This window comes from Parabacteroides massiliensis (assembly GCF_900155425.1).
GTDB classification, from domain to species: Bacteria; Bacteroidota; Bacteroidia; order Bacteroidales; family Tannerellaceae; genus Parabacteroides; species Parabacteroides massiliensis.
Genome location: NZ_LT700191.1, coordinates 173918 through 231588 on the forward strand (window position 1 = coordinate 173918; position 57671 = coordinate 231588).

Consider the following 57671-nt stretch of genomic DNA (forward strand, 5'->3'; position numbering starts at 1 on the left):
CCGTGCGCCGGTCGCCATCAGTTTGTATTGCTACAAACCATGCTGCCCCTCGACTTGCATGTGTTAAGCCTGTCGCTAGCGTTCATCCTGAGCCAGGATCAAACTCTTCGTTGTTGATTTGTTTTTTTATACCTTCGCTCAGAATCTCGTCTCTTTATTGTAGTCCTTGACGGTATGTTTCGTATTATTAATACGTCTCTTGTACTACTTGTTGATATGTAAATCTTTCAAAGAACTTGTCGCTATCGTTTCGATTGCGGCTGCAAAGGTAAGGACTTTTTTTTAACCGCCAAATTTTTTCGAAAGAAAATTTGAAAAGTTTTTTTTCAAAGCCACCGGACGGTCGGACATCTCGCTTAGCCTCGCTAACCTCATCCCCTCTCCCGGGTTACCTCTTCTCCATTACGTCGATCTTCGCCACTCTCGCTCGAATGCGGGTGCAAATGTAGAGCTTTCTATGAATTCAAACAAATTTTTTGAGAACTTTTTTCTCTGTTTTTTTATAGGAGAATATCTGTTATTATAAGGTACGTATGTGCGAGAAATAGTACAACATTTTTTACAATAACCTACTGTTTTTCTATTTCGATCCCCAAAACAGATGATTTTGAGTTGACTTTTCTCTGCTAAAATCTTGCTTTTTGTGACATACGCACAAAAGACCTGCGTACCTCATCTCAAAACCATATATTTTGTCAAGCCGACATCTCTCATCCTACACATTCCGATAAACCTTAACTTTCGGAGAATCGAATATTTGAATCCAGACAGGGGGCCGTACGGAAACAGGTTAGGAAAATAGGGGCTATTTTTGAGGGATCAGACACTTCATTTCTACGACGACCGTCCTCATCACCACGACGACCGTCTTCATCGCCGTGAAGTGCCGAACTCGTCATACACGAAGTCGGACTTCATAGCGATGAAGACGGTCGTCATGGAAATTATCTGCGCTCCTCACGGGATAAATCGTTTTTCAATCTTTTTTAAGCTTGAAAAAAATATGTCAAATACAACTTGATTCGAGATTTTTTTTCAGTTTTCGGGATCATTTTATACAATAAGGGAGATATCGATAACCTTATTCTACCGTCAAGACCTGTTCACCGGATTTGAGTTGATATTCTTTTCCTTTCCAAACGAATAGGCCATCTGTACCTGCCGGCAATATAAGACGTGCCGTCAACTTGCCCTTTTTATCGAGTTTATAGGAAGCAGTCACGCTGCCCGCCGGGTGCGGCATCGTACCCGAGACCTCTTTCAGGTCACCCAATGACGGAGCGATACGGACAGACTTGAAACCCGGTGCATTGCTGTCTATACCTAACAATATACGGAAAAACTCGATATTCGGACTGGCTCCCCAGGCATGACAATCGGAACGGGTCGGTTCGGGCATCTCCGCCCAAGTCGTCAACCCTAAGGCCATCTGGTCTCGCCAAATCTGCAGATTGTCGAGCAGGCGGTCACCCATACCGGCGGTCTTCAATGCCTGATGCACATAGTAACGGAAGTAGATTGTCGCTTGTATCAGCGACGGATCGTTCAACGTTCGCGCCATCACCTCTGCGGCCTCCTCGCCCGTCACGATACCCGCCAGTATAGCCAACGAGTTGACATGCTGCGAGAAACTACGGTGATCGTAAGTATCGGCAAACAATCCACGGGCAGCATCCCAGTATTTCGCCCGGATCGTTCCCCGGATCGCAGAAGCGATTCGCATATAATGATCTGCCATCGACGGAATGCCGAAAGCCTGTTCCATCTCGGCAGCCGATTCGAGCGTCAAGATATACATCAAGTCCTGAAAAGCAGAATTACCCTCCTTTTCACGCACAGGTTCGCCCGACTGAAAACCGGCAGCCCAGTCGGCAAAGAACCAATGTGGCACATATCCCAGGCTATGATCCGGCTTTAACCACTGCTCGTACCAGGAAAGCACTCCACGATAAGCAGGCAGCAAAGTTTTCATATAAGCCTCATCCCCGCGATACATCCAGTAGTCATGCCCCATACAAATCCACCAAAGTGAGAAGGAAGAAATGAACTGATGCAGGCTCGACGGATAACGACTCATCGTAATTCCGTCAGCTACGACCGACTGCCGTCCCTGCTCGATTGCATTCTTCACCATATAAGCATCATGCGTATTATATAAGGTAATCATCGCCTGGATACGAGTATCGCCGAAATACTGCAACTGTTCGTAATAAGGGCAATCCATATAAGTCTCGTTCGCACAAAGGCGTGCCGTACGCCAACCTATCTCAAGCATCTTATTCAACTCGTCGTGTCCGGGTGCAGAAAAAGCGACCTCGCTTCGGAAAGGATAAGCGGAGAACGTACCATAGACATCTTCCAGTACAAGCGGTTCGTCGGCAGTCGAGATCGCCAGATCCACATACCGCCACGTACGCCACCAAAGGGTGGTAAAATCGCGCCCTTCGCCTCCGTCGGCAATCACTTTGTCTTCATATCCAATGAATCTTTTACCCTCCACATCATCACGGTTTCCTTTTGCCGGAAGCGAATAAGATTTAGTCGTACCCTGCTCCTTGTCTTCATAAAGAGCTTCGGCATAGGCTATCGCTATTTCGGCATTCTTGCCACGACTGAACAAAAGGGAGAGATAGCCCGTTGTCAGCTTACCATTGTCAAGCAGGAGATACACCTTGCTATTCGCAGGAACTGTCAGCGAAGCTTTTGTTTTCAGGAATCCGGCAGGCACCTTCACCCCTTCGGAGATACGCACAGCCTCAAAACGTTCGGGTTGCAAATCCATCGGGGGAATCGGACAAGGCACAAGCAAGCGTCCGGGATAATCACGCGATCCCTTCGCCCCTCCCTCGATCCCCGTACGGGCAGGCAGCCACTTGCTGTCGTCATAAGCAGACTGTTCCCATCCCCAAGGATACTTTGATGCGGAGAGAAGTTCACCCGGTCCCGCTACATAATAGCCCAAGACTGGTTTATGCCAAGGAGCATAGGCTTCGTTCCTCATACACAACCAAGAAGCATCCGTATTGACAACAGCCTCAACCTCCGTATTCCCTTGCAGGAGAAATCCGGTCTGATTAAAACTGATCTGTGCAACCGGCTTCTGCTCAGCATAATTCCAGACCACAGCCGCCAACACGTTTTTCCCCTTTTTCAGGAAAGGAGCCAGATCGACCGTTTCAAAATTCCAGTTGTAGATATCTCCACGTGCCGGTCCGAGCGAAACGAAACGGCCGTTCAGGTAGAGCTTGTAACGGTTGTCAGCCGTCACATGAACAATAAAGCGGGATGGGACTTCGCTCAGTTCGAACGTCTTACGCATGTGGTAAACGCCATACACATTGGCAGGCTCTCCAGACATGGAAATCCAGCACGCTTTCCAGCGTCCGGCAAGGAGTTCGGGATTGATGTCGGCTTGCCGGTAACCCTCCAAGCGGATCTGGGCGCCAAGCGGCAGACTGCAAAGCAGAGATAGAAAAATCAGTACACGTGTCTTCATATAAATATATGTACATTCTTATATTCCATATCCTTTATTTTAAAGCCGCTTCTATTTTTTCCATCAGTTCGGCAAATTCCTCGTCGCTATAGCCTTTAGTGGCATATATCACATTACCGGTCTTGTCAACCAAATAACTGCGCGGAATCAGGTTCTTGGCAAAAGCGCCATAGATAGCCCGGTTCCTATCAGGATAGAGAGGAAAGGTAAAACCTTTTTTCTCGTTATATTTCTGCAATTCGGCATCCGTATGCTCGCGTCCGATCACCAACAGGGCAAAATCCTTGTTGTCCTTGTATTTCGGCCAAAGCGTCTTTTGCACCTCGGCAAGTTCCTTTTGGCAGGGAGGACACCAAGTTGCAAAGAAATTCACCAAGATCACTTTTCCCTTCAAAGAAGAAGAAAGCGTCTGCGTACCATTGTCGTTCACAATCGTAAAAGCCGGCATCTGCTGTCCTACTTTTACAAGGTCCCCACTCCCATCCTGCGCCTTTACGACAAGGGCAAGGAGAGCAAAAAAAGCAAGGATTACATACTTTTTCATTTGCATATTATTTTTGCATGCTCTGTGCTACATCGTAACCGGCTTTCAATGCCTTGAGGTTCATTTCCACGATTTCCTCGCCTTTACGGCCGAATATGTGGCGGATACCATCGGCAATCTTATCATATTCGATACCGACAAAGGGGGCAGCAGCTCCCAACATCACAATGTTGGCCGCACGTACGGATCCAACCCCTTTGGCGATAGCTTCAACATCCAACACGACCTTATGCGGCAGTTTATCCAATTCCCCGTTCAGTTTATCCACCTCCGGATAGTTGGGAATATTGATGAAAGGCTGCGAATTGGTCACCAACCACCCGTCCTTCTTCAGATACGGCAGGTAGCGGAGCGCTTCCATCGGTTCGAGCGAGATGATCAGGTCCGCCTGCCCCAGCGGAATCAAGTCGGATGCAATCGGTTGGTCGGACAGACGGAGGTTTGACTGCACGTCACCTCCACGCTGGCTCATTCCGTGAACTTCGGCTTGCTTCATGTACAAACCTTCTTTTAATGCGGCTTCTCCGATAACGGCAGCGATGGAGAGGATACCCTGTCCTCCCACACCGGATAATATAATATCTGCTTTCATTTCTTGCTTGCTTTTTTCTTTCTAGTTAATGTCTGAATACATTCACGGCGAGGGATCAGGACGGATACGCCTTTATATTCGATTTCTTCGCGGATAATTGCTTTCATCTCGTCGTAGTTCTTCTTCAAAGGAACCATGACGCGGATATGAGCCGGATCGACACCGATACCCGCACATATCGATTCGAGACGGCCTGTTCCTGCAGAGTCCTGTCCGCCAGTCATGGCCGTAGTCTCGTTATCGGAAATCACGATTGTGATATTCGTGTTTTCATTGACACAATCGAGCAAGCCAGTCATGCCGGAGTGCGTGAATGTCGAGTCGCCGATAACCGACACTGCCGGAAAAACGCCTGCGTCGGAAGCGCCTTTGGCCATCGTAATAGAGGCTCCCATGTCGATACAAGTGTCGATTGCCCGGAAAGGTGGCAAAGCCCCCAACGTATAACAGCCGATATCACCGAACACTTTGGCGCCTTTATAGCCGGCCAACACTTCATTCAGCGCTTCATACATATCACGGTGTCCGCACCCCTGGCACAATGCTGGCGGACGTTGTTCGACAACTTCCGGAATGGCATAGTAGCTCCCGATTTGCTTGCCCAACGCCTTACCGACAGCATCGGGAGTCAGTTCGCCGTCACGTTGCAACGTCCCGTCAAGACGGCCATGCACCCGTATACCGACACCCAGGAAACCTTTGAGTTGCTCCTCGACTACCGGATACCCCTCTTCGAGTACAAGGATTTCCTTACATTCACCAACAATCTTTTCGACCATCTTGCGGGGTAACGGATACTGGCTGATTTTCAATACCGGATGTTCGAAACCATCGGGATAGTTCTCCGAAAGATAGTTGAACGCGATACCGGTCGTGATGATTCCGAGCTCCTTGTCAGGACCGTCGAAATAGGCATTATAAGGTGAGGCTTCGGAAGAAGCGGTAAATGCATCTTGCGCCGCGATCAACGTCTTGAAGCGTTTGCGGGCAAGTGCCGGAAGAAGGATGAAACGCTGACGTCCATCTTCGGGTGTATGCATTTCGTTTTCCTCCTTCTGTTCGCGTCTGACCACCCCTGCACGGGAGTGAGCCATACGGGTGGTGATGCGTACCAAAACAGGATAACCCAGTTTTTCGGATAATTCAAACCCGTCATATATCATGTCGTATGCCTCCTGCTGACTGGACGGTTCAAGCATCGGGATCATGGCAAAGTTGCCATACATACGGTTGTCTTGTTCATTCTGTGAAGAGTGCATCGAAGGATCATCGGCAGTAATGATGATCATACCGCCATTGATACCGCTCATGGCAGCATTCATGAAACAGTCGGCGGCAACGTTCAGCCCCACATGCTTCATACAGCAAAGAGACCGCTTGCCAGCATAGCTCATACCCAACGCTGCTTCCATTGCAGTTTTTTCATTCGTGCTCCAACGGCAGTGAATGCCTCTTTCTTTTGCGATGGCCGAACCCTGTATGAATTCGGTTATCTCGGTCGAAGGGGTTCCCGGATAGGCATAAACACCGGACAGACCTGCATCGATAGCTGCTTGTGCCACGGCTTCATCCCCTAAAAATAGATGTTTTTCCATGTAACGTTTATTTTGTTTTACTTGATTTTTTCTTCTGTTATCTTCCCACAAAGATAAGACTTTTACCCATATCCGCAACAACCGGTCTCTGCTTATCGAATCTTCCGCCTGTTCAATTCCGCCCGATAACGGTTGGCATTACGATTATGTTCGGAAAGAGTGGCGGCAAAGTTATGCCGTCCGGAAAAATCTTCCTTTGCACACATATATAAATAATTATGCTTCATGTGATTCAACACTGCATCCAGCCCTTTGATAGTCGGGATACGGAGCGGCCCGGGAGGAAGTCCGGCATGCTTGTAGGTATTGTAGGGAGAATCGATCTCCAGATGCTCGAACAGGATACGCTGGAGGGAGAAATCGCCCACGGCAAACTTGACGGTCGGATCTGCTTGAAGGGGAATGCCACGTTGCAAGCGGTTGAGATACAGACCAGCCACGACAGGATACTCGTCTGTGGCAGCCGTCTCTTCTTCCACGATGGATGCAAGAATGGCAACTTCGACCGGTGTCATTCCGATTTCTTTCGCTTTAGCCAAGCGGGCGTCATTCCAAAAATTCTTATATTCGCGCTGCATACGTTGCATCAGTTTCTCAGCGGAAATATTCCAGTACACCTCATAGGTATTCGGAATAAACAGTATAAGGACCGTCTCGGTCGTAAAGCCCAGTGATGCACAATAGGCTGAATCAGTAAGTAAAGAGAGCAGGTCATTCTCTCCGATCATCAACTGCCCAGCAAGCCTTTCGGCCAGGTCCTGCTTGAAACGTATATTATTAAAGGTGATCCGAGTGGCCTCCTGATGCCCCCGACGCAGATTGTTGAGCATCGTCAGGTTATTCATACCCGGCTCCACGGCATAACGTCCGGTACGCATACTAAGGGGATATTTCAGCATTCCGGCAAGCTGCCTGAAACTCCCGATACGCCGACAACCGGCAGAGTCGGCCAACTGGCGACAAAGATCCTCAAAATCTTTCTTCTCGTCAATATAAACATATACGGTCTTGCGTGGCTCAAAATCAGGTGCAAGTATCAAACGGTATGCCCAGAATCCCATTCCTGCCAACAGGAGGACGATAAACGAGAGGATTCCGATTATGAGAGTACGCTTTCGCATCTTCTTTTTCTCCATATTATATTACAGTCTGCTGTATATCAGAACCGGTCACAAAAATAATATCTTTTTCCCGAATGCCCTATCTCTTTCTTACTTATTCCAGCTATCACAACCGAGTGTAGAAATAAATGTCCACTACCTCAGAATTAAAATCCTCTGATTGCCAATAATATGCAAGGAAACGCACTTTTTTATTTAAAAATAATGCACCAAATACTTTGTATATTTAAAAACTTAAGCATATCTTTGCAGCGCAATTCAAGGGAATAAAGCACAAAACTCATGGAAGTGTGGGTGAGTGGCTGAAACCACCAGTTTGCTAAACTGACGTACGGGTTACCGTACCGGGGGTTCGAATCCCCCCGCTTCCGCAGTTAATCCATTGAATATTAAAAAGGCTTTACTTTAAAAGTAAAGCCTTTTTTGTGTTATATACAATGCCACAAAACATCCGGTTACACATCAAAAAAAACAGAACTTTCTCAGTTTGTTTACTCTCAATAATTATAAACAAACGACAAGATCACAACGAAGAGGAATAAAAAAAGGCTGCCTTTACAGACAGCCTTACGGGTGAAAAATGGGACTCGAACCCACGACCCTCGGAACCACAATCCGATGCTCTAACCAACTGAGCTATTCTCACCATGTTTATCTTATCAAGTGTTTATCTCTTTAAGACGGTGCAAAGATAGAGGTTTTATTTTAAACTGCAAATAATTCGAACACTTTTTTTGTCAAAAAACATACTCTTCGACCCCTTTATTATTATCTTTTAGAAACAAACGAGTCTTATTTACATACTTAATTAACACCGAATCGACTGAAAAAGAGGAATTTTGATTCTTTTCTGACCCGAAAGTTGCCGGAACCACCCGAATATCTTCTTTTCCCTGTTTATTCTTATACCGGGAGGAATAAATCAATGAATATTGTGCGGAAGCGATGTATCGGTGCAAACCTTTCCGTCCTAAAACGACTTTTACCATGGCACCTCCGTCGGTATGTTCCCGGCTCATGTTCGATATAAAATTACCCAATGAATAAACGACCAAATGGTCGGAAGTCCCATCTTTCCCTCTGCGAAGCTCCATCGGTTGGACAACATGAGGATGACAACCGATGATCAGATCGACCCCCTGTTGCATCAACCAAGCGGCCAGTTCGCGCTGTCTGCGAGAAGGCATCTGCTCATATTCCACCCCCCAATGCATATTGGCAATGATAAAGTCCGGATTGAAAAGCTTGGCTTCAGCGATATCAGCTTTCATTATTTCCTTATCGATATAATTGACAATTCGGGGTGTATCGACCTTCAAACCGTTGGTGTCGTAAGTATAATTAAGCATGATGATACGAAAGTCCTTTTTGCGAAGCAACATCGGATATGTGCGGCAACGGTGGTCACGGTCAAGAAAGGTTCCAGTATGACGGATTTCAAGAGAATCCAGCGTTTGGATGGTGCGGACAAGTCCGCGAGTCCGCCTGTCTAAACAATGGTTGTTGGCTAACAGGAAAAAGTCGAAACCGGCTTTTTGCAAAGCCAAAGCAAAATCTTCCGGGGCACTGAAAGCCGGATAGCCGCTATACGGCTTCCCGCCTAACGGAACTTCGAAGTTCACAACAGCAATATCGGCAGCATTCACCTCTTTTTCGATATCGGCGAAATAACCGCTCAAATCAAAAGAATCTCCTCGCCGGGTATTGTCGAGTTGTCTCTGGTGCATCATGGCATCACCGGCAAACAAGATTGTCAGCGAATCCTGAGCGGATAAAGACAGAATGCTCAAAAGACAAAACCCGGAGAGGAGTATTTTCATTTATAAATCTCTTTCTTTCCGGCCAAAAGCGTATTGCGCATCAAAGAGATAATGGTCATCGGACCTACACCGCCCGGAACCGGTGTGATATAAGAACATTTAGGTGCAACCTCATCAAACTTGACATCGCCAGTCAGTTTAAAACCACTTTTGCGAGTTGCATCCGGCACACGTGTCGTACCGACATCCACAATCACAGCCCCTTCTTTCACCATATCGCCTTTCAGGAATTCGGGGACACCCAAGGCCACAATGATAATATCGGCACTCAGGCACATTTCCTTCAGGTTCTCGGAACGGCTATGGCAAACAGTGACCGTGCAATCGCCCGGATAAGCTTTTTGCATCATCAGGGTAGCCATCGGCTTGCCCACAATATTACTGCGTCCCAACACTACGCAATGTTTGCCGCGAGTCGGGATCTCGTAACGTCTCAACAGTTCCAGAATACCGGCCGGAGTCGCCGACACGAAACAAGGGAGGCCGATAGACATACGGCCGACGTTGATCGGATGGAAACCGTCCACATCCTTACGGTAGTCGATCGCTTCGATGATCTTCTGTTCCGAGATATGTTTCGGAAGCGGAAGTTGCACGATGAAGCCGTCCACATCCGGATCGTTGTTCAGTTCGTCCACCTTGTGAAGAAGCTCTTCTTCCGTAACATCGGCTTCATAACGGATCAGAGACGATTTGAAACCAATCTCATTACATGTCTTCACTTTACTGGCGACATACGTTTCACTCCCCCCGTCATGGCCGACCAATATGGCAGCCAAATGAGGAACCTTGCCACCGGCAGCCTTGATGCGGGCCACTTCTTCCGCCATCTCCTGCTTCATCTGAGCTGAAACGGCTTTTCCGTCCAATAGCTTATACTGTTGTTCTTCCATACTCTCTCTATTCTCTTTTCGGGTTTTATCTTCTGAATGAAGGGAATTTCTTGCTTCCCGGTTTGGCAGCCGTCAGCATACGCATCATCTTGCGTGTTTCGTCGAACTGCTTGATCAGTTTGTTCACTTCCTGGATCGTCGTTCCGCTACCTTTGGCGATACGCTGGCGACGCGAACCGTTCAAGATTGCCGGATTCGTACGTTCTTCGGGAGTCATGGAATAGATGATCGCTTCGATACTCTTGAAAGCATTGTCGTCGATATCCACATCTTTCAAAGCCTTGCCTACGCCCGGAATCATGGAGGCCAGTTCTTTCAGGTTACCCATCTTCTTGATCTGCTGGATCTGAGAAATGAAGTCGTTGAAGTCGAACTGATTCTTGGCAATCTTCTTCTGCAAGCGTTTGGCCTCTTCTTCGTCATACTGTTCCTGCGCACGTTCCACCAAAGAAACGATATCACCCATACCGAGGATACGGTCTGCCATACGTTCAGGGTGGAAGATATCCAAAGCATCCATCTTTTCGCCCGTTCCGACAAATTTGATCGGCTTGTCGACTACCGTACGGATAGACAGAGCGGCACCACCGCGAGTATCACCGTCGAGCTTCGTCAGTACAACGCCATCAAAATCAAGGCGTTCATTGAATTCTTTTGCCGTATTGACTGCATCCTGTCCGGTCATGGAGTCGACAACGAACAGGGTTTCATCCGGCTGGATGGCGCTCTTGATTGCAGCGATCTCTTTCATCATCTGCTCGTCGATGGCCAGACGGCCGGCGGTATCGACAATCACGACATCGTTGCCTTTCGCACGTGCTTCGCGGATCGCATTCATCGCGATCTCCACCGGATTTTTGTTCTCCAGCTCCATATAGACAGGCACTCCGACCTGTTCGCCCACCACGCGCAACTGTTCGATAGCGGCCGGACGATACACGTCGCAAGCTGCCAACAGCGGCTTTTTATTTTTCTTTGTCTTCAGCAAATTCGCCAGTTTACCCGAAAAAGTCGTTTTACCGGAACCTTGCAAACCGGACATCAGGATGATTGCCGGATTTCCCTTCAGTTCCAGATCGGTCGCCTTTCCTCCCATCAGTTCAGCCAACTCGTCATGCACGATCTTGACCATTAACTGGCTGGGTTTAACGGATGTAAGCACGTTCTGCCCTAATGCTTTCGCTTTTACCGTATCGGTAAAGCTTTTGGCTACTTTATAGTTTACGTCGGCGTCGAGTAATGCCTTACGCACATCTTTCAATGTTTCAGCCACATTGATCTCCGTGATCTTACCTTCACCTTTCAACAGCTTAAACGATCTGTCTAACCTTTCGCTTAAATTCTCAAACATAATTCGTATGTATATTTATTTTATTTTCTATTCTTCGAATGAGAGGCAAAGGTAAGAAAAACTGACGAATAAAGAAAAGATCACAAATTCCGAGTCAGATTTTCTTATCGTGCCAAGATGCTTTCTTCAAATAAATGACACTCGCCACCAATAAACCGGTATAATACACCACCTCGGTCATAAAACAAACGGCAACCGGCATATGCAGGCGCATTCCGGCCACATATATAAATAATGTATAGAAAACAAGGGTGACCAACTCCATCACAAAGGCCGAACGGGTATTTCCCGTACCTGTCACCCCGCTGAACACGATATTGGCAACCGCTCCGATCAGCAGAGCTCCCGAAATCACATAAAGGGAAGGTATCGAGGCGTGTATCAATGTCACGTCATTGGTGTAAACCGATAGTATCGCAGAAGGGACCAGACAAGTGACAGACACAAAAACAGCCATGATCCCCAACGAGATCCAGGTTATATGGCGGATGATCAGGATGACCTGATCCTTGTGTCCCGCTCCGATGCTGTTACTCACAAACGTATTCGTTGCCGTCGATAAAGAATTGACCGGAATCAACAAAACGATGTAAACACTCCGGATAATATTCGCAATCGCCAGTTCACGTTGCCCCAAATGTTCCACGGCCACAAACAGCATAAAATAAGTACTGAGCGAAATAAAATACTGCAACATCGTGAATATCGAGATGTCCAACACACGCCTCAGCAGTTTGAAATCGAACGATCCGAACTGATTCAGTGCATACTTCTTGATATCCACCGTTATCCGAGTATAGAGCACATAAAACACGATAGACACCGCCTCCGCCATCACCGAAGCGATAGCCGCGCCTTTTATTCCCAATTCCGGGAAGCCGCAGTTACCGAATATCAGCAGGTAGTCCAGCAACACATTCGTCAACGCCATCACAACGGCATTCAGCGTCAACACCTTCGTTCGTGTAATACCGATAAACAAAGCACGGAACATCACATTCACAAAAGAGAAAAAGAACCCGAACACACGCCAGTCCAAGAATTCTTCCGTGGCGTTCAGAATCGTATCGGAAGAAATCAGTACCCGCATAATATCCCCGGCGAACAGGCGGGACAAGGTGAACATGACACCCGCCAGCATAAGCAGGAAAAAGACGCCCTGTATCATCACCGGCCCGACATCCTTATAATTCCGCTCCCCGTTACGGCGGGCCATGATGATCTGCGATCCGGTACTAAACCCAAAAGCGATCGTAAAGGCACATATATAATACAAGCCGCCCATTGCAGAAGCTCCCAGCTCGACTTCACCGACCCGACCCAAAAACGCGGTGTCTGTCACATTAATGACATTCTGTGCCAGAAGACTCAAAAAGATAGGATAACTAACATTCCAAATTTGCTTGTTTGTATACATATATAATATCGTTTACGAAGGAAATCCATACTCATAAAAAAAGCCCGCCACATCAGGCGAGCTTTTCGTTTATATGCTATTGCATTTATTTTTCAGCTACCGATGCTTCATATCAGTTTGTTGGTTGCCGTATCCGGAAACACGACCGACGGTTTAAAAGTTTTCGCCTCCTCAAAATCCATCAAGGCATACGACATAATAATAATGATATCGCCTGGTTGGGCTTTGCGTGCAGCAGCTCCGTTCAGGCAAACCACCCCCGAACCACGTTCACCTTTAATGATATACGTTTCAAAACGTTCGCCGTTATTATTATTCACAATAGCGACCTTTTCGTTGGCAATCAGGTTGGCGGCATCCAACAAATCCTCATCGACAGTGATACTCCCGATATAATTCAGATTGGCTTCCGTTACCGTCACCCGGTGAATCTTTGATTTAACTACTTCTATAAACATACGATCTGATTTATGATTTATGATTTATGAATTATTTAGCTACGCTTGTTTCTCCTATATAAAACGATGATTATCCGGGAAACAAACCATAATCCACCACCACAAATCTATATTATTTAGTACTTAATATTATCTATCAGACGAACCTCCCCGCAATAGACCGTGATACATCCTACCGGATAAGTCGTATCGGACCAGTTCTTGATGGACTCCATCGTATTGCCATCTACAATCTCATAGTATTCCACACGCATGACCGGATCGGCGTTTATCGTATCGATAACATAGTCGATCACCTCCTGCACGCTCTTTTCGGGCACAAAGTTAGTACTTTCTTTTAACGTACGAGCTATTAACGGAGCTTTTTGACGCTGTTCGGGTGTCAGACGCACATTACGGCTGCTCAAAGCCAGGCCGTCAGCCTCGCGCAAAATCGGGCAGGCGTTGATCTTCACCGGAATATTCAGTTGCTTCACCATTGCCCGGATCACCGCGATCTGCTGGAAGTCTTTTTCACCGAAATAGGCATTATCCGGTTCGACGGCATAAAAAAGCTTACTTACGATCTGGGCGACCCCGTTGAAATGTCCGGGACGGCGTGCCCCTTCCATTACAGCCGAGACAGTGCCGAAATCGAATGTGCGGGTATCAGGCTCCGGATACATCTCTTCTACCGAGGGAGCAAATACATAATCGCACCCAGCCGATTCCAACAAAGCACAATCTTTGTCCAACGTACGAGGATACGTTTCAAGGTCATGCTTATCGTTAAACTGGGTCGGATTGACAAAAACACTGACCACACATACGTCATTATCTTCCACACAACGCTTAACCAGGCTCAGGTGTCCGTTGTGCAATGCTCCCATAGTGGGAACAAAGCCAATTTGTTTGTTATCACGCTTTTCTTCAGCAAGATAACTCTTCAATTCCTTAATGCTGTTTACTATTTTCATCCTTTAGATGCTTATTGACGGTGCAAAGCAAATAAATAATTGCGGTAAATGAAAGAAATTTTGTATCTTTGTAGCGTCTTTATAAAACTAGTTTACAGAATGGATGCAAAAAAAATCTTGTTTATAGCTCAAGAAATAACACCCTACCTTCCCGAATCAGAGATTGCAACGATATGCAGAAACCTGCCGCAAGGCATACAGGAACGCGGTCGTGAAATTAGGACTTTCATGCCCAAGTTCGGTAGCATTAATGAACGCCGCAACCAGTTGCACGAAGTAATCCGGCTTTCGGGTATGAATCTCATCATTGATGATACCGATCACCCGTTGATCATTAAGGTAGCGTCCATTCAGGCAGCCCGCATGCAGGTATATTTCATCGACAATGAAGACTTCTTCCAAAGAAAGCATACTATCAGCGATGATGAAGGTAACGAATATGAGGATAACGACGACCGTTCGATCTTCTATGTCCGTGGTGTATTGGAAACAGTGAAAAAGCTCCGTTGGATACCGGACGTCATTCACTGCCATGGTTGGATGTCAGCGCTCACAGCCCTGTACATCAAACGTATGTATGCCGACGATCCTTGCCTCAAGGATGCAAAGATCGTATACTCTATCTACAACGATGACTTCAAAACACCGTTCCGAAAAGAATTTGCGAATAAATTAAAGATGGATGGAGCCAAAGACAGCGACCTGAAAGGCATCAAAGCGGATACAAGCTTCATCGGGCTGACCAAGCTTGCCATAGATTTCGCAGACGGTGTGATACAAGGCAGTGAAACGATCAACCAGGATGTGTTGGATTATATTGCCACTAAAAAGCACACTCCATTCCTGCCTTACCAGTCACCGGATGTTTATATGGATAAATTCAATGAATTCTACGATGTCGTATTAGGCACAAAATAAATTTAGAGAAATGAAAATCAAGCTTTTTGTACTTGGCCTGAGTCTCGGGATCTCTATCCTGAGCGGGTGTAATGATGATTTGACACAGGTAGGAACAGGTATTCAACCGGAAAATGACAGACCGTTGGTATACGCGGACACATTCTACATGAAAGCAAAAACAGTACAGACCGATTCTGTCTATGCCCGGACAATTTACGGTTCATTAGGAGAAATATACGATCCTCTGTATGGCAACCTGAAGTCTGATTTCATGTGCCAGTTCTACTGTCCTGAAAATTTCCGGTTCAGATACACGCCCAATAACGGCGTAATAGATTCGGTCGATTTTAAAATATATTACAGCCGAAGCTGGACAGGTGATTCTCTCACCCCGATGCGAGTCCAACTTTACGAAGTAACAACTCCGCTGACAAGGGATTTTTATACGAATATCGACCCTGAACAATTCTGCAACATGCAGAAATCATTGGGTATGCAAACGTATACGGCACGTAATTTAAGTGTTTCGGATTCTCTTTGGAATGCGACAACAACAAGCGGTAGCCAAACTGTATATTCATACGATCCTAATATCACAATTCGTATGCCTAAAGAATTGGGGCAACGTTTCTATGACGCGACAATCAAAAATCCGGAAGTTTTTACCGATCAGAATACATTCAACCAATACTTTCCCGGTATTTATGTCACCAACACATTTGGTACGGGAAACATCCTGAATATCGAAAGTACACGAATGAATATTTACTATAAGTACACGATAAAAGGTTCTGCCGACCAGGATTCAATCGTACAGACATGGGAAACTTTCAGTGCGACTTCCGAAGTCATCCAGCTGAACAGATTCAAGAATACAGACATAAGCCATCTGCTGGAACCCAACGACAGCATCGCCTACCTAAAGAGTCCGGCCGGCGTATACACCCAGTTGACAATTCCGGCACAAGACATTGCCCCGATTATCAAAGGACGTATTGTCAGCAATGTGGATCTTTCGCTAAAAGCCCTTCCGCAAGAAGACTGGAAATATGCATTTGAAGCTCCGGAGAACATTCTGATACTTCCGAAAGATTCAATGGATACATTCTTTAAGAACAACAATGTGGAAAACAGCATTACCTCTTTCCGCGGAGAATATACGGCCTCCACTCGTACTTATACATTTGGCAACATCGCCAAATTACTTAAGACTCATATTGAGAACTCGCCGGATGAAGATTTGGTTATCAATATCATTCCCGTACAGCGTCGGATTGGAGAGACAAGAGATTACTATGGACGAACTTCTTACTATACAGTTGCCATTGAAAACTACTTGAAACCTTCTGGCGTGAAACTCCGGATAGATAAAGACGCAATGGAAATGCGTATCATAACAATCGAATATAAATAAACAGACCTTGTTTAATCCGATAAAAAAACCGGGGCTCCCCAAAAGGAACCCCGGTTTTCATTTATTACTTTATCTCTATTCGGCAGCCGCTTTCTTTGCGGCTTTTTTTCTATACTTCTCAAGTTCTTTCTGTAACTTTTCAATCTCTTCCCCTTGGCTCTTGATCGTTGTAAGAAGAGAATTCAATTCTTCGTTCTCTACCTCGACAGGATATAAGGCATTTACACGGCTGATAAAATCGCCCAATATATTCATATAATTGGTAAATGCATCATACGGGGAATCATAAATACCGCGATTCAGCCAAATCCCCGTCTTCTTGGTTGTCATAAAACGGAAGTTATTGCTTGCCTGCAAATAATCCCAGTCTTGCTTGATACGACGGTCATCACATAAATGAACACGCTCAGCCACACTATACAACTTGTTGAACGCTTCGCGCTGCATCACGTTACCCAGCCAACAGCTCGTGTCTCTTTCTTCGTCTGCCCATGACATCGGATAAGGGACATCGACCTGATCGACAGATTTGAACTTCGTCACGATTTCAGACGGAGTCGAGAATGAAATGCCTTTTTCTTTCGCACAAGCCGGCAATGCCTTGATAAACTGGAGGATATTCGAAGACAACGGTTGTGCAATGCCCAAAGCGGAAAGCTCCATAAAGATATTGATAACTTGTTCTTCTTCCGGCAATCCCGCGATCCAACCGATATATTTATCTGCAAATAACGGATACTCGCTCCAATCCGAATTAGAGAAACGAAGGCTAATGTCGTCCGACAATTTGAAATCGCGAAGCAACATCTTCAAATTAGGATTATATGCACAATGATACACATAATGCGGGCTCTTCCAACCCAACACATGCTTGGCTCCTTCGGTCAGAACGCCTTTAAAACCCATACTTGCAATAACCGATCCGATCTCATTTGAATAAATCAAACTGGAATTGCGGAAAACCTTGGGGGCTTTTCCAAAAACCTGCTTGATCTTTGCACTCATTCTGGAAACTTCTTCACGAAAACACTCTTCGTTGGCCAAAGAAGAAAGGCCGTGAGAATAAGGTTCGCACAAAAATTCGCAACAGCCCGTGTCATTCAATTGATGCAACAGGTCGATCACGGCAGGAGAATAGATCTCCAACTGCTCCAATGCCACACCCGAAATAGAAAAAGCGACTTTGAAAGCTCCGCCATTGTTTTTTGCCATTTCAAGCAAAGCAGTCAATGCCGGAATATAAGAACGCTCTGTAATTTCCGTGATACTGCGTTCATTTTCATAATCATCATAATAGTAATGATCCGTACCGATATCGAAACAACGATAGCGTTTCAAATGTATGATTTGATGTATTTCAAAATAAAGACAGATTGTTTTCATATCTAATTGTGTTTTATTATTTACCGTAATTCTTTAAGACATTCTCATAAAGGGCACGAATCCGCAAACCGACTTTTTCCCACGTAATGCCATCGACCTCTTTCTTTCCTTCCACCTGAAGATATTCGAACAAAGAGGGGTTTGTACAAATCGAATGGATAGCGTCGGCCATTGCATAAATATCCCAATAGTCCGTTTTAATCACCTTATCGAGAATTTCTCCACATCCGGACTGTTTGGAAATAATGGAAGGCGTTCCGCACTGCATGGCTTCCAACGGGGCGATCCCGAAAGGCTCGGAGACAGAAGGCATCACAAACACGTCGCTGTTCTTGTAGGCTTCATAGACCTGCCTTCCGCGCTGAAATCCGGGGAAATGGAAACGGTCGGCAATCCCGCGTTCGGCTGCCAGGTTGATCATGGCATCCAGCATATCGCCCGAACCCGCCATAATGAACCGGATATTACGCGCACGCTTCAAAACAAGCGCTGCTGCTTCGACAAAATATTCCGGTCCTTTCTGCATGGTGATACGTCCAAGGAAAGTCACGACTTTCTCTTTCTTATGCTCCGGACGAGGAATATCCAAAAGTTCTTGCGACAACGGATAAACCGCATTATGCACAGCAAAACATTTACGAGGATCCTGATGATATTCGCGGATAACCGTCTGCCGCGTCAATTCGGATACGCACATAATGCAATCGGCATAGTCCATGCCGTTCTTTTCCATTGCATAGACGGTCGGGTTAACCTTCCCGCGCGAACGGTCGAAATCGGTTGCATGGACATGAATGCAAAGAGGCTTTCCTGTCACCATTTTTGCATGCACGCCGGCCGGATATGTCAACCAATCGTGGGCATGAATAATATCGAATTGCTGCTGGCGGGCAACAACCCCTGCTATGATCGAGAAATTATTGATCTCGTCATGCAGGTTCGCCGGATACCCTCCGGCAAACTCCATACAGCCCAGATCATTTACATTCAGATAAGAGAAATCGGCATAGATATGGTCACGGAAAGCATAATACTGTTCCGGCGTCATATAGTTGGGAAGCCTGGATTTCAAATAATCATAATTGACATCCCTCCATACGACAGGCACTTGGTTCATACCTATGATATTCAGGAACCCTTCTTCTTCACCGGTAGGCTTCGGCATACAAAAAGTTGTCTCCACATCCTTCTGCTGGCTCAAACCTTTAGTTATGCCATAGGATGCAACCGCAAGACCACCATATATTTTGGGAGGAAATTCCCATCCAAACATTAACACTTTCATACAGGCTCCTCCTTTTAATAGTTATATTTGCTTAATAAGTACAATATTCTCAATATTTCGGCAACATTCATTGCAAACGATATAGCTCCGCGTCCTTTGAACGGAGGATTACCGTCAAACAATTCTGAAATGGATCCAATGCAATGAGAAGACATTTCATCTTCGTATCCGATCAGATAGCGTTCGATAAATCCTATGCCGCTCATCTTATAAATACGAAGGTACGCCTCGAAATAGAAACCTGCCAGCCAAGGCCAGGCTGTTCCTTGATGATAAGCATAATCACGCTGGATCTGAGGACCTACATAATTAGGGTTATACCCCCCGCTTTTCGGGCTCAAAGAACGGAGTCCTTTAGGAGTAAGCAACTCTTTCGTTGCAATATCGAGCACACCTTTTTTCTGGATGGAATTCAACGGGGAATAATCAAATGCCACGGCAAAGATCATATTCGGACGTACGCTCCATCCCATCATGTTCCCGTCGACGTAATCGAGCAAATAGCCATATTCATTCAGGAACACATCAACAAACGACTTCCCGCTTTTTTCAGCCAAGGCATTCAATGATTCGGCGAAGGCATTATTCCCTGCTTCGCCCGCCAGCTCTCCGACAAATCGCAAAGCATTATACCATAGCGTGTTGACCTCAACAATGTATCCCGTACGTGGAATAACCGGATGTCCGTCGACTGTCGAGTTCATCCATGTAACAGCCTTATGGGTTCCATCCGTATAAAGCAATCCGTTATCATGCAAAGCCAGATTCGGGTGTTTATTCTGGCTGAGGAACTTCATAATCTCTTCCAACAATAAACCATATTTTTCGCGACAGGCCTCACGTGAAACCATCTTAGCATATTGTTGAATACACCAAACAGCCCAAAGCAAGATATCGGGATGCTCCATTTCATAAATCTTGATCCGGCTCGGTTCATTATGGATAAAATCATAAATAGCCTTACGGGCGGTTTCCATCACCATTTCAAACTTGGAGACTTCATTGATGGCCAACGTCAACCCGGGTAAAGAGATAAACAAATCACGCGCCCGGCATTTGAACCACGGATAACCGGCCAAGATATAAAATTCGTTTTCCTGTTTATTCAGGAACTGGTGTGCGGCATTGATCAAACAATGCTGGAAAGTATCGCGCGGCGTACGTGCCTCAACTTCTTCTTCGAATGTTTTTTTCAACGTACGAGTCCCTATTTCAGAAACCCCACCGGAAAAGACGATGCTTTCGCCTTTCTTTATCTCGACTTCAAAATATCCGGGAACATACAGATCCTCGTTAAAATCATAGCCTCTCTCCTGCTCTTTCGGGTATTCGATGCCTCGATACCAGTCCGGCTGGAAATGAAACTCATTCTTTTTGTTCAATTGCATATACAGTTCGGGATAGCCCGGATACATGCATGTTTTGATACCATTCGTCACGACCTGATATTCGCGACTGGCCTGAGCGTTCTCGTGTGTATATTCGCGGACACTGCGAAACGCCAAAAACGGACGTAAACGCAACGTTGTCGCCGAGTGAGCATCCAACAATGTGTAACGAATCAAAATCCGATTCTCATGATGGACAAACAACTTCTCTTTTTTCAGGATAACACCTCCCACACGGTAGATCGTCGTCGGGACTTTCTCGCACTCGAACTCACGGATGTACTTATGGCCTCTCGGGCTGTAATTATCTCCCTGATACTTGTGAAGGCCCAAATTAAATTCGGCCCCATGTTGTATGACAGTTTCATCCAATGACGACAACAAGACATGATTTTCATCATCCAGTCCCGGCACCGGAATTACAAGCAATCCATGATATTTTCTTGTGTTGCAATCAACTATAGTTGTGCAATGATAGGCTCCCGAACGATTGGTACGAAGAATCTCTCTTGGCAGTGCTTCTTCCAGGTTCGTCATAAGAGTCTTGTCAAATTTAAGATAACTCATATTTTTATATTTGGTTTTAAGTTTACGCTTTAACGTGAAAACAAATAAACTGTTTTTGTATCCTGACCAAAAGTATCACTTAAAAAATAAAAAAACAAATTTGCTTTCATATTTATTTAGAAATTTCCTTTTTTACTATTAAAAAATCACCTGATAAACAACCCGTTACATATATACGAAAGTCTAAATATATGTTATCTAACACATGTCAAGCTGTTAAAAACTTTCAATTCCAAATATTTAGCATCACCTGAAAATCAATACCTTTTTATTTTCCGATTATTCCGTACCTTTGTTCTATACTAAATCAACACTAAAGATATGGAACAAAATAGCAAAAATCCCTTTTTCGGGATTTATCAGACCCCGTTCGGAACTCCTCCGTTCGACCGGATCAAAACAGAACATTACGAACCGGCTTTCGATGAAGGAATCCGGCAATTGGACAAGGAAGTCCGAGCCATTGCCGACAACGCGGAACTTCCCACGTTCGAAAACACAATCGTAGCGCTCGAACGCAGCGGCAAGCTGTTGGACAAAGTCAGCTCGGCTTTCTTCAACGTCTTGAATGCGGAAGCAGACGACGAAATGATGGACATATCGCAACGGGTATCGCCCAAGCTGTCGGAAAGCTCCAATAATATTTATTTGAATGAAAAGCTATTCGCACGGGTGAAAAGTGTCTACGACCGGAGAGAAGAGCTGCTTCTGCCGACCGAAGACGCACGCCTGTTGGAAAAGACGTTCGAAGCTTTTTCAACACGTGGCGCCGCGCTCGAACCCGAAAACAAAGAAAAATACCGCAAGCTCAGTTCCGAGTTAAGTCTTCTTTCCCTGACATTTGAACAGAATGCTTTAAAAGACAAAAACCGCTACGAACTGTTGCTGACACAAGAAAGCGAACTGGAAGGACTGCCGGAAAGCATACGCGAAGCGGCCGCATTCAGAGCTAAGGAAAAAGGAAAAACCGGATGGCTGTTCAATCTTTCGGCCCCAAGCTACGTACCTTTTATGCGTTATTCGGCCTTGCGCGAGCTACGGGAAAAGATGTACCGGGAATATATGAGCGTGGGCAACAAAGGGGATGAATATGACAATAAGGAAATCATACGGAAAATCGTCAATATCCGCCTGGAAATCGCCAAGCTGATGGGATACGCCAATTATGCCGACTACAAGCTGAAACATACGATGGCCAAAACTCCCGCACGCGTCTATAAACTGCTGAACGAATTGTTGGAGGCCTACAAGCCGGTTGCCCTAAAGGAATACGAGGCTGTACAAGGATTTGCTTCGGAAACAGAGAAAGAGGACATGACTGTCATGCCCTGGGACTGGAGCTATTATTCCGAAAAGCTGAAAGACACCCGTTTCAGCGTAAACGATGAAATGACACGCCCCTATTTCGAACTGGATCATGTAAAGAAAGGCGTGTTCGGACTGGCCACTCAATTATATGGCATCACGTTTAAAGAGAATAAAGAGATACCGGTTTACCATCCCGAAGTCGAGGCGTACGAAGTCTACGATGCCGACGGGAAATTCCTTTCCATATTATATACGGACTTCCATCCGCGCGACGGGAAACAGTCGGGAGCCTGGATGAACAGCATTAAGGAACAGTATCGGGATAAAGACGGCAAAGACAGCCGGCCGCAAATCATAATCGTGATGAACTTCACCCGTCCGACCGAAACGAAGCCTTCTTTATTGACTTTCGACGAGGTCAACACGTTGTTACATGAATTCGGACATGCCCTGCACGGCATGTTTGCCGAAGGGTCGTACGCAAGCCTTTCCGGGACAAATGTCTATCGCGACTTCGTGGAACTTCCTTCCCAACTGATGGAGAACTGGCTGACGGAGAAAGAATTCCTGGACCAGATAGCCATCCACTACCAAACCGGAGAAAAAATCCCGCAAGAATTGGTACTGAAATTAATCGACGCATCCAATTTCAACGCAGGATACGCCTGTTGCCGCCAACTGAGCTTCGGCTTCTTAGACATGGCCTGGCATACGCGGACAGAGCCGTTCGAGGGGGATGTGACCGCATTCGAAAAAGAGGCCTGGAAACAGACCGTGATCGTCCCCGAAGTTGCCGGAACCTTGATGAGCAGCAGTTTCGGGCATATCTTCTCCGGCGGATATTCAGCCGGCTATTACGGCTACAAATGGGCGGAAGTCTTGGATGCCGATGCTTTCTCTGTCTTCAAAGAAACGGGGATCTTCAACCGGGAGACAGCCCGTTCTTTCCGTGAGAACATCCTGTCGAAAGGCGGCACCGAAGATCCCGACGTCCTGTACAGGCGTTTCCGAGGAAAAGAGCCGGAAATCGGCGCGTTGCTGAAAAGGAACGGGATAGAACCTGCCGGACCGTCTGCATCCGCCCAAAACCGGATGCAAGTGTAATTTGTTTTCGTCCTTGCCGTGTATATTTTTGACAATGTCGAGAATATACGCGACAAGGACGAGAATATACACGGCAACATCAAAAACAAATTACATGCACATCTAATCAAGATTGCCCTATATGGTATTTTAAGATATACGCCAGAACAAAAAAACTCCGAACCTATTCCATTTATCCTAAATATATGTACCTTTGCCTACTATTATATAATAGGATATCTAAAATCAGAAAACGATGTGCGATAAGAAGGAAAAGCAACTCGAATTGGATAAGCGCTATCTCAGGATGGCGGCCGTCTGGGCGGAAAATTCGTATTGCAAGAGACGCCAGGTTGGGGCACTGATAGTAAAAGACCAAATGATTATTTCTGACGGATATAACGGTACGCCATCCGGTTTCGAAAATGTTTGCGAAGATGAAAACAATGTCACCAAACCTTATGTTCTGCATGCGGAAGCCAATGCCATCACGAAAGTGGCCGCTTCGTCCAACAGCAGTAAAGACGCAACGATCTACGTCACCTCTGCTCCTTGCATCGAATGTGCCAAGCTCATCATCCAGTCCGGGATCAAGCGGGTGGTATATTCTGAAAAATACAGAGTGGAAGATGGCTGCAACCTATTGCGTCGCGCAGGTGTTATTATAGATTATATAGAAATAAACGACTAAAGATACGTTTTATGGACAAGAACAAAAGGCTGGCCGTATGGCTGCCTGTGATTATAGCTTTTAGTGTTGCTCTCGGAATCTTTGTAGGGAATCATTACCTCAGACTGACACAAGGGAAGAGACATATTTATTCCAGTGGAAATAAGATCAATGCCATACTTGACATTATCGACGAACAGTATGTCGACACAGTCAATATGAAACAATTGGTGGAAGATGCCATTCCTAAAGTTTTCAACGAGTTGGACCCGCACTCCGTCTACATTCCGGCCAAAGACGCCCAACGGGTGAATGAAGACCTGGAAGGATCGTTCAGCGGCATCGGGGTCTCCTTCAACATGCAGACCGACACCATCCTGGTCATCAACGTCATTCCGGGTGGACCATCCGAAAAGGCCGGATTGAAACCATTCGACCGCATCATCACGATCAACGACTCCCTGTATGCCGGCAACAAAAGCGACCAGGAAGTCATCATGAAGACCTTGCGCGGTGCGAAGAACAGCACGGTCAGGTTAGGAGTAAAACGTAAAAACGAACCGGAACTGTTGTATTTCGACGTGACGCGCGGCGATGTCCCGGTCAACTCGATCGATGTGTCTTACGAAGTAAGCAAGGGGATCGGCTACATCAAGGTAAGCAAATTCGGGCGTACCACTTACAACGAGTTTATCACGGCAATCGCCAAACTGAAACAGGCGGGTTGCACCTCATTCGTGATCGACCTTCGCGGCAACACGGGTGGTTATATGGATGCCGCCATCAATATGGTAAACGAATTCATGCCGGAAGGCCGCCTGATCGTGTACACGGAAGGGAAGGCTTTTCCGCGCAAAGATGTCTACACGAACGGGACAGGCACTTGCCAAGACGCGCCGATCGTAGTCCTGACAGACGAATTCTCGGCTTCCGCCAGTGAAATCTTCTCCGGGGCTATCCAGGACAACGACCGCGGACTGATCATCGGACGCCGCACGTTCGGCAAAGGCTTGGTCCAGTCGCCGATCCAGTTAAGCGACGGCTCAGAAATCCGCCTGACGATCGCACGCTATTACACCCCGTCGGGACGCTGTATCCAGAAAAAGTACGAATTGGGAAAAGACAACGAATACGAACAGGACATCTACCAACGTTTCATGCACGGCGAATTTGACTCGGCCGACAGCATCAAGTTGAACAACAACGAGAAATACGAAACCGTGATGGGACGCACCGTTTACGGCGGCGGCGGTATCATGCCGGATATCTTCATTCCGCGTGACACAAGCGGCGTGACTTCCTACTTCTCCAACGTAGTCAATTCCGGCACGTTGAACCTGTACGCACTCGAATATTCGGATCGCAACTTCGACAAGTTGTCCTCTTTCAAGACCTACCAGGATTTGTACAAATACCTGCAACAACAACCGCTCCTTTCCGATTTCATCAACTATGCGGCTGCGAAAGGGATCAAGAAACGTCCGAACCTGATCAACATATCGAGCAAGCTGATCGAGAAACAGCTCCAAGCTTACATCGTCCGCAACTTCTTCGACGAAGACGGCTTCTATCCTATATTCCAGAACGACGACGTCACGCTGAAACGTGCCGTCAAAGTCCTGAACGAAGGGAAATCATTCCCGACACCGGAGAACAAAAACAATACGCCCGATGGAATTGCACAAAGCCAAACAAGCGCTTCGAAAAGATATGGCCTCCTTAAAGAGCTCATATACGAAGACTGCATTGCTGGATCTATCTGCTAAGATAACGGAACGGCTGGAAGAGACGGAACTCTTCCGGCATGCTTCCTGCATAGCTCTTTACCACGCCATTGCAGGCGAGGTGCAAACTGCCGCCCTGATCGAGAAGTGGTATAGGGAAAAGAAATTATTGCTTCCTCTTATAAAAGGAAATGACCTGCAATTGCTCTTGTATGCCGGAAAAGAATCACTCAAAACGGGGGCTTTCGGTATCCTGGAACCGAAAGAAGACTGCACAGCCGTACCGGAAAGCGAAATAGACCTGATCATCGTTCCGGGCGTGGCTTTCGACCGGCAACGCAACCGCCTCGGACGGGGAAAAGGGTTCTACGACCGACTGCTTTCGACACTGGATGTTCCTAAAATCGGAATCTGCTACGACTTCCAGCTGAAAGACCGGATACCGGTCGAACCGTTCGACCGGAAAATGGACTTGGTCATAACAGAAAAGGAGATCGTGTGATTCAGGTTCTTTTACCTGATCACTATATCTTGTATGACCGTCGAACCGGCATAGTCGTTCAAGCTCTTCACCAGGCGCTCCCGGCACAGCACCAGTTCACTCCTCAGGACGGAAGATGTGAGGGATACGTGCAACACTTTGTCTTTTACATATATATTACGCGTGTACTGTGCGACCATCGGCCCCAATATCTCGCCCCAAGCCCGCTGGACACGGATTTCCAGTATCTTCTCCCGCAACCCGGCGTTGTCTTCAAAAAACTCCCGGATCGCATCGCCCAATGTCTGCGCGTTGCGGTGCATCATTTCGCCTCCTCCATCGGTTGCACTTCGCCCTGTTCGACTCTGAACAGAGCGTAGCCGTGATCGATCGATTGCAGGATGGCGTCCAGGTATTTCCGGTTCGTATCTGTAATGAATATCTGCCCGAACTGGTCACCGCTCACCAACTTGACAATCTGTTCCACCCGGTCGGCATCCAGCTTGTCGAAAATATCATCCAGCAAAAGGATCGGACGCGCTTGTCCCCTGCGGGAAAGAAACACATACTGAGCCAGCTTGAGAGCGATCAGATACGTTTTGTTCTGCCCCTGCGAACCGACGCGGCGGATCAGGCTGCCGTTCAGCGTCATCTCCAGTTCATCCTTGTGAATGCCGGTCGAGGTATAACCGAGTATGCGGTCGCGTTCCCGGTTGGCAGCCAGCATATCCGCCAGGATGCCTTTCTCCAACTGGGAGATATACCGTAAACCCACCTGCTCGGTCGAACGGCAGATCGTCCGGTAATATTCGTTGAAGATAGGAGTGAAATCGTCGACCAGCATCTGCCGCTTCTCATGCACCATCCTGCCGTACATATCCAGTTGCATTTCCAACACCTCATAGAGGGAAGCGTCCGTACACTGGTCCTTCAACAACGAATTCCGCTGAAGCAAAGCCTTATTATACTGTATCAACGCATGCAGGTATGGTTTGTCCTGCTGCGAAATAATCACATCGAGAAAGCGGCGGCGCTCTTCGCTCCCACCTTGTATCAGCTCCGAATCGGCGGGCGAGACCATCACCAACGGCAACAGCCCGATATGCTCCGACAGCTTGTCGTACTCTTTCTTGTTTCGTTTGAACTGTTTCCGCTGCCGCCGGCGGATGGCACAAAATATCTCCTCTTCCCGCCCCTCATAGTCATAGTTTCCCTGCAACACACACATATCCTGCCCGTTGTTGATCAATTGGGAATCGGGCGTGTTGATATGGCTCTTGCAAAAAGAGAGATAATGGACGGCATCCAGCAGGTTGGTCTTGCCCATTCCGTTATTCCCGAAAAAACAATTTATCTCGGGAGAGAAAGAAACTTCTGCCTGGAGAATATTTTTGTAATTGAGTATAGAAAGCTTTTTTAGTATCATCCGCACTATATTAGTCGCACAAAATTAAAAAATATACTTCTAAGTATAGATTTTCTCAGTAAAAAAAACTACTTTTGCGACTTGAATTGCCACAGGCATAAAAACAAAGATAAAATAATAACAACTATAAAACATTATGGCTACTAAGGAAAAAGACACCAACAAAGAGTTAGAGGTCGAAGAAATTGTTTCGAAATCGGAACAGTTCATTGAAAACAATTCAAAGAAAATCATTTATGGTATTATAGCACTCGCTCTCGTTGTTGGAGCTGTTTTGGGTATCAAACACGGATATTTGATTCCGCAGGAGAAAAAAGCCGCAGCAGCTATGTTCAAAGGCGAACAATATTTTGCCAAAGATTCTTTCAACCTGGCATTGAACGGAAACGGTGCGGACTATGAAGGATTCGAAGCGATCATCGATCAATACGGAAGCACATCGGCCGGAAACCTGGCAAAGGCTTATGCCGGTATCTGCTATTTCAAGATGGGTGAAAACGAAAAAGCATTGGACCTGCTGAAATCTTTCAGCGGCAGTGACGAAATGGTCTCTCCGGCTATCACGGGTCTGATCGGCGACTGCTACGTAAACATGGGCAATCTGAAAGAAGGCATCAGCTATTTCGAGAAAGCAGCCAAACAGGCAAACAACGAAGTGATCAGCCCGGCTTACCTGAAGAAAGCCGGTATCGCTTACGAAAACCTGAAACAATACGGTGATGCAGTTAAAGCATACACGACGATCAAGGAAAAGTATTTCAATTCGATGGAAGCTTCCGATATAGACAAATATATCACCCGCGCTTCTGCATTGAACAAATAACGCGTATACACATTATTATAAACAGATAAGAGGATGTCTCGTCAAACAAGGCATCCTCTTCTTTTAAGAACAAGAATATGGCAACAGCTTATCAAAATTTATCGGAGTACGACTTCAACAGCGTTCCTGACGGATCGGAGGTGACTGTCGGGATCGTCGTAGCGGAATGGAACAAGCACATCACCGAAAAGCTATTGGAAGGTGCCTGCAACACATTGGAAAAGCATGGCGTCAAAGCCGAAAACATACTTGTAAAACGCGTACCGGGCAGTTTCGAACTGACTTTCGGTGCAAAAAGAATGGCTGAAACAAAAGAAGTGGACGCCGTCATCGTTTTGGGTTGCGTCGTAAGAGGCGATACGCCTCATTTCGATTATGTATGTTCAGGCGTTACGCAGGGCATCACGGAATTGAACCTTATGTACGACATTCCATTCATTTTCGGCCTGTTAACAACCGACAACATGCAGCAGTCCGAAGACCGCGCAGGTGGCAAGTACGGAAACAAAGGCGATGAAGCAGCTGTTACCGCTCTTAAAATGGTAAATTTTTCTGCCTAAACACTTGCAGGTTTCAAAAATAATCGTACCTTTGCACTGCAATTGAAAATAACGGGGGCAGTTACCAGAGTGGCCAAATGGGGCTGACTGTAACTCAGCTGGCTTTCGCCTTCGGTGGTTCGAATCCATCACTGCCCACAAACAAATTGCGGAAGTAGCTCAGTTGATAGAGCATTAGCCTTCCAAGCTGAGGGTCGCGGGTTTGAGCCCCGTCTTCCGCTCTTGAAAAGAGGAAAATCGAAAGGTTTTCCTCTTTTTTTTATTTGGCAGTCTGCATTTATTTACATTTCTTTGTGTCGAACACATGAAAAATACAAACTTTCTTTTACTGCTATTTCTTACAACAATTGTATTTGCGTGCACAAAGGCAAACACGCAAACAGAAACTGTTATCGAAAAATTTCTGATAGAAGGATCTCTCGTGGCTGAAATCAAAAAGATCCCGCCTGTAGCTATGACCCCGCACAATATTTTCGTATCCGGAAATCATCTGGTTCTATATAATGGCCGTAAAGATACCTTATTCGATGTTTTCACAATCCCGGATCTTGAATGGAAATTTGCAGCCGGGATACAAGGACAAGGACCACAAGATTTCTATCAATTGGAGAGAAGATACATCCATCATCTATTGGGGCGGAATGAACAGCGAAGCCGAATATCTTTTGTCGGATTCTCATTCTAAACCGAAAGAATTAGCTCCCTACCCCGACTGGGACAAGACAGGCAGCCAAGAAGAGCCTATTTTCAAATATGTAAAAAACAGCGTCCTCAATAACGATCATACCCGTTTCATCTCTTTTTACGGATATTTCAAACGATTCCGTATCCTGGATACGGACGGAGATATCATAAAGAATGTAGTCGTAAAAACACCTCCATACGAAGAGGCAATCAAAGAAGAGATGCAAGACCGCACTATCTATTATCACATTCCCCCACACACTAACGGAAAATACATCTATGTTATGTGTAAGAACTCGACTCGCGCAGAAGACAGAATACAGGAATTGCAAGTATGGAACTGGGAAGGAGAACCCATAGCCCGATACGATATGGACCGGAAATTAACCCTTTTCACCATATCCGAAAAAGAAAAGAAACTATATGCCGTAGACGGAGACACAGAAGATGCCATCTATGTATATGACTTACCCCTCCCTTAATTGCATTTTCTAAAGATATTGAAGTAAAAACACTCCTTTCTTCAAAGAATATCATTACTTTTGCTATTGTGTTTACTAACTATAAAAACAAGGATATATGAAAAAGATGAAATGGATATATGCACTACTGGCCATACTCCTGCTGACAAGCTGCGGAACGCTCATGCAACCCTATCAAATGGACAGCAAGATGAAAGACATCGAATTAGGCATGACCAAAAAAGAAGTGATCTCCATATTGGGAAAAGATTTCGAATCGGCAGGCGCCCGCATGACCTCCGAAGGTTCGATCGAAACCATCAGTTACAAGACTGCTTCCATGAGTGAAAACACAGAAGGGTATTACCTGTTAAGTTTCAAAGACGGAAAACTGATCGAATGGTTTAAGGAAAAATATCCGGCACATAACCACTGATATTCAAAAGACAAAAACTCTTTTTCCTAAATCAAAACCTATTAATATCATGAATACAAAGAAAAATATAAAAAAAACAGAAAACATAGAGTAGGTTTATTCCACTTCTCCGTCATTAATATATAGAGAACAGACTATATAGCTATGCGGAAAAAAGAAAACATAGAAGAAGAGGAACAACATCTTTGGATAACTTGCTTTCGTTCAATGGAAGAGGAAATTCCTGAAGCGGAAATAGATCAGCATTGGAAAGAATTGAATCAAAAATTGAAAAAAGGTAATAGCCTACGAAAGTTCCGGTACATTTATATACAGGTAGCTTGTGCAGCAGCCATGTTACTCGGCGTGCTTTTCGGAACATACCATTATTGGATTTATGCACCTAATTCCATAGAAAAAGCAATCGCGTCGTTAGAGGATTCCGTTATAGATACGACCAGACAAGTGACTCTCATCACGCATGCTAACGAAAGGATAATAGCCGGCGAAAAAGCATATATCAGTTATTCCCAACAAGGAAAAACATTTGTCAACAAGCAACAGGTAGAAATTGGGAAACAAAAGACAGAGTATAACCAGTTGATCGTTCCTAAAGGCCAATCTTCACGCCTGATGTTAGCAGACAGTACTGTGCTCTATATCAATGCCGGAACCAAAATACTTTATCCGAGCGTATTTGCTGATAAATACAGAGAAATTTATGTAGATGGAGAAATCTTCATCGAAGTAAAGAAAAACACGAAGCAACCATTCATCGTAAAGACACCGGAATTCGATGTGCGGGTGACAGGGACAGCATTCAATGTCTATGCCTATAAATCCATGAATGAAGCAGAAGTTGTTTTGCTTAGAGGCGGAGTGCAGGTAAAGGATCATGCAGGTCATGAAACAACAATAAAGCCCAACGAATTATTAAAATTAACTGATGGCATTACACAATCCACTTATAAAGTAGATGCTTCCGAATATATAGCCTGGACAAAAGGACGCTTTCCTCTACAAGACCGTAGCATGCGGAGTATCCTGCAACGGCTTGGTCTTTACTATGGTTGCGAGATAACTTGCGATGATGCAGTCAGCACTTTATCGCTACAAGGAACCATCGATATGAGTGTTCCTTTGGTTAAAGTTTTCGAACGTATTTCCAAAATACATCCTATCAACATTACTCAGAATACAAAAGGATATCATTTGACAATTAACCTTAATACTAATCTTTAAAATAATTTGTGCCTATGGGGAAGGATAAATGACACACACCAATCTAATATCTACTATTATGTAGACATTTTATCTAATCTTGATTTTATATCATATTATAACATGGACTATCATACAAAAGCGAGTCCGGACAACTCCTACATCATCCGAACTCTGCTGGGATAGACATTTTATGTCCTAAAATTAAAAATATTACAAATATATGAATTCTTTGAAAAGGAAAGCTCTCCTTGGAGCGATGTTAGTATTTTTTTACATAGCTTTTTCTATTCCTGCATACGCGGCTGAGCCACAAGAAAAAGTATTTACATTTGAAATGCATGATGTTGCCTTACAGGCTGTTTTCAATCACATCGAAAAAAATAGCGATTATGTATTTTTGTATTCTACGAACAAAAGTATCTTGAAAAAAGTAGATATCAACATTCATGAGAAAAGCCTCAAACAGATATTGGATGAACTTTTGACGAATACGGGACTGACCTATGAAATTGATGGGAAACAGGTTATCGTGAATTCTATCCAAGAATCAACCAACCAGCAAGAAAAGGGCAAACAACAAAATGAAAAAAAGAAAGTGATACGAGGTATTATCACTAATGCCCAAACGTCTGAAGCGGTTATTGGAGCAACTATCATGGTGAAAGGAACAACCAATGGCACTACTTCCAATGTTGACGGCGAGTTCACATTAGAATGTTCCGAGGGTGACAGCTTGGCAATCTCTTTTATCGGTTATGAAGAAGAAAGACGCGTGGTGGATAAGACCAATATTTATACAATTGCATTGAAAGAAGCTACTGAAATGTTGAGTGAAGTGGTTGTAACAGCTTTTGGTGTCGGACAAAAAAAAGAATCATTAGTAGGTGCAGTCCAACAAATTAAGCCTCAAGAATTAAAAGTACCGTCATCCAGTTTGAGTACTGCCTTTGCCGGACGTATGGCCGGTATCATTGCCGTTCAACGCAGTGGCGAACCTGGAGCCGACGGGGCTAATTTCTGGATACGCGGTAAGTCTACATTCAGTGGCGCGACTGGAGCCCTAATTATCATGGATGGTGTAGAAATCAATTCCTCTGAGTTAAATTCACTTGATCCAGAAGCCATTGAAAGTTTTTCTATACTAAAAGATGCTACAGCTACAGCCCTGTATGGAACTCGCGGTGCTAACGGTGTGATGATAGTCACTACTAAAAATGGCAAGAACTTAGATAAACCCATAATCAACTTCCGCATGGAAGGTTCCATTTCTTCCATGACGCGAACCCCCGAAATGGTTGACGGAATCACTTATATGGAAATGTTTAACGAAGCGGTCTCCCGTCCCGGTTGCGACGTTGCCCCCTATTCCCAAGAGAAAATAGATGCAACAAAGGCAAAAGTGAATCCATATATATATCCGAATATAAATTGGTATGACGAGATGTTTAACAATAGCGCATTCTCAGAAAGAGCGAACTTGAACATACGGGGAGGCAGCTCAAAAATGGACTATTTCATGAGTGCAAGTTTTAAACATTATGGAGGACATCTGAAATCATTAAGCGAAGATTACTTTTCTTATAATAACAATGTGCGTAACTTCAATTACGATTTCATCAATAACCTGAATGTATACCTTACTTCGACAACAAAGATTTCACTGGGTTTGAATTTATCTGTTGCAGACAAAAAATCACCAGTTGCCAATGTGGATAACATATTTCAGTCAGCATTGAAAGCCAACCCTGTAGATTTTCCTATACTTTTCCCGTCTGACAACCCTGACAGTGACATCGTATTTTGGGGAGACAAACAAGGAGGTACCCAAGGACAAGGTTGGTACGGAAATCCTATTGCCAACTATGTTACCGGATATAAAAGCAATCGTCAAACAACCATTACGGCTAATTTCAAGCTAACGCAAGATTTAGCGATGATAACCCCGGGATTAAAATTCAATGGATTATTCTCTTTTAAAAATTACAGTTATTCCATGGTCACCCGCCAAGCCGGTTATAATCACTACTATTTGTCTTCTTATGATCCAGAAAGTCTTGATTATGAAATTTCCCGTATTGGAGATGAGGTAAGTACAGCTTTGCAAAACGACGGTTCCCAGGGAGGTAATCGCAAAATGTATTTTCAAGCCATTTTGGATTACAACCGTACATTCAATGAAACCCATGATGTAAACCTGATGTTTCTATATAATCAAGAACAATATGAAATAAACGGTCCAACAGATTTTTTCTCTTCTCTTCCACAGCGCAAACAAGGTATTGCCGGACGAGCTTCTTATTCATACGATGGACGTTATTTTGCTGAAGTCAATTTTGGTTATAATGGTTCCGAAAATTTTGCTAAAGGACATCGCTTCGGCTTCTTCCCTTCCGTAGCCTTAGGATACAATATCTCAAACGAAAAGTTTTGGGAACCTATACGTTCAGCTATTTCCAATTTGAAAATCAGAGGATCGTGGGGATTGGTAGGTAATGATGCCACAAATGCCGGTCGTTTTGCTTACATGGAAGACTTAGTGCTTGGCGGTAGTAAAAGTTATACTACAGGTTTAGATCAAAATACGTCTTACGCTGGCCCTATATGGAACAGATACTATAATCCAGACTTAACATGGGAAGTCGGAGAAAAAATAAATTTGGGTATAGACCTGCAGCTATTCAACGATTTGAATGTAACATTTGATATATTCAAAGAGAAAAGACGTGACATTTTTATGACACGCGAGAATTCTGTTCCTGAAATCATGGGTACTGGTAACACTAAAATCACTTCTAATAATGGAGAAATGGAAAATAAGGGCTTGGATTTTGCAATAGACTATAACAAGCAAATAAATAAAGATCTTTTCTTATCTTTCAAAGGGACATTTACTCTTGCTCACAATAAGATATTAAAAATGGACGAACCTCCTTATTGGGAATATCCGGGCTTATCAAAAGTGGGACACTCGATGGGAGTCTATTTGGGATATGTAGCAGAAGGATTATTTTCAGACCAAGCAGAAATTGATAATTCACCACGCCAAGATTTAGGTTATAATCCATTGCCAGGTGATATCAAATACAAAAATCAACCCAATGCCGAAGGTCAATATGATGATATAATCAATAGTAACGACCGTGTTCCCATAGGGCATCCGACTGACCCGGAAGTTGTATACGGATTTGGTCCGTCTGTGAAATGGAAGAACTGGGATTTTTCTCTCTTTTTCCAAGGGGCTGCCCGTTCTTCTTTAATGATGTATGATATACATCCCTTTGGAACTCTTTCCATTAAAAGTATGTTTCAATTTATCGCGGATGACCATTGGAGTGTGGACAATCCAAATCCTCAAGCTCAATACCCCCGTTTGACCAAAGACGATAACAACAATAACACTCCATATTCTACATATTGGTTGAAAAACGCAGCTTTCCTGAAATTGAAAAATGCAGAAATCGGTTACACCTGGAAAAAAATGCGTTTCTATATAAGTGGAGCGAATTTATTAACATTCTCTCCGTTTAAACAGTGGGATCCGGAAATGGGAAGTGGAAATGGACTTCGCTATCCTACACAAAGAGTGTTTAATATCGGTTTCCAAATGACCATACAATAATCAATCATTATATATATATCATATTATGAAACTAAAATATTTATTCCATAGCTTCCTCTTATTATTGTTAGGATTATCTTCTTGTAACTATCTGGATATTGTTCCGGACGAAATTGTAAAAGAAGAAGATACATATGAAACTCCAGAGTTAGTACGAGACTACCTTTACTCTTGTTATGCTTATTTACCTGCCAATAGAGATATTAGCAGCCATGGTTATTGGATGACGTGTGGTGCAGAGATTTCTTTCTATCGGAAAGAAAAATTCTCGACTTTCAATGAAGGGACCTACGGACCTTCCAGTCTACACATGACCGTAGACACCTGGTCTCCCATTTGGGAAGGTATCCGACGGTGTTATATGTTCTTAGATATTTTGGACAAGGCAAAAGGATTAGTGCCTTCAGACTTACAACATTATCGAGGTGAAGCTAATTTTCTGATTGCCTACTATCATTTTCTATCTTTACGCCTATACGGACCGACATGTATTATAGATAAATTATACGATCCAAAACTGGATACATCCGAGCTTCCGGAACGTAGCAGTTTTGACGATGTCGTAGATTTTATAAATCGTAAGCTGGATGAGGCTTTCCCTGATCTGGCTACCACTTATTCAGGTGTTGATTTCGGTCGAGCCACACAGGCTGCGGTGTATGCATTAAAATCCCGTATGTACTTATATGCTGCTTCTCCCCTATTCAATGGAAATAGTGACATGTATGCCGATTTTAAAAGTAAAATAGATGGAAGACATTTAATTTCTCAAGAATATTCCGTAGATAAATGGAAAAAAAGTGCACAAGTCACATTGGAAGCCATTCATGAATTAGAAAAATTAGGTTTTCGTTTATATGACGATCAAGATGCAGGAAAACCGGATGAAAAACGTCCCTGTTTATCCAATCCGGCCCAACGCCGTATCCGCTATTCAGTTTCCGATTTCTCAATACTAAATCCGGAAGTGATTTTTGCCGATACAAGAAAAGAAGGACATTATGATATCCAGAACAGATCCATTCCCAGACAATTCAAAAAGATTGTATATACTGGATCCGGAGGTATCGCACCGACACTGCAAATGGTAGAATACTTCTATACCAAAAACGGTTTACCCATCAATAAAGATAAGACCTATGATTATGACGGACGCTTTGATATTATTGAATTACCTATAAATTATGACGGAAATAACTACTCCGATGTCAGTAACGGTACTTCTATAAAGTTACATTTGGATAGAGAACCACGTTTTTATGCCAACATTGGTTTCCATCATGGCTTCTTTGAGATTACCAAATATGACGGGCAATTAACTAATGCGGATCCGGCAAAACGGGTTATCATTGAAGAATTACGTAATAGTGACAAACATGGTAAACGTAATCAAGATTTATATTATTCCGTGACGGGTTATCATAATAAAAAGTTAATTCATCCCAGCTATGAAACCGGACCAGTAAAGTATCCATTACCTATTTTCCGTATGGCAGAAATTTATTTGAATTATGCTGAAGCTCTGATTGAAATAGGTGAAGATCTGCAAACTGCAAAAACTTATATCGATAAAATTCGTATTCGTGCCGGTATTCCAACCGTTGATGAGGCTTGGAATAATTATTCCACGCAACCTGGTTATCAAAATACACAAGAAGGTTTGCGAGAAATCGTAAGACAGGAACGTTTATTGGAGTTCTATTTGGAAGGATATAAATTCTTTGACATTCGTCGTTGGAAAATTGCAGAAAAATGGTTGGGAGTTCCCGATTTAGGCTTGAATGTATCTGCAGATGATGACGAAGGCTTCTTTCAAATACACGAAGTTCCTTTAGCACGTAACTTCCACAAAGGACAATATCTAATGCCGATACCGATGGATGAAACGAATAAGATGCCTCAGTTGGTACAAAACCCATATTACAATTAATATGAAAACAGATTTATGTTAATATAGTATTTATCTCCTTGAGAATCAAAATTGGCACAAACAGAATCCGTATGTAGCTGATGAATTCTCAAGGAGATTAAGAAAAAAACATAAACTAAAACAATAACAAATCCAACCATATACGATCAATTTAATTTAAATAAACATGAAAAAACAACTATTTTTACTATTAGGAGTTGTTTTTCATTTATCATTATATGCACAAACAAATTTTGCAGTACATATAGACGGTAAAGATAACAACTTACGCATAGGAATGGATAGCATTTGTCGTAATTGGACATTAGAAGCATGGATCAAACCTGATGACGATGTTTGGAAAGAGCAAGAAGTCATTATTGGTGGAGGAGAATACAGTAAATTAAATTCTTTGGATTACTTGCCATTAATAATAAAAAAAGGATATTTATATAATTTCGGAGCAGACCTTACCGGATGTAAACTTCCGGTAAATCAGTGGAGCCATGTGGCAGCAACTTGCAATGGCACTTCTATCAAACTATATCTCAATGGCGAAGAGGTTGCGCATAAAGATACAGCCACAGTTATCTTACCTGGAGCCATCGGCATTAATGAATCTTCCAATAGTATTTTTGGAGGACTAATCGATGAGGTCCGAATATGGACCACTGGATTAACCAAGAAAGAGCTGAAAGCCTGGATGTATCGCCCGTTAACTAACCGTCATCCCCAATTTGATAAATTAAAAGGGTATTACAATTTTGATGATTTATCCGACGATATTTCCCTTAATAGAGCAGCAGAAGGACGCATGTCTTTCCACATACGTAATGGGCGTTTGAAACAGTATGAGAAACAACCTTTGGCTTATATTGTAGAGAATGATAATAAACTGTTTCATACTGATTTAAAAAAACAAAAACTATTCAAAACAGTCGTATTGCCGACAGAATGGGATGCGCAACAAGGGGAACATGACTTTCAATTATTGAAGTTAAAAATAGAAACACAAGGAAAGCAAAATCCAAAATCAGTAAGAGAATTAACATTAGATTTTAGTACTTGTTCCTCATTAGCAGATATTGAACGGATACATGTTTATAATGCAGGTTCAAAACCACATTCGGAAACTCTCATAGAATTAATAGAAGGTGGTTTGCAAGTAAAAAGTTCTAAAATTACAATTCAACTTCCAAAAAATGAATTCACTCAATTAAAACACGGAACTAATTATATATTAATAACGGCAGACATTGCTGCAGATGCGTCTTTGGGTAATCGCATTGAAGCATATCTTAAAACAGTGAAAATTAATAACAAATATATTCTCCCGATTCATGCTAAAGACTGTTTACCTATTGCGATTACAACAAACAGCTATAGCAATCCTAAAGTCTTAAGAGTTTTACAATGGAATATTTGGCATGGAGGTAACCACCTTGGGAAAAATGGACCTGAACGTATCATCAATTTGATAAAACATTCTAACGCAGACATAATAACAATGCAGGAAGGATATGGTTCTCAAAAAAAAATAGCTGATGCCTTAGGTTTTTATTTACAGACACCTTCTCTAAAAGACAATCTGTGTTTATACAGTCGTTATCCATTAAAGAAAATAAACACGAAGAACAAATTCTTTTCCAATCCTGCGTTTGTTCAAATGCCAAATGGTAAAGAAATTTATGTAAATGGCTGTTGGCTACGATATGCTCATAGACCAGCATATGCAAGTTCTATAGCTAATTATGGGATGAAACCTTCTGGATGGGTAGCAGAAGACAGTATATTGGGGTTAGTCGATATCCAACGATTAATAGAGAATGATCTATCTCCTTATATTAGTGAAAGCACACCCATTATTATCGGAGGTGACTTCAATTCCGGTAGCCATTTAGATTGGACACATAAAGCGGCTCCCCTTCATTTTGGATATGTAGCAGAAGAGTTACCTATTTCACGTTATATGCAAAATAATGGATTTAAAGATACTTTCCGTGAAATATATCCTAACGAAGCAGAACGGGGGGAAGGAACATTTGCTGTAATATATGGACAATCTCAAACTTCTCGAATAGACTTTATTTACAGTAAAGGTAAGAATTTAAGGACCTTGTCATCTAAGATTGTACGTACAATGCCAGAAATCGACGATGTATGGCCTAGTGATCATGCTGCCGTATTAACTGTATTTGTTATAGAATAGAAGCTTTTATAAGCCTCCGGTAAACCTCGTGTTTTCTGCAACTTCTTTCATCAGTAACTTCATGGCTAACAAAATGTTATGACAGTACGAAAAGAAGTTGCAGAAATATAATATACTGCGGATACGCACAATATTCTCGAAAATCCTCCTATTTCTGATTGAATAGAATCCGCAATTTACGGATAGATTTAGACAAAGAATTCATAGATGATTGTGGGCTGATATTCAAAACTTCGGATATTTCTTTATGGGATAAATTTTTTATGTAAAACAAATAGAGAATTTGTTTCTGTTGTCCCGATAATGATCGAATAGCTTGTATCAGATTCTGTCGTTTTCGCAACTCATTATCATCTTTAGAATGCAATTTTCGCAAAATAAGATCATCCTCTGGAATAAAAAAATCCATTTCGTCAATGCTGATCGTTTCTTTCCGACTACTATAATAATCATATACTGTATTACGCATTGCATGAAGCAGATAGACCTTCAAATTGGTTATCAAATTGATTTCTTCTCTTTTATGAAGTTTAATAAAAATATCTTGTATAAAATCTTGAACTAAATCAGGATTACAAATTAACTTCATACCATAATTATACAATAAATTGTAATATTGCTTATATGAAACTTCTAATGTCTGTGAAATATTATTTTCCTTGTCACCTTTTGTTGAGTCTTGTTTACTCATATATGTATAAACACCTTTTGATATATGTGGCTAAGATAGTAAAAAAATATAATATAATTCATTATGATTAAATTCATAAACAAAATATTTGATGAAAAATAAAGCCAGATATTATTTCAGCTTTTTTCAATCTCTCATTAAGAATAATTTCAAAATATAATCTTGTATCTCTTATATAAGATTTGCAAAAGAACCATCATACTATCATTGTTACTCTTTAGGGTTTGTCATTCAAGGCCTCAAGGCATGATAGTTCCTGGTTTTAACTATCATGCTACCATCATGCGACTATCATGTTTTTTGCTGGTAGTTTTATCTATATTATTGATAATATGACACTTATGCTTATATGAATTAAACTAATCATTTACAGGCATAATGGTCTTTTGTGTCAAAAACACATATTCCACCGGATCAAAAGCTGAAACAGGGCATAAATGTTTTCCTAACAAGGCAGATAAACAGTTCCACATCCCCGTTTCGGTTTCATGGAGACCCGGATCTTCACATCCTCCACACCCGGGTCTCCCATATCCCGACACCCGGATCTAAAAAAGTTTTTCAAGCTGTTTCAGGGAAAAATCCTATATAGATCGCTGATTAAGCATAAAGAACCTCGCGATTAAGGCTTATGTTCCGGATAAGTACGTTTGGGATTCTTGGGAAACCAGCCTTTCAAGACGCGTTCTTCCTGTTCGAAAACTTCCTTTATCGTCCAGAAAGAAGAAAAAGCAAAGACACCGCAGATAGCCGAGACGAAAACGCTTTCAATCAGCAGGGAAGCGACCGTTCCTGCTATTCCCAAAACGAGAAAGATCCACCAGCATTTCGTGCCCCAATAATATTCAGCTTTCACTACAACCGGATGAAAAAAACCGATAATCAAAAAAGTTACAATGCCTATCAACAGTCCGTCAAAGTTAATCAAGTCCATACTTACATTTATGAATTAAAACCGGCAAATCTGCCTGTAGAGACAAAGATACAAGAAATATGCATTGCCCACGATAAATTATTCCTATCCACTCATCGATAATTCCATAAATAAAACAAAAAAAGAGGCATCCTTATTGCAGGACGCCTCTCTATATTATCTGGTAAATCCGTTTCCGATTAGTTAGCCGGAGTTTCTTCATCGGAAGAAACAGGTGCTGTTGCAGGCTGCTGGGCTGTACCAAAGTCAGGAGCAACCGTATTCGGGTCGATTGTTACAGCATTATTTATCTGTTCTTTGATTTCAGACTGATTCGTGTGCTGGGCTCTCGGAATGAAAGCAGTAATCACAATACTCAAAACAACAACAGTACCGGCAAGGGTCCAAGTTGCTTTTTCAAGAAAGTCTGTGGTTTTGCGTACCCCCATAATTTGGTTGGAAGAAGAGAATCCTGAAGCCAGACCTCCACCTTTCGAGTTCTGAATCAATACAATCAAGATCAATAGTATAGATGCGATCAGGATTAAGATAGAAATAAATACGTACATCTTTGTTTTATTTTTTAGTGTTAATAATCAACTTTTCCAAAAATCTGATTTGGTCTGCAAAGTAAACATTTTTTTCTGGATATTTCAAGTTTAAGTTTTTAATTATTTGCAATGCTTTCTCATATCGCTTCTGTTTTACATAAATATGAGCCAATGTTTCCGTAAAATAGGAATCGTCCAGCGGTTTATGCTGGCTTTCCTCCAACTCTGCCAGGTTTCCGGGAGCAGACGCTTCGGCTGTCTCCATATCCAGATTCAAGCCGCTGCCGGGAGTTCGTTGCTCTTCGTTTTTGATAAAAGAATCGATCAGGTCGTGGTGCTGCAAACGGACTTCTTTTTCCTCTTCTTTTTCTTCCGCCTGCCCGTTTTCTTTCGTCAGCGACCAATAGATGTAATCTGACGAAACGGACGGCTGGAACAAAAGAGAGGCATCTGCTTTCGGTTCTTCCTCCTCACGATTGGACAGGAAAGCATCGATCAATGAAAAAGCATCTTCACGGACCGGCTTTTCTTCTTTCACGGGCTGGAACTTCAAACCGAACCGCTCTCCTTCTATCAAGGTAAACAACTTCCTGCGGTCAGGGACATAGACCGCCATCTTCTTCAATTCTGCTCCAAAACGTATATCGTTCAAGACCGACAGGTTCTTCAGGTAAAGCATCCGGGCAATCTGGAAATACGGAAACTCATCAACTATCTGCTTTAACTGCGGAAGTGTTTCCTCAGTCAGCAGAGCCGGGTTCTCCATCAGTCGATATAGATCATCAGCTTTCATTTCTACCAGTTGGCAACCGTTGCATTATAAATTTGATCGACAAGTTCGTCTATAATCTCTTCCGACAACTGGTCCTGTACCTGTTGCAACATCTGGGTCGCATCAAATTCGCGGTATGCCGAAAAGCTCTGCTCGAAATCCTCATCCGGATTCACCCGGTTGGAATAACGAACCCGCACCGTGATCGTCAACTTGGTCTGCGATGCATAAGCATCTTCTTTCACAGCCATAGGAGTCAGGTCGTAGCCGGTAATTTCGCCTTCCAGATCCAAGTCGCCGTTGCTACCCACCAACTGCAAGCGGGTCTGACGGATATAGATGTCCTTCAGTGCTTCCGTAAACTTTTGCGAAAGAGGCGGATAGACTAACGGAGCCTGATTCGGGAAATCTTTGATCGTTATCGTCTTGACTTTCGTATAATCGATCGAAGCGCCATTAAACTTATAGGAGATCGAACAAGCCGTCACAATCAGCCCGATCAGGCAGAAAAGCCATATCTTTTTATTCTTCAACATCTTTTATTCCAGATTATATTCTTTTATTTTTCGGTAAAGCGTCCGTTCCGATATCTTCAGATCGGCCGCGGCATTCTTACGGCGACCGTTATGTCTCTCCAACGCCTTACGGATCATCTCTTTCTCGACCTCTTCCAACGACAAGCTTTCCGCCTCTTCCACTGCTTCGGCTTCCTGGATGGGAGGAACCGGACGGACGGTATGGATCGGATGGGGATAGGCAGCCGATTCTTCCGGCACCTCGATCGGCATTTTGCCTCCCATGATGTCATGCACCAGCTTCTTCAGCTCATTGACATCCTTCTTCATGTCGAACAGCACTTGATACAGAATCTCGCGTTCGCTGTTGAATATCTTCTGGTCGGAATCTTGCTTGACAAGGACCGGATATTTCTCGATATTCAGGTCCGGCAAATAAAGACGGAGCACCGATGCGGTGATATCCCGGTTTTCTTCGATAACAGAAATACGCTCCGTTATGTTTTTCAGCTCCCTGACATTCCCCGGCCAACGGTAGGAAAGCATCAACTGGCGGGCTTCCTCGTCCAAACGGATCGGCGGCATCCGGTATTTCTCCGCACAGTCGCTGGCAAATTTCCGGAAAAGCAAGATGATATCCTCTCCACGCTCACGCAAAGGAGGAACTTGGATAGGCACTGTACTCAGGCGGTAAAACAAATCTTCACGGAATTTTCCTTCCGCTACGGCTTGCGTCAGATTGACATTTGTTGCCGCAACGATGCGGACATTCGTTTTTTGGACCTTGGATGACCCGACACGGATAAACTCTCCTGTTTCCAAGACACGCAACAAACGTGCTTGCGTAGGGGTGGGCAACTCTCCCACTTCATCCAAAAAGATCGTCCCGCCATCCGCGACCTCGAAATACCCTTTACGGTCGGACAGTGCTCCCGTAAAAGAGCCTTTTTCATGCCCGAACAATTCCGAATCGATCGTGCCTTCGGGAATGGCACCGCAGTTCACGGCTATATATTGTCCGTGTTTACGCGGGCTGTTCTGATGTATTATCTGAGGAAAAGTTTCTTTACCGACACCACTTTCGCCGGTAATCAGCACAGACAAATCTGTTGGAGCAACCTGTAGGGCTACATCGATAGCCCGGTTCAAGGCGGCATTATTGCCGATAATTCCAAAACGCTGTTTTATCTGCTGCACGTCAACCTTTATCATAATTTCTTCTATTATCTGTAATTATTTCAGTTTTATCTGCCAAAATTACAAATCTTAATCCAATTAACCGAATCCGTAAGCAGTTTCTATACAGCTTTGTTATTTTTTAGCACCGTATGTCCGTCGATATAAAAACTCGGCCAACTCTTTGTCGTCGGTAATATTTTGGATTTCTTCAGGAGAAATCGGCTCGCCGACGTAAACATCGACTGTACGCCCACGCTTGTTAAAAGCTTCGGCCGGTATGCGCAACGTACGGATACGCCAATCGATCCGGCCCAACCAATAGAAAAAGCCGGAATTCAGAAAATCAAAATAAACAGGGTATACAGGCACTTTTGCCTTCCGGATCAGACGAATCACACTGTGCGTCCAGGGCAAATCCTGTATTTTCTTCGTCTGCTTATTATACATAGAGATCCCTCCGGCAGGGAAAAAGCCCATCGGATGTCCCTCTTTCAGTTGTTGCAAGGATATACGGACTCCGTTTATATTTTTCAGGTTGGCTCCCCGATTATTGGAATCGGGCTTGACAGATACGAAATTATCTCCCATAGCCCCGATCTTGGTCAATACTCCGTTTACCATCACTTTGAAATCCGGACGACGTGAAGCGAATATATCGATCAGCATAATCCCGTCTATCGATCCGATCGGATGGTTCGAGACGGTGGCAAAAGCCCCTTCAGGCAGATGCTCCAAAACCTCGGCGTTATGCAGGTTATATTTGACATTGATCAGCGGATCATTCAACAAGGCCGTTGTAAACTCCGCCCCTCGCAAATGGCAGTTACGGGCATGCACCTTGTTTACCTTATCAATACTTAACCATTTGATCAGCAATTTTCCTAAGAAAGTACCAAAACGGCTTCTAAAGAACGGGGCAGCGTCCTGTAAATCATGTATGTCTACTACGCTCTCTTTCATAAATCTTATTTATAGAATGTTGCACACATCTTTTCGTGCTTTTTCATGGCAAGCAACAAAACGGTATTTAAGACGATTATCTCATACAAGAAATAAATCCAGACCTCACCGACCAGGACCACAATAAACATCACGATTGTACGTCCGTTAAAAGTCAACAAGTCTATCATGTGCATCAACTCCTTGCTCTGCTTACGGAAACGGATACGGATATCTTCCGGAATATCATCTCCATAGCGTGCATGCAGGCTGCGAAGCATCCCTTGCAAAGACGGAGTGGCTTTCACTTGCAAAAGCGTATAGCCACGATAAAGGAAATAGAAAAATTTATTGATGCCGTACTTCATCTCCTTATGGCGGGCACGAACCTGTTCCAACGACTGGAACTCCGCTCCTTTATCCTTACTGATGAAATATAAATGAAGCGTCTTGTAGTAGTCCGTAATATTCGCCTGTACCAAATGCGACAAACCGGAAAGAACTGCCAATGCAAAGAACCAGTATGTTCCATAGTCATGAGACAGACGCAGGGCGAAAGCGACATAAATACATGTAAACCAGATATCTCCGGCAAAACCATCCAAAATACGACCGATCGCTGACTTGATCCCCGTCAGGCGAGCCAACTGCCCATCCACACAGTCCAGAATATTGGCAAACACCAGCAACAGGATACCGCAAACATTGTAAATCAAATCATCATGATAAAAAAAGAAACCCACTGCCGCCCCTACGAAAATAGAGACAACAGTCACCATATTGGGAGTAATGCCTGTCCCCCTTAACATACGGGCAATACGAAAACCAATGGGACGATAAAAAATCCGGTCAATCTTATTTTCTGTTTCTATCGACTTCAACGAAGCCTCATACTCTTTATCCAAGTCGCTCATTTATCTTTCATTTATACGAATAACCGCCATCGACAACGATCACTTCGCCATTAAAATAACTATTTTCTACTAACATTTTATACACTTCTGCCAGTTCCTCCGGATCACAGAAACGCCCTAATGAAACCTTGTTCTCTATATTACGCCGTATTTCGGCGGGTTTCGTTTTCTGCCATTCGGTATCCACAAAACCGGGAGCCACGGCATTCACACGTAATTCATACGGAACCAGGAACTTCACCAGATTTTTCACCAACGCATGCACGGCACTCTTCGTCACGCCGTATGCCAGCGAAACCGAATGGGGCTGTATTCCCATCAAAGATCCGGTAAAGACAATGCTTCCTCCCTTATTTATCAAACCGGCAATACGCTGCAACAGGAAAACCGGGAAATGCACATTGGCAAAAAAGACCCGTTCCCATTCCGCCATATCCAGTTCTTCAAACGGATCACGACAGGTCAAACCGGCATTAAAGATTACCACATCCAAACGCATAGAGCGCTCGGTTAGAAACGATTCTATCTTTTCGATTGATTTCCGATCAGAAATATCAGCTTGAAGAACACAAGTATCTACATTATATTGCTGCAATAAATCGTCTGCAACCCGAAGAGCTTCCTTCTCATCCGAAGCATAGGTCAGAATCAGGCTGTACCCGACTCTTGCCAAACAAGAGGCAACGGCTTTACCTATTCCTTTCGTTCCTCCGGTAATCAACACCCTTTTTCCCACCATCGTCCTCATTCTTTTTCACCGAAGCCCTTGACGGATTCAGGTTTAGACTGCCGTTGAGACTTCAGATTCGCTTCGTATGAATCATGAATTGTTTTCTTCAGGTTGGAAGAGGAAACTCCTGTTCCGTAAGGGAAATAAAAAACCTGGACACCCAAGTCTTTCAAATAGTCATACTTGCCGTACCAGTCGTCTCCCACGACAAAAGCGTCGATGTTCAACTTTTTGACTATTTCGGAATGGTCCAATGTATGTTGTGGAATGACAATATCGGGAGTTTTCAGAGCTTCGATGATTTGCAGGCGTTCTGTAAAAGGAATAATCGGTTTTGCCTTATAAGAAGACACCAACTCATCCGTACTCACCCCCACGATCAAAATGTCCGCAAGGCTGCGAGCATAGTTTATCATCCGAAGATGGTTGTAATGGAACATATCGAATGTCCCTGAAGTATATACAATCGTTTTATCCTTAAACATAATACTTATATCCTTTTGAAACCGCAAACTTACACAAACTTTTCCTATCAAAAAAAAAATGACAGGAAAAGTTCCACAAGCAGGCGGGGTCAATCACCCGAAGATAGGACGGATTCGGGCAGATCGGTTATTCGTCTTCTTCTTTTGTCAGATCGAGCTTTTCATTGTCGCCACCCTTATCGAAATACTGCTTACGCAAGGGGTTGGCTGTTGCCTCCCGATAACGGATACGATTCCGATAAATATCCAAAGCAGCATATAAGGCCTGACGGAAAGATTCTTCAGATGCCACATTCTGACCGGCAATATCATAAGCCGTACCATGAGCCGGAGAAGTCCGTACGATAGACAAACCAGCCGTATAATTAACACCATCATCCATTGCCAGTGTTTTGAACGGAGCCAATCCCTGATCGTGATACATGGCCAACACGCCATCGAACTTATCGTACATCTGCGAACCAAAGAATCCGTCGGCTGCATAAGGCCCGAAGGACATCACTCCTCTCTTCTCCGCTTCCCGGATAGCCGGGATAATGATTTCTTCTTCCTCTTTCCCCAACAATCCGGCGTCTCCGGCATGCGGGTTCAATGAAAGGACAGCGATACGGGGGCGTACGATTCCGAAATCCTGTTTAAGCGATTGATTAAAAATACGCAATTTGGACACTATATCTTCAACGGTAATCTTTGATGCGACTTGTGCCAATGGAATGTGCCCTGTCACCAACGCAACGCGAAGATTGTCTTTCATCAGAATCATCAAGGCCTTTTTCCCAAGACCTCCGAAACATTGTTCCAAATATTCCGTATGGCCGGGAAAATGGAATTGTTCATTCTGTATATTATGCTTATTGATCGGAGCTGTTACCAATACATCCACCGCACCGCGTTTCAAGTCGGTAACAGCAGCCTCCAAAGCCAGATAAGCAGCTTCACCGGCAGCAGTTGTAGACTGGCACAATTCAACTTTAGTCTCGTCATCCACACAGTTGATAATGTTCACCCGGTTTATACCTGCATCTTCGGCCTGTGCGATGATACTCAAATTCACGGCTGGTAACTCCAATACTTTCCGGTGATATGCGGCGATCTTCGATGAGCCGTAAATGACCGGTGTGCAAAGTTCGGCAATACGGGCATCCGACAATGTTTTCAGTATCACCTCATAACCGATACCGTTTATATCTCCGTGGGTAATGCCCACCTTAATCAATCGTTCTTCCATATATTTTGATTTATGATTTGTGGTTTATGATTTATTCCATCGCTGCTCTAAATCATAAACCACAAATCTTTTGTTATTTCTCTTCGGGAACATCCAGTTTCTCCACCGGTGTTTCTTCAAATTCACCAGGCAGACGCAAGGTATACAACGCAGACTCGACACGGCGGATAAAATTGCGCTTATCCGTCTCCGGTGCGAACACGAAGCCTTCAACCACTACAACCCGGTTGTTCTTTTCGTCTAAACGAGCATGGCTGACAAACGGACCGCCCATCATATCGCCTTTCATATACCACAAACCGCGCAGCACACCACAATATTTGCCATTCACCGTTGTCGGGGTATAAGTCACCCATGCAGTGTCTGTGGCCATATAAGATCCGGGGAACGTACCCGGCATATTCAACTTCATGACAGAGTCACGTTTTGCAATCAGATAGTCGGCCGTGAATGTATCGGCATCCTTATACGGAAAATCATATACGACAATATCCGAACGTCCCGTATTGGCATTGTTGGAAGCCCAGAAAAAGCCGGTCGTATCACGGAAATAAGTCATATTTGCCGGTGCACTCAACATGACATTGAAGCGATCCTTCACATGATCCATAACCACCGGACTGTATTCTTTCTCCAACTGGCCGACAGTACGGTTTCTCTCGCACTTGGTAAAAAACTCAACGATGTTACGCGGATGAGCTTTCACATATTCAAGAATGGCTTCATCGTCAGGAGCCGACAATGTCATCACTACCTGGCCTTTCGCCCAGCGATTATTCTCGTAGTTCAGTGAAACCTTCGTATACTGAGTCTTATCTATTTTAACAATCAAAACATTGCGTACATATGTCAACAGACCGTTAAACTGGTCAGGAGTCGCATAAGTGACCTTAAAAGCAGGTTCGGCCTGCGGCAGTCCCGGAATATCGGAAGTCAGTTCGGCTTTGATAGCTTTCCCGGCAGGAGCATCCCAGTCAGCTTTATCCATCGTCACTACAATCTCATAGGCGAAACCGGTGGCATTTCTCATCACCGGACCTGAGCTACATGCTCCCATAATGACAAGAAGCATTAAAAAGCTGATCAATAAAGAATGTGTTTTCATACCTGTTTAATTTTTTGTTATACAAATATAGTTTCTTTCCCTCAAAAAGATATCATTTCTATTCTTTTTGTTGTTTCTTTGCCGTAGAAAGCATTCCGCATGCGGCAAATATATCTTCCCCTCGTGATGCACGGATCGTACAAACAATGCCGGCTGCATTCAACGTATCCCGGAACGCTTCCATTCTTGCCAAATCCGAACTTTCCAACGGCACATTGGGGATTGCATGAAAACGGATCAGGTTGACTCGGCAAGGGATTTTGTTTAATAAACAAGCCAATGCTTTCGCATGTTGAAGGTCATCGTTCAAATTTTTAAAAACAATGTATTCGAAGGAAACACGGCGTTGATGCGTAAAATCGTATTGCTTGATCGTCTCGATGATATCACGTGCAGGAAAAGCCTTTTCTACCGGCATCAAGGACAACCGTTCGTCCGGATAAGGTGAATGCAAGCTGACAGCCAAATGACATTCGCTCTCTTCAAGAAATCGTTTTAACCCTTTGGCGACTCCGATAGTCGAAACCGTGATCCGCTTCGGGCTCCAACCGTATCCGTAAGGGGCCGTCAGAATCTCTAAGACTTTGAACAGTTCATCCACATTGTCCAACGGTTCTCCCATCCCCATAAAAACGATATTGGTCAGTTCTTCCGTTTCCGGTAAAGATTGTATCTGGTTCAGGATCTCGTTTGCCGACAGGTTTTTAGTAAATCCTTGCTTGCCTGTCATACAGAAAAGGCAATTCATTTTACATCCTACCTGAGAGGAGACACACAATGTTGCCCTGTCTTCCGTCGGGATATACACGGATTCGACAAAATTACCGGGTCCGGCTGGATATAAATACTTGATAGTCCCGTCTACCGATTTCATCAAATCGGAAGGAGGTACGGCTCCCACTTCGAAGTTTTCCTCCAACAAGGTTCGTTTAGCCGCGACAATATTCGTCATGCCGGCAATAGAAGTCACTTTCTTCTTATACAGCCAGTCAGCCATCTGCTTGGCTGCATATCCCGGCAGTCCGGCTTCGGCGGCAACCCCTTTCAGCTCATCCAGAGTCATTCCCAACAAACGTCTTTTCTCACTCATGATCCTTCTTCTGTTTCTTTCATGCAAAGATATAAAAAAACCGCCAATCGTAGCCGATTGGCGGTTCCTATGATAGACGGGCAGTCACCTGCCTCTAAATTCCATATTAATAGAAGCGGATACGATTATCTTCCACATCAGCTTTGTTTACCAACGATTGGATAGCCTGGAAACCGAAGCGGTAAGCATTAGAGGCATCCAATGTTTTGATTTCGGCTGCTTCGTCATAGTTCTTGGCATCCTTGTTCTGTTCGTATACCTTGAATACATATACACCGTTATTGCCGGCAACCGGAGCGCTCAACTGGTCTTTCTGAGCCAGAGAAACCATTGCATTCAGCTTCGGTTCAACACCGATCCCTGCGATACGGCGTGTTGCAAAACTAACGAACTTAACAGAATCTACAGAAGAATTCATAGCCTGAGCATAAGCATCGACAGAACTCAAATTCTTGGCAGACAGGTCTTGCGCGATCTTCTCTCCCTTTTTCTGAGCGATCAACTCTGATTTCAACATCGGAGTAACCGATTCCAAAGAACGGTAACCTTCCGGCAACGTACCCTGAATAGCAGCAATCACAAACTTATCGTCACATTCGAAGATTTCAGAAATATCGCCCTTGCTGTTCTGGAACGCCCAACGGATTACCGGACGTGAATTCTTGATAGAGCCCAGCAACTGATCGTTAGCGGTCACCGTCACATTAGACAACAGGTTGTAACCGGCTTCCTTAGCGGCGTCATCCAATTTATCCATATTCTGGTTCTTTGAAATGAACTGGTTCAATTCATTATAAATATTACCATAAGTCTTCGTGCTCGGAGATACGGTCATATCGATATCTGCCACTTTATATTTATCAATATTAGCTGTCTTATCGGTAACCTTGATGATATGTGTTCCATACAATGATTTTACAATTGAATAATCATTGACAGGAGTCGAGAAAACTGCTTTTTTGAAATCTTCATTGACACCTCTCAAAGCAGTCGCTTCAGTAAACCAACCCAGTTCACCGCCTTTTTCAGCAGCCTGGTCAGCTGAATATTCCTTAGCCAAGGCAGCAAAGTCGCCACCTTTCTTCAACACGTTCAGCAAGCTATCGGCTTTTGCTTTGATAGCAGCTTCATCACCTGTATTTGCCAACATTATATGGCTGACCATTACAGAATCGGGAGCAACAGTTTTATCGACTAACTTAAACAGTCTGTATTTGTCGTTTTCAAAAACAGGACCGTATACGTCACCTACACTTGCTGTCTTTACGAATTGCTTCATTTCAGGATCCAGTGCATTTTCTGAAAAGAAAGCATCCATATAAGGTATTTCAGAATTTTCCGTTACCAAATCAGCCACTTTTTCAGAAGTAGCCAACTCGCTCTTCAAAGATTCGATCTCCGCACTCGCTTTGTCATAGTCTTCTTTACTCGGACGGATATCGACAGCGATATATTTGATTACTTTTCCTTCTTTCTGCTTGAACAACTCTTTACGCTGATTGTACAGCTTTTCAATATCGCTCTTGCTTACCTGTATTGTTGAATCTGGGATAGAAGCATAAGACTGCATTGCATAAACGATATCAGAACTTACGGCCGAACCGTCGAAAGCATCTTTTGCATCCAATTTGTTGGCAGAAACAGCCTTGCTCAACAGAGTCGTATATTTCTGTTCCAAACGCTGACGCTTGATATTCTTTTCCCAGAACATCCAGAACTGACGGGCTTGCAACAACTGTGCCTGCTGATCGGCAGGATAGTTGGCGATATTATCATCGTCGATAGTCTTTAAGAAGTTCAATAATGCTGTTTTGTCAAACGCACCGGTCTGCGGATTCACAAACATCTGCATCTGTTGGATCATCGGAGAAATGTTTTCGCCCTGAACCATATCGAACAGTTCTTCCGGGCCTACACCCATTCCTAATTTGGAAGTTGCTTCGTTCAAAACGACATCCTGCACCATACCGTCGAATACAGACTGACGGATTTGAGTCTGGTACTCTTCGGGCAGACTGGTAGAACCTGTCTGCATTTTGTACATTTCAGTCATTTCGTCTACACGATCCTGAAATTCTTGAATTTTAATAACTTCTCCGTCTACTTCCGCAACCGTCTCCTGTGATTGTCTGAAATAAGTAGAACCGGAGTTCAAAAAGTCACCGATGATAAAAGCGAACAATGCCACTCCCACAACGAGTACCAGCAGTCCTGCTTTGCTTCTGATTTTTTCCAGCGTAGCCATTTATCTTTATCTATTTTAAAGTTTATTATTCTACATTTTAAGCGCACGAAGATACGAAAAAAAGAGATTGCCACATCTTTTTTACGCTCTTTTTTTAATCAACCCACTACTTTCATACGAACCAACTCGATTTTCGTCGCCGTTACTTTTATGATTTTAAAAGAATATTTATCGATTACAACCGTTTCATTCAACTTCGGGAATTTCTGATAGAAGTGCAATATAAAACCGGCAATCGTCACATAATCGTCTGACTCCGGCAATTCCAAGTCGAATTTTTCGTTCAGCGCATCGATTTCCATACGACCGGAAAGCAGATATTCGTCATCTCCCACTTTTTTGGCGACATACGACTTTATATCGTGTTCGTCTTCTATTTCGCCGAATATTTCTTCCACCAGGTCTTCCAGTGTTACGATTCCAGAAGTCCCCCCGAACTCATCCACCACGACAGCCATACTTTTTTTGTCCTGCATCAGAACTTTCATCAGTTTATTGGCCGCCATCGTTTCGGGGACGATTGAGACGCTCCGGATACTCTGTGTCCAGTCTTCCGGATTTTTAAATAATTCCGAAGAATGGATATATCCGACAATATCATCTATATTTTCATTATAAACAAGTATCTTGGAAAGTCCGGTCTCTATAAAACGAGAACGCAAGTCCTCAAGGGTAGCCGTCTTATCGCATGCCACTATTTCCGTACGGGGTACAATACAATCACGCAAACGTACATTCGAGAAATCAAGTGCATTCTGAAAAATCTTAACTTCCGTATCCATATCCGAATTTTGAGGTGCATCTTCAATACTCTGCTGGATAAAATAGTCAAGGTCGACTTTCCCCAGTGCCCGCTGCGTCGATTCGGTCACATTCTTTACTCCTACAATTTTCAAAATCAAGAAAGAGAGCAAAGACGAAAATTTAGAAATCGGATACAACACTATATAAATGATTAATAAAGGAACCGAAAATATCGTCAACGAAAAGTTTGGATTCAGCTTAAAAATCGTTTTCGGAATAAACTCCCCGGTAAACAAGATCAGGATAGTCGAGATAACAGACTGAATCAAGACAATCAACGCTTCATTGTTTATCACACGTGCAATGAACGGCTCCAGTATAATCGCCATCTGCAAGCCGTAGACTACCAGTGCTATATTGTTTCCGACCAACATTGTTGAAATAAACTGATGTGGGTTCCGGTAAAATATATCCAGAATCTTACTCGTCAGGCTCTTTTCCTTTTTATCAAGTTCAAAACGTAACTTATTGGAGGAAATAAAAGCAATCTCCATTCCTGAGAAAAATGCAGAGAATGCCAATGATATTAATATGTATGTAAGTGCACCCATTACTTCTTTTTATCCATCTCGACCGGCATCAATTCTTGCGGATCCGGCTTTTCCATTTGTGCCGGTTCCTTCTGCGGAACAGTTGCCGTAGCTGGATTGACAGCTACGGGTACGGAATCTGCCGGAACTGTATTTTTGGTCGAATCGGCCGTGGCCGATTCACTGACAGGGAATACCCCCTGAGAATTAAATATTTTATATTGAGTCATATCTTGATTCGATTCGAATCCAATACCTGTTATAATCTTATCTTCTTCTTGTATACGGATGTATTTATCCGTATAAATTTTCCCTTCTTTCTGATTAAAGAAAAGAAGAGACGTTTCAAATGTTTTTCCTTCCAGGCTTTCCACCTTTACATTCCCGACCCATTTCCATAAGCCTTGTTTCTCATAGTTATAGGCAGTGTCAGCCTTGAGACTTGCTTCGGTACGAAACAACGTGTCGAATTTTTCCACATAAAGACCTTCAGGGAAATACGAAAATGGCTCTTTTGCTTTATCGAATTTCAGGAATTCCTTAGCCGTAGCACGATAGCGCGTAATTCCCGAATCGGAGAACTGAGTGGTATAATCAGTCGTTCTCAACGTGTAAGTTGTTTCCGGATCGAAAGCAACCACGACCACCTCTTTTTTATCGCCATTACAAGAGGCTGTAAATAAAAGAAGCATAACAACCACCACTAAGGTAGTTGTTATGCCTTGTTCATTCGTTTTACAAAGAAAACGGTTCTTAATCATAATTATCTGATTGTGACAGTCTCAACAATCCAGCCCCCGATTCTAAAAGTTTTTCCTTTTTCCAGTTCCGGGTGCATGAAAACTTCTTCCGTAGAAGGAAGGTGAGCACGATAAGTATTAGCCAATTTACCGGCATCCTCTGCTACATTCTGATCCACCTGTCTTGCTTTTTCAAACTTATCGATAGCTGCATAGTAAACAGCTTTTGCCAAAACGGGATCATTCGGATAAATAGATTTCGCTGATTTAGCATACATGTTACCGATCAAGATGTACGGTGCACCGTAATCAGGATTGGTTTCGATTGCTTTCTGGCAATATTGTCTTGCTTTCGACAGATTATTTTGTTCGAACAACAGCACGCCGATCAAATAATAGTCTTCAGCTTTTGAAACAGCATCGGTTTCCATGTTGGCAGCTTCTTCGAAATACTTGATAGCCTTGTCGTAATCCTTCGCTTTTACAGCCTGTTTTGCGATACCCAAAGCGGCATCCGCACTCGGTTCGAGTTCATAAGCATAAGCAGCTGCCGTATAGAAAGCATCGATTTCCTGGCAACGAACACGTCTCAACATAGAAACGATTTCCTTCAATGCATCCAGATTTCCTTTTGCAGCCTCAACCTTAGGAGCATACATTCCCTGCAATGTTTCGCAGTCTGCAGCACCACTTCCTGCAAAACCGCCATCAATAGCAGACTTGTAGGTGGTCAGGTTCTTTACTTCTTTCTCATTATTTGCTGCTTGAGCTGCAGCCAACTGCGTTGCGATAATCTTGGAACATTTCAAATAGTCCTCCAAATAAGTTTCTTTGAAATTAGGATCGGCCAACAGTTGACGGTGAGATCCCATCATATACAAGGATACCCCCATTGCTTCGGTATTTTCCCCAAATTCATTGATCACATCGCTCAACCAAGCATAATACACTTTCGGATCTGCATTATCTCCTTTAAGACGGATATAATCAGCGGCCTTACGGGCAACAATCCAATCCTTGCCATACTTCCGGTCATTACCGAAATATTTCACACGCGTATCATAAACTTTCATCAAATCATCGATAAGAGCCGCTTTCGTTGCCGGATCTTTTTCGGTATTGATTTTCCAGTCCATGATTCTCACGCCATACAAGTAGATATCCTTATGAGCTCCCGGACATTCGGTATAAGCCTGATGCCAGAATTCATAAGCATCCTTGAAATTCCCTGCTTTGGCGTAAGGAACAAACAAGCTGATATTGGTAATACAACGTACGCTATCTTCACCAGAACCGAACGGAGTACCAGTATCCACACCTTTTTGTGCATAAGCTCCGAACGACACCATTGAGCATCCAAGAGCCAACAATAATACTTTGATCTTCATATTTATTTCTATTAAAGTTAACTATTTTGTTAATCGACCTTAAACTTCATAAACCATGCTTCATTGAACGTATAATTCACTGTAAAACGGAAATACTGTTCATCAATCATATTCATCTTCACTTCCGGTTTCTTTTTCACATATTCAAACGATATGTTAATCAATGAACGGTTATCAATCAAAGGCAACCCCAGACCGAGGCTTGCTCCGATCTCGTTATAACCGTCTCCGGAAGGATTGGCTTCTGTCCGGTTCATACGCAAATATGAATTGCCGTAATGAACACCTGCACGATAACGAATCCGGCTGAAATATGATTTACGCATATAATCCGGTATATATTCGCCACCAACTGCTATCCGGTAACGATTCTTGAAATTACCTTTCTCTCCAAAGTAAAGCATTTTTCCCCAATCTTCATAGGAAAAATCTGCTGCTAACGTTAATTTATTTTGTTTTACATAAGAAAGACCCACTCCATACTTATTCGGAAGCCCGAATTCTTTATTGGATATTGTGTCGGAAGAAATGATTTCGTCTGTATATCCGCTAGATGTCAATGTTTCCGTATAATTATAAGAATCGGCATTCAAGGTCCTTTTTGGAGAAAAAACCAATCCCAATGTAACACTTTCCGTTTTACTAAACGGATGAGTGTATTGTAGCCCGAAATCCATTATCAGATCTCTAACCCGCAACTCCTGGCTACGGGAGGTGTTATAAGCGCCTGTACCTTCCGCGGACATATTGATCAATTGCGAATGCTTGATATTCCCAAACAAGAATCCGAAATTGGCTCCTACAGCCAAACGTTTTTTCCAGATATCCACAGAAATACCGCCATACAAATCACTCAGGCCACCCGAACCGTTATAAGTTTCCGTAAACGTCACTCCCTGATCGTTACGTAAAGCGCCAAATTTATAACCGACATAAGAATATGGCAACAAACCGATGCTCAAGGCTATGCGACGATGAATGGGGAACTGCATTGCTATATATTCCACATTCCCGTTGATATCGTTCTGACGGGCATTCCCGTCATCGAACCACGACAACTGACCGCCCACTCCAAA

At 43.6% G+C, this 57671-nt stretch carries 48 protein-coding genes and 4 tRNA genes (1 of these 52 cut by a window edge); 17 read left to right on the top strand and 35 right to left on the bottom strand.

Annotated features, from left to right (window positions below; all coding sequences use genetic code 11):
• Positions 1–1081: 1081 nt before the first annotated feature.
• The 5 genes from BQ9893_RS11780 to mltG all read right to left on the bottom strand — a co-directional run bounded on the left by BQ9893_RS11780 (position 1082) and on the right by mltG (position 7348).
• Positions 1082–3496: an alpha-L-rhamnosidase-related protein gene (locus BQ9893_RS11780; RefSeq protein ID WP_075966222.1), complete on the bottom strand. Its 2415-nt coding sequence runs from the start codon at positions 3494–3496 to the stop codon at positions 1082–1084.
• Positions 3497–3530: 34 nt separating this feature from the next.
• Positions 3531–4040 carry a TlpA family protein disulfide reductase gene (locus BQ9893_RS11785; protein ID WP_075967349.1) on the bottom strand — a complete coding sequence of 170 codons (510 nt, stop codon included), beginning with the start codon at positions 4038–4040 and terminating at the stop codon, positions 3531–3533.
• A gap of 7 nt (positions 4041–4047) precedes the next feature.
• On the bottom strand, positions 4048–4632 hold the full coding sequence (locus BQ9893_RS11790) for an indolepyruvate oxidoreductase subunit beta (protein WP_075966223.1): 585 nt from the start codon (positions 4630–4632) through the stop codon (positions 4048–4050).
• Positions 4629–6227 carry a thiamine pyrophosphate-dependent enzyme gene (locus BQ9893_RS11795; RefSeq protein ID WP_075966224.1) on the bottom strand — a complete coding sequence of 533 codons (1599 nt, stop codon included), beginning with the start codon at positions 6225–6227 and terminating at the stop codon, positions 4629–4631. Before BQ9893_RS11795 ends, BQ9893_RS11790 begins: the two co-directional genes overlap by 4 nt.
• 92 nt (positions 6228–6319) lie before the next feature.
• Positions 6320–7348 (bottom strand): endolytic transglycosylase MltG, encoded by a 1029-nt coding sequence (gene mltG / locus BQ9893_RS11800; protein ID WP_075966225.1) that lies wholly within the window; start codon positions 7346–7348, stop codon positions 6320–6322.
• A gap of 284 nt (positions 7349–7632) precedes the next feature.
• Here mltG and BQ9893_RS11805 point away from each other — a divergent pair.
• Positions 7633–7719 (top strand) — tRNA-Ser (locus BQ9893_RS11805).
• Positions 7720–7920: 201 nt separating this feature from the next.
• On the opposite strand, the gene BQ9893_RS11810 is transcribed toward BQ9893_RS11805, so the two are convergent.
• The 7 genes from BQ9893_RS11810 to panC form a co-directional block, all read right to left on the bottom strand.
• Positions 7921–7994 (bottom strand) — tRNA-His (locus tag BQ9893_RS11810).
• Positions 7995–8085: 91 nt separating this feature from the next.
• Positions 8086–9168, bottom strand: a complete 1083-nt coding sequence (locus tag BQ9893_RS11815) for a CapA family protein (RefSeq protein ID WP_075966226.1) — start codon at positions 9166–9168, stop codon at positions 8086–8088.
• Positions 9165–10061, bottom strand: coding sequence for a bifunctional methylenetetrahydrofolate dehydrogenase/methenyltetrahydrofolate cyclohydrolase FolD (folD, locus tag BQ9893_RS11820; RefSeq protein ID WP_075966227.1), 897 nt, complete (start codon positions 10059–10061; stop codon positions 9165–9167). Before folD ends, BQ9893_RS11815 begins: the two co-directional genes overlap by 4 nt.
• A 25-nt stretch (positions 10062–10086) precedes the next feature.
• Positions 10087–11412: a signal recognition particle protein gene (gene ffh, locus BQ9893_RS11825; protein WP_075966228.1), complete on the bottom strand. Its 1326-nt coding sequence runs from the start codon at positions 11410–11412 to the stop codon at positions 10087–10089.
• Between the two features lie 94 nt (positions 11413–11506).
• Positions 11507–12829 carry an MATE family efflux transporter gene (locus tag BQ9893_RS11830; protein ID WP_075966229.1) on the bottom strand — a complete coding sequence of 441 codons (1323 nt, stop codon included), beginning with the start codon at positions 12827–12829 and terminating at the stop codon, positions 11507–11509.
• Positions 12830–12936: 107 nt separating this feature from the next.
• Positions 12937–13287 carry an aspartate 1-decarboxylase gene (gene panD / locus BQ9893_RS11835; protein ID WP_005646588.1) on the bottom strand — a complete coding sequence of 117 codons (351 nt, stop codon included), beginning with the start codon at positions 13285–13287 and terminating at the stop codon, positions 12937–12939.
• A gap of 116 nt (positions 13288–13403) precedes the next feature.
• Positions 13404–14243: a pantoate--beta-alanine ligase gene (gene panC, locus BQ9893_RS11840; RefSeq protein ID WP_075966230.1), complete on the bottom strand. Its 840-nt coding sequence runs from the start codon at positions 14241–14243 to the stop codon at positions 13404–13406.
• A 99-nt stretch (positions 14244–14342) separates the two neighbouring features.
• On the opposite strand from panC, the gene BQ9893_RS11845 reads away from it, so the two are divergent.
• Both BQ9893_RS11845 and BQ9893_RS11850 read left to right on the top strand, forming a co-directional pair.
• Positions 14343–15161: a glycogen/starch synthase gene (locus BQ9893_RS11845; RefSeq protein ID WP_075967350.1), complete on the top strand. Its 819-nt coding sequence runs from the start codon at positions 14343–14345 to the stop codon at positions 15159–15161.
• Between the two features lie 10 nt (positions 15162–15171).
• A complete protein-coding gene (locus tag BQ9893_RS11850; RefSeq protein WP_075966231.1) occupies positions 15172–16557 on the top strand; it encodes a DUF4270 domain-containing protein in 1386 nt (461 codons plus the stop codon).
• 75 nt (positions 16558–16632) lie between these two features.
• On the opposite strand, the gene BQ9893_RS11855 is transcribed toward BQ9893_RS11850, so the two are convergent.
• The 3 genes from BQ9893_RS11855 to BQ9893_RS11865 are packed head-to-tail and all read right to left on the bottom strand — an operon-like array spanning position 16633 to position 21180.
• Complete coding sequence (locus BQ9893_RS11855) at positions 16633–17940, bottom strand: glycoside hydrolase family 57 protein (RefSeq protein ID WP_075966232.1); 1308 nt, start codon at positions 17938–17940, stop codon at positions 16633–16635.
• Positions 17941–17956: 16 nt separating this feature from the next.
• Positions 17957–19225, bottom strand: a complete 1269-nt coding sequence (locus BQ9893_RS11860) for a glycosyltransferase family 4 protein (protein WP_075966233.1) — start codon at positions 19223–19225, stop codon at positions 17957–17959.
• Positions 19226–19239: 14 nt separating this feature from the next.
• A complete protein-coding gene (locus BQ9893_RS11865; protein WP_075966234.1) occupies positions 19240–21180 on the bottom strand; it encodes a glycogen debranching enzyme N-terminal domain-containing protein in 1941 nt (646 codons plus the stop codon).
• Between the two features lie 321 nt (positions 21181–21501).
• Between BQ9893_RS11865 and BQ9893_RS11870 the strand changes: the two genes are divergently transcribed.
• The 4 genes from BQ9893_RS11870 to BQ9893_RS11885 all read left to right on the top strand — a co-directional run bounded on the left by BQ9893_RS11870 (position 21502) and on the right by BQ9893_RS11885 (position 26467).
• A complete protein-coding gene (locus BQ9893_RS11870) occupies positions 21502–23592 on the top strand; it encodes a M3 family metallopeptidase (protein WP_075966235.1) in 2091 nt (696 codons plus the stop codon).
• A 235-nt stretch (positions 23593–23827) separates the two neighbouring features.
• Positions 23828–24262: a dCMP deaminase family protein gene (locus tag BQ9893_RS11875; protein WP_075966236.1), complete on the top strand. Its 435-nt coding sequence runs from the start codon at positions 23828–23830 to the stop codon at positions 24260–24262.
• Positions 24263–24273: 11 nt separating this feature from the next.
• A complete protein-coding gene (locus BQ9893_RS11880) occupies positions 24274–26007 on the top strand; it encodes a S41 family peptidase (RefSeq protein ID WP_075966237.1) in 1734 nt (577 codons plus the stop codon).
• Positions 25952–26467, top strand: coding sequence for a 5-formyltetrahydrofolate cyclo-ligase (locus tag BQ9893_RS11885; protein WP_244155124.1), 516 nt, complete (start codon positions 25952–25954; stop codon positions 26465–26467). Before BQ9893_RS11880 ends, BQ9893_RS11885 begins: the two co-directional genes overlap by 56 nt.
• Before the next feature lie 11 nt (positions 26468–26478).
• On the opposite strand, the gene BQ9893_RS11890 is transcribed toward BQ9893_RS11885, so the two are convergent.
• Together BQ9893_RS11890 and recF are read right to left on the bottom strand one after the other, a co-directional pair.
• Entirely contained in the window at positions 26479–26772 is a 294-nt protein-coding gene (locus BQ9893_RS11890; RefSeq protein ID WP_075966239.1) for a DciA family protein, read from the bottom strand.
• On the bottom strand, positions 26769–27872 hold the full coding sequence (gene recF / locus BQ9893_RS11895) for a DNA replication/repair protein RecF (protein WP_075966240.1): 1104 nt from the start codon (positions 27870–27872) through the stop codon (positions 26769–26771). Before recF ends, BQ9893_RS11890 begins: the two co-directional genes overlap by 4 nt.
• A gap of 136 nt (positions 27873–28008) precedes the next feature.
• On the opposite strand from recF, the gene BQ9893_RS11900 reads away from it, so the two are divergent.
• From BQ9893_RS11900 to BQ9893_RS11945, 10 genes are all read left to right on the top strand, one after another.
• Entirely contained in the window at positions 28009–28695 is a 687-nt protein-coding gene (locus BQ9893_RS11900; RefSeq protein ID WP_075966241.1) for a tetratricopeptide repeat protein, read from the top strand.
• A 77-nt stretch (positions 28696–28772) separates the two neighbouring features.
• Positions 28773–29255, top strand: coding sequence for a 6,7-dimethyl-8-ribityllumazine synthase (gene ribH / locus BQ9893_RS11905; protein WP_075966242.1), 483 nt, complete (start codon positions 28773–28775; stop codon positions 29253–29255).
• Between the two features lie 55 nt (positions 29256–29310).
• Positions 29311–29393: transfer RNA gene (locus tag BQ9893_RS11910), tRNA-Tyr, on the top strand.
• A gap of 10 nt (positions 29394–29403) precedes the next feature.
• Positions 29404–29476 (top strand) — tRNA-Gly (locus tag BQ9893_RS11915).
• Positions 29477–29782: 306 nt separating this feature from the next.
• A complete protein-coding gene (locus BQ9893_RS11920) occupies positions 29783–30421 on the top strand; it encodes a hypothetical protein (RefSeq protein ID WP_139322604.1) in 639 nt (212 codons plus the stop codon).
• Between the two features lie 97 nt (positions 30422–30518).
• Positions 30519–30836: a hypothetical protein gene (locus tag BQ9893_RS11925; RefSeq protein WP_075966244.1), complete on the top strand. Its 318-nt coding sequence runs from the start codon at positions 30519–30521 to the stop codon at positions 30834–30836.
• A 144-nt stretch (positions 30837–30980) separates the two neighbouring features.
• Entirely contained in the window at positions 30981–32057 is a 1077-nt protein-coding gene (locus BQ9893_RS11930; protein ID WP_075966245.1) for a FecR family protein, read from the top strand.
• 202 nt (positions 32058–32259) lie between these two features.
• Positions 32260–35658 (top strand): TonB-dependent receptor, encoded by a 3399-nt coding sequence (locus BQ9893_RS11935; protein WP_075966246.1) that lies wholly within the window; start codon positions 32260–32262, stop codon positions 35656–35658.
• A 25-nt stretch (positions 35659–35683) separates the two neighbouring features.
• Positions 35684–37588, top strand: a complete 1905-nt coding sequence (locus BQ9893_RS11940) for a RagB/SusD family nutrient uptake outer membrane protein (protein ID WP_075966247.1) — start codon at positions 35684–35686, stop codon at positions 37586–37588.
• A gap of 166 nt (positions 37589–37754) precedes the next feature.
• Positions 37755–39776 carry a LamG-like jellyroll fold domain-containing protein gene (locus BQ9893_RS11945; protein WP_075966248.1) on the top strand — a complete coding sequence of 674 codons (2022 nt, stop codon included), beginning with the start codon at positions 37755–37757 and terminating at the stop codon, positions 39774–39776.
• 148 nt (positions 39777–39924) lie between these two features.
• Here BQ9893_RS11945 and BQ9893_RS11950 read toward each other — a convergent pair whose 3' ends face one another.
• The 18 genes from BQ9893_RS11950 to BQ9893_RS12035 form a co-directional block, all read right to left on the bottom strand.
• Positions 39925–40467: an RNA polymerase sigma factor gene (locus BQ9893_RS11950; RefSeq protein ID WP_075966249.1), complete on the bottom strand. Its 543-nt coding sequence runs from the start codon at positions 40465–40467 to the stop codon at positions 39925–39927.
• A gap of 622 nt (positions 40468–41089) precedes the next feature.
• Positions 41090–41401, bottom strand: coding sequence for a DUF4491 family protein (locus BQ9893_RS11955; protein ID WP_075966250.1), 312 nt, complete (start codon positions 41399–41401; stop codon positions 41090–41092).
• A 179-nt stretch (positions 41402–41580) separates the two neighbouring features.
• Complete coding sequence (gene secG / locus BQ9893_RS11960) at positions 41581–41949, bottom strand: preprotein translocase subunit SecG (protein WP_075966251.1); 369 nt, start codon at positions 41947–41949, stop codon at positions 41581–41583.
• Between the two features lie 7 nt (positions 41950–41956).
• Entirely contained in the window at positions 41957–42724 is a 768-nt protein-coding gene (locus BQ9893_RS11965; RefSeq protein ID WP_075966252.1) for a hypothetical protein, read from the bottom strand.
• Between the two features lie 2 nt (positions 42725–42726).
• Entirely contained in the window at positions 42727–43239 is a 513-nt protein-coding gene (gene lptE / locus BQ9893_RS11970) for an LptE family protein (RefSeq protein WP_075966253.1), read from the bottom strand.
• A gap of 3 nt (positions 43240–43242) precedes the next feature.
• Positions 43243–44430, bottom strand: a complete 1188-nt coding sequence (locus BQ9893_RS11975) for a sigma-54 interaction domain-containing protein (protein ID WP_075966254.1) — start codon at positions 44428–44430, stop codon at positions 43243–43245.
• A 99-nt stretch (positions 44431–44529) separates the two neighbouring features.
• Positions 44530–45357: a lysophospholipid acyltransferase family protein gene (locus BQ9893_RS11980; protein ID WP_075966255.1), complete on the bottom strand. Its 828-nt coding sequence runs from the start codon at positions 45355–45357 to the stop codon at positions 44530–44532.
• Between the two features lie 5 nt (positions 45358–45362).
• Entirely contained in the window at positions 45363–46250 is an 888-nt protein-coding gene (locus tag BQ9893_RS11985) for a CDP-alcohol phosphatidyltransferase family protein (protein WP_075966256.1), read from the bottom strand.
• 7 nt (positions 46251–46257) lie between these two features.
• Entirely contained in the window at positions 46258–46986 is a 729-nt protein-coding gene (locus BQ9893_RS11990) for an SDR family NAD(P)-dependent oxidoreductase (protein WP_167369887.1), read from the bottom strand.
• Positions 46987–46994: 8 nt separating this feature from the next.
• Positions 46995–47465: an FAD synthase family protein gene (locus tag BQ9893_RS11995; RefSeq protein WP_005636362.1), complete on the bottom strand. Its 471-nt coding sequence runs from the start codon at positions 47463–47465 to the stop codon at positions 46995–46997.
• Positions 47466–47592: 127 nt separating this feature from the next.
• Positions 47593–48693, bottom strand: a complete 1101-nt coding sequence (pdxA, locus tag BQ9893_RS12000; RefSeq protein ID WP_075966257.1) for a 4-hydroxythreonine-4-phosphate dehydrogenase PdxA — start codon at positions 48691–48693, stop codon at positions 47593–47595.
• Positions 48694–48766: 73 nt separating this feature from the next.
• The gene (locus BQ9893_RS12005; RefSeq protein WP_075966258.1) at positions 48767–49798 is read right to left on the bottom strand and encodes a DUF4837 family protein; all 1032 of its coding nucleotides are present in this window, start codon (positions 49796–49798) and stop codon (positions 48767–48769) included.
• 58 nt (positions 49799–49856) lie between these two features.
• A complete protein-coding gene (gene rlmN, locus BQ9893_RS12010) occupies positions 49857–50888 on the bottom strand; it encodes a dual-specificity RNA methyltransferase RlmN (protein ID WP_075966259.1) in 1032 nt (343 codons plus the stop codon).
• Between the two features lie 106 nt (positions 50889–50994).
• Positions 50995–53133, bottom strand: a complete 2139-nt coding sequence (locus BQ9893_RS12015; RefSeq protein ID WP_075966260.1) for a peptidylprolyl isomerase — start codon at positions 53131–53133, stop codon at positions 50995–50997.
• 98 nt (positions 53134–53231) lie between these two features.
• Positions 53232–54488, bottom strand: coding sequence for a hemolysin family protein (locus tag BQ9893_RS12020; protein ID WP_075966261.1), 1257 nt, complete (start codon positions 54486–54488; stop codon positions 53232–53234).
• A complete protein-coding gene (gene lptC / locus BQ9893_RS12025; RefSeq protein WP_075966262.1) occupies positions 54488–55228 on the bottom strand; it encodes an LPS export ABC transporter periplasmic protein LptC in 741 nt (246 codons plus the stop codon). Before lptC ends, BQ9893_RS12020 begins: the two co-directional genes overlap by 1 nt.
• A gap of 2 nt (positions 55229–55230) precedes the next feature.
• Positions 55231–56595: a tetratricopeptide repeat protein gene (locus BQ9893_RS12030; protein ID WP_075966263.1), complete on the bottom strand. Its 1365-nt coding sequence runs from the start codon at positions 56593–56595 to the stop codon at positions 55231–55233.
• Positions 56596–56624: 29 nt separating this feature from the next.
• Positions 56625–57671, bottom strand: partial view of a BamG family beta-barrel-assembly machinery protein gene (locus BQ9893_RS12035; RefSeq protein ID WP_075966264.1) — the 3' portion only. 243 nt of this gene lie beyond the right edge of the window; the window shows 1047 of its 1290 coding nt (coding positions 244–1290); the start codon falls outside the window, past its right edge — the gene reads right to left on this strand; it ends in the stop codon at positions 56625–56627.

Bases quoted from the DNA above. Each gene is read 5' to 3' on its own strand.
- BQ9893_RS11780 (WP_075966222.1), bottom strand. From the start codon at position 3,496: ATGAAGACACGTGTACTGATTTTTCTATCTCTGCTTTGCAGTCTGCCG.
- BQ9893_RS11785 (WP_075967349.1), bottom strand. From the start codon at position 4,040: ATGAAAAAGTATGTAATCCTTGCTTTTTTTGCTCTCCTTGCCCTTGTC.
- BQ9893_RS11790 (WP_075966223.1), bottom strand. From the start codon at position 4,632: ATGAAAGCAGATATTATATTATCCGGTGTGGGAGGACAGGGTATCCTC.
- BQ9893_RS11795 (WP_075966224.1), bottom strand. From the start codon at position 6,227: ATGGAAAAACATCTATTTTTAGGGGATGAAGCCGTGGCACAAGCAGCT.
- mltG (WP_075966225.1), bottom strand. From the start codon at position 7,348: ATGCGAAAGCGTACTCTCATAATCGGAATCCTCTCGTTTATCGTCCTC.
- BQ9893_RS11815 (WP_075966226.1), bottom strand. From the start codon at position 9,168: ATGAAAATACTCCTCTCCGGGTTTTGTCTTTTGAGCATTCTGTCTTTA.
- folD (WP_075966227.1), bottom strand. From the start codon at position 10,061: ATGGAAGAACAACAGTATAAGCTATTGGACGGAAAAGCCGTTTCAGCT.
- ffh (WP_075966228.1), bottom strand. From the start codon at position 11,412: ATGTTTGAGAATTTAAGCGAAAGGTTAGACAGATCGTTTAAGCTGTTG.
- BQ9893_RS11830 (WP_075966229.1), bottom strand. From the start codon at position 12,829: ATGTATACAAACAAGCAAATTTGGAATGTTAGTTATCCTATCTTTTTG.
- panD (WP_005646588.1), bottom strand. From the start codon at position 13,287: ATGTTTATAGAAGTAGTTAAATCAAAGATTCACCGGGTGACGGTAACG.
- panC (WP_075966230.1), bottom strand. From the start codon at position 14,243: ATGAAAATAGTAAACAGCATTAAGGAATTGAAGAGTTATCTTGCTGAA.
- BQ9893_RS11845 (WP_075967350.1), top strand. From the start codon at position 14,343: ATGGATGCAAAAAAAATCTTGTTTATAGCTCAAGAAATAACACCCTAC.
- BQ9893_RS11850 (WP_075966231.1), top strand. From the start codon at position 15,172: ATGAAAATCAAGCTTTTTGTACTTGGCCTGAGTCTCGGGATCTCTATC.
- BQ9893_RS11855 (WP_075966232.1), bottom strand. From the start codon at position 17,940: ATGAAAACAATCTGTCTTTATTTTGAAATACATCAAATCATACATTTG.
- BQ9893_RS11860 (WP_075966233.1), bottom strand. From the start codon at position 19,225: ATGAAAGTGTTAATGTTTGGATGGGAATTTCCTCCCAAAATATATGGT.
- BQ9893_RS11865 (WP_075966234.1), bottom strand. From the start codon at position 21,180: ATGAGTTATCTTAAATTTGACAAGACTCTTATGACGAACCTGGAAGAA.
- BQ9893_RS11870 (WP_075966235.1), top strand. From the start codon at position 21,502: ATGGAACAAAATAGCAAAAATCCCTTTTTCGGGATTTATCAGACCCCG.
- BQ9893_RS11875 (WP_075966236.1), top strand. From the start codon at position 23,828: ATGTGCGATAAGAAGGAAAAGCAACTCGAATTGGATAAGCGCTATCTC.
- BQ9893_RS11880 (WP_075966237.1), top strand. From the start codon at position 24,274: ATGGACAAGAACAAAAGGCTGGCCGTATGGCTGCCTGTGATTATAGCT.
- BQ9893_RS11885 (WP_244155124.1), top strand. From the start codon at position 25,952: ATGGCCTCCTTAAAGAGCTCATATACGAAGACTGCATTGCTGGATCTA.
- BQ9893_RS11890 (WP_075966239.1), bottom strand. From the start codon at position 26,772: ATGATGCACCGCAACGCGCAGACATTGGGCGATGCGATCCGGGAGTTT.
- recF (WP_075966240.1), bottom strand. From the start codon at position 27,872: ATGATACTAAAAAAGCTTTCTATACTCAATTACAAAAATATTCTCCAG.
- BQ9893_RS11900 (WP_075966241.1), top strand. From the start codon at position 28,009: ATGGCTACTAAGGAAAAAGACACCAACAAAGAGTTAGAGGTCGAAGAA.
- ribH (WP_075966242.1), top strand. From the start codon at position 28,773: ATGGCAACAGCTTATCAAAATTTATCGGAGTACGACTTCAACAGCGTT.
- BQ9893_RS11920 (WP_139322604.1), top strand. From the start codon at position 29,783: ATGTTTTCACAATCCCGGATCTTGAATGGAAATTTGCAGCCGGGATAC.
- BQ9893_RS11925 (WP_075966244.1), top strand. From the start codon at position 30,519: ATGAAAAAGATGAAATGGATATATGCACTACTGGCCATACTCCTGCTG.
- BQ9893_RS11930 (WP_075966245.1), top strand. From the start codon at position 30,981: ATGCGGAAAAAAGAAAACATAGAAGAAGAGGAACAACATCTTTGGATA.
- BQ9893_RS11935 (WP_075966246.1), top strand. From the start codon at position 32,260: ATGAATTCTTTGAAAAGGAAAGCTCTCCTTGGAGCGATGTTAGTATTT.
- BQ9893_RS11940 (WP_075966247.1), top strand. From the start codon at position 35,684: ATGAAACTAAAATATTTATTCCATAGCTTCCTCTTATTATTGTTAGGA.
- BQ9893_RS11945 (WP_075966248.1), top strand. From the start codon at position 37,755: ATGAAAAAACAACTATTTTTACTATTAGGAGTTGTTTTTCATTTATCA.
- BQ9893_RS11950 (WP_075966249.1), bottom strand. From the start codon at position 40,467: ATGAGTAAACAAGACTCAACAAAAGGTGACAAGGAAAATAATATTTCA.
- BQ9893_RS11955 (WP_075966250.1), bottom strand. From the start codon at position 41,401: ATGGACTTGATTAACTTTGACGGACTGTTGATAGGCATTGTAACTTTT.
- secG (WP_075966251.1), bottom strand. From the start codon at position 41,949: ATGTACGTATTTATTTCTATCTTAATCCTGATCGCATCTATACTATTG.
- BQ9893_RS11965 (WP_075966252.1), bottom strand. From the start codon at position 42,724: ATGAAAGCTGATGATCTATATCGACTGATGGAGAACCCGGCTCTGCTG.
- lptE (WP_075966253.1), bottom strand. From the start codon at position 43,239: ATGTTGAAGAATAAAAAGATATGGCTTTTCTGCCTGATCGGGCTGATT.
- BQ9893_RS11975 (WP_075966254.1), bottom strand. From the start codon at position 44,430: ATGATAAAGGTTGACGTGCAGCAGATAAAACAGCGTTTTGGAATTATC.
- BQ9893_RS11980 (WP_075966255.1), bottom strand. From the start codon at position 45,357: ATGAAAGAGAGCGTAGTAGACATACATGATTTACAGGACGCTGCCCCG.
- BQ9893_RS11985 (WP_075966256.1), bottom strand. From the start codon at position 46,250: ATGAGCGACTTGGATAAAGAGTATGAGGCTTCGTTGAAGTCGATAGAA.
- BQ9893_RS11995 (WP_005636362.1), bottom strand. From the start codon at position 47,465: ATGTTTAAGGATAAAACGATTGTATATACTTCAGGGACATTCGATATG.
- pdxA (WP_075966257.1), bottom strand. From the start codon at position 48,693: ATGGAAGAACGATTGATTAAGGTGGGCATTACCCACGGAGATATAAAC.
- BQ9893_RS12005 (WP_075966258.1), bottom strand. From the start codon at position 49,798: ATGAAAACACATTCTTTATTGATCAGCTTTTTAATGCTTCTTGTCATT.
- rlmN (WP_075966259.1), bottom strand. From the start codon at position 50,888: ATGAGTGAGAAAAGACGTTTGTTGGGAATGACTCTGGATGAGCTGAAA.
- BQ9893_RS12015 (WP_075966260.1), bottom strand. From the start codon at position 53,133: ATGGCTACGCTGGAAAAAATCAGAAGCAAAGCAGGACTGCTGGTACTC.
- BQ9893_RS12020 (WP_075966261.1), bottom strand. From the start codon at position 54,488: ATGGGTGCACTTACATACATATTAATATCATTGGCATTCTCTGCATTT.
- lptC (WP_075966262.1), bottom strand. From the start codon at position 55,228: ATGATTAAGAACCGTTTTCTTTGTAAAACGAATGAACAAGGCATAACA.
- BQ9893_RS12030 (WP_075966263.1), bottom strand. From the start codon at position 56,595: ATGAAGATCAAAGTATTATTGTTGGCTCTTGGATGCTCAATGGTGTCG.